This window comes from Kitasatospora sp. NPDC051853 (genome assembly GCF_044452665.1).
Lineage (GTDB): Bacteria > Actinomycetota > Actinomycetes > Streptomycetales > Streptomycetaceae > Kitasatospora.
In genome coordinates this window covers 226904-270448 of sequence record NZ_JBITBY010000012.1, presented here as the reverse complement: position 1 = coordinate 270448, position 43545 = coordinate 226904, and the positions used below count along the sequence as shown (strand labels likewise).

46 protein-coding genes (1 of these 46 running past the window's edge) are annotated in these 43545 nt (G+C 75.0%); 20 read left to right on the top strand and 26 right to left on the bottom strand.

What is annotated here, in order from left to right; genetic code table 11:
• The first annotated feature begins 167 nt into the window (after positions 1-167).
• Positions 168-1241 (top strand): hypothetical protein, encoded by a 1074-nt coding sequence (locus ACIA8O_RS31555; RefSeq protein WP_396297411.1) that lies wholly within the window; start codon positions 168-170, stop codon positions 1239-1241.
• A 35-nt stretch (positions 1242-1276) separates the two neighbouring features.
• Here ACIA8O_RS31555 and ACIA8O_RS31550 read toward each other — a convergent pair whose 3' ends face one another.
• Positions 1277-2068, bottom strand: a complete 792-nt coding sequence (locus ACIA8O_RS31550; protein WP_396297410.1) for a hypothetical protein — start codon at positions 2066-2068, stop codon at positions 1277-1279.
• Positions 2069-2215: 147 nt separating this feature from the next.
• On the opposite strand from ACIA8O_RS31550, the gene ACIA8O_RS31545 reads away from it, so the two are divergent.
• From ACIA8O_RS31545 to ACIA8O_RS31530, 4 genes are all read left to right on the top strand, one after another.
• On the top strand, positions 2216-3412 hold the full coding sequence (locus ACIA8O_RS31545; RefSeq protein WP_396297409.1) for a nitrate/nitrite transporter: 1197 nt from the start codon (positions 2216-2218) through the stop codon (positions 3410-3412).
• 76 nt (positions 3413-3488) lie between these two features.
• Positions 3489-3890, top strand: coding sequence for a hypothetical protein (locus tag ACIA8O_RS31540; protein WP_396297408.1), 402 nt, complete (start codon positions 3489-3491; stop codon positions 3888-3890).
• A gap of 205 nt (positions 3891-4095) precedes the next feature.
• Positions 4096-6837, top strand: coding sequence for an SdrD B-like domain-containing protein (locus ACIA8O_RS31535; protein ID WP_396297407.1), 2742 nt, complete (start codon positions 4096-4098; stop codon positions 6835-6837).
• Positions 6838-6931: 94 nt separating this feature from the next.
• The gene (locus ACIA8O_RS31530; RefSeq protein WP_396297406.1) at positions 6932-7708 is read left to right on the top strand and encodes a hypothetical protein; all 777 of its coding nucleotides are present in this window, start codon (positions 6932-6934) and stop codon (positions 7706-7708) included.
• Positions 7709-7814: 106 nt separating this feature from the next.
• Here the strand turns inward: ACIA8O_RS31530 and ACIA8O_RS31525 are convergent, their stop codons facing one another.
• Positions 7815-9140 (bottom strand): nitrous oxide reductase family maturation protein NosD, encoded by a 1326-nt coding sequence (locus ACIA8O_RS31525; protein ID WP_396297405.1) that lies wholly within the window; start codon positions 9138-9140, stop codon positions 7815-7817.
• A 31-nt stretch (positions 9141-9171) separates the two neighbouring features.
• Here ACIA8O_RS31525 and ACIA8O_RS31520 point away from each other — a divergent pair, with 31 nt between their 5' ends.
• Complete coding sequence (locus ACIA8O_RS31520) at positions 9172-10338, top strand: Dyp-type peroxidase (RefSeq protein WP_396297404.1); 1167 nt, start codon at positions 9172-9174, stop codon at positions 10336-10338.
• A gap of 210 nt (positions 10339-10548) precedes the next feature.
• Positions 10549-11784 carry a serine hydrolase domain-containing protein gene (locus ACIA8O_RS31515; RefSeq protein ID WP_396297403.1) on the top strand — a complete coding sequence of 412 codons (1236 nt, stop codon included), beginning with the start codon at positions 10549-10551 and terminating at the stop codon, positions 11782-11784.
• A 7-nt stretch (positions 11785-11791) separates the two neighbouring features.
• Here the strand turns inward: ACIA8O_RS31515 and ACIA8O_RS31510 are convergent, their stop codons facing one another.
• Positions 11792-12232 (bottom strand): nuclear transport factor 2 family protein, encoded by a 441-nt coding sequence (locus ACIA8O_RS31510; RefSeq protein WP_396297402.1) that lies wholly within the window; start codon positions 12230-12232, stop codon positions 11792-11794.
• Positions 12233-12354: 122 nt separating this feature from the next.
• Between ACIA8O_RS31510 and ACIA8O_RS31505 the strand changes: the two genes are divergently transcribed.
• On the top strand, positions 12355-12927 hold the full coding sequence (locus ACIA8O_RS31505; RefSeq protein WP_396297401.1) for a TetR/AcrR family transcriptional regulator: 573 nt from the start codon (positions 12355-12357) through the stop codon (positions 12925-12927).
• 7 nt (positions 12928-12934) lie between these two features.
• On the opposite strand, the gene ACIA8O_RS31500 is transcribed toward ACIA8O_RS31505, so the two are convergent.
• The 9 genes from ACIA8O_RS31500 to ACIA8O_RS31460 form a co-directional block, all read right to left on the bottom strand.
• Positions 12935-13960, bottom strand: a complete 1026-nt coding sequence (locus ACIA8O_RS31500) for an SDR family oxidoreductase (protein WP_396297400.1) — start codon at positions 13958-13960, stop codon at positions 12935-12937.
• A gap of 37 nt (positions 13961-13997) precedes the next feature.
• The gene (locus tag ACIA8O_RS31495; RefSeq protein WP_396297399.1) at positions 13998-15263 is read right to left on the bottom strand and encodes a beta-ketoacyl-[acyl-carrier-protein] synthase family protein; all 1266 of its coding nucleotides are present in this window, start codon (positions 15261-15263) and stop codon (positions 13998-14000) included.
• A complete protein-coding gene (locus tag ACIA8O_RS31490) occupies positions 15260-15514 on the bottom strand; it encodes an acyl carrier protein (RefSeq protein ID WP_396297398.1) in 255 nt (84 codons plus the stop codon). The genes ACIA8O_RS31495 and ACIA8O_RS31490 overlap by 4 nt, the downstream gene beginning before the upstream one ends.
• 26 nt (positions 15515-15540) lie before the next feature.
• A complete protein-coding gene (locus tag ACIA8O_RS31485) occupies positions 15541-16773 on the bottom strand; it encodes an aspartate aminotransferase family protein (protein ID WP_396297397.1) in 1233 nt (410 codons plus the stop codon).
• A gap of 33 nt (positions 16774-16806) precedes the next feature.
• Positions 16807-17265: a type II toxin-antitoxin system RatA family toxin gene (locus ACIA8O_RS31480; protein ID WP_396297396.1), complete on the bottom strand. Its 459-nt coding sequence runs from the start codon at positions 17263-17265 to the stop codon at positions 16807-16809.
• Entirely contained in the window at positions 17252-18463 is a 1212-nt protein-coding gene (locus tag ACIA8O_RS31475; protein WP_396297395.1) for a GNAT family N-acetyltransferase, read from the bottom strand. The genes ACIA8O_RS31480 and ACIA8O_RS31475 overlap by 14 nt, the downstream gene beginning before the upstream one ends.
• Positions 18460-19593, bottom strand: coding sequence for an acyl-CoA dehydrogenase (locus ACIA8O_RS31470; protein ID WP_396297394.1), 1134 nt, complete (start codon positions 19591-19593; stop codon positions 18460-18462). The genes ACIA8O_RS31475 and ACIA8O_RS31470 overlap by 4 nt, the downstream gene beginning before the upstream one ends.
• Positions 19594-19638: 45 nt before the next feature.
• Positions 19639-20853: a cytochrome P450 gene (locus ACIA8O_RS31465; RefSeq protein ID WP_396297393.1), complete on the bottom strand. Its 1215-nt coding sequence runs from the start codon at positions 20851-20853 to the stop codon at positions 19639-19641.
• Positions 20854-20932: 79 nt separating this feature from the next.
• A complete protein-coding gene (locus ACIA8O_RS31460) occupies positions 20933-21193 on the bottom strand; it encodes a hypothetical protein (protein WP_396297392.1) in 261 nt (86 codons plus the stop codon).
• Between the two features lie 166 nt (positions 21194-21359).
• Here ACIA8O_RS31460 and ACIA8O_RS31455 point away from each other — a divergent pair, with 166 nt between their 5' ends.
• Together ACIA8O_RS31455 and ACIA8O_RS31450 are read left to right on the top strand one after the other, a co-directional pair.
• Complete coding sequence (locus tag ACIA8O_RS31455) at positions 21360-21566, top strand: hypothetical protein (protein ID WP_396297391.1); 207 nt, start codon at positions 21360-21362, stop codon at positions 21564-21566.
• 88 nt (positions 21567-21654) lie between these two features.
• Positions 21655-22293 (top strand): glyoxalase, encoded by a 639-nt coding sequence (locus ACIA8O_RS31450; protein WP_396297390.1) that lies wholly within the window; start codon positions 21655-21657, stop codon positions 22291-22293.
• 7 nt (positions 22294-22300) lie between these two features.
• Here ACIA8O_RS31450 and ACIA8O_RS31445 read toward each other — a convergent pair whose 3' ends face one another.
• The 3 genes from ACIA8O_RS31445 to ACIA8O_RS31435 are packed head-to-tail and all read right to left on the bottom strand — an operon-like array spanning position 22301 to position 25515.
• Positions 22301-23626 carry a sugar ABC transporter permease gene (locus ACIA8O_RS31445; RefSeq protein ID WP_396297389.1) on the bottom strand — a complete coding sequence of 442 codons (1326 nt, stop codon included), beginning with the start codon at positions 23624-23626 and terminating at the stop codon, positions 22301-22303.
• Positions 23623-24402, bottom strand: coding sequence for an ATP-binding cassette domain-containing protein (locus ACIA8O_RS31440; RefSeq protein ID WP_396297388.1), 780 nt, complete (start codon positions 24400-24402; stop codon positions 23623-23625). Before ACIA8O_RS31440 ends, ACIA8O_RS31445 begins: the two co-directional genes overlap by 4 nt.
• 12 nt (positions 24403-24414) lie before the next feature.
• Complete coding sequence (locus ACIA8O_RS31435) at positions 24415-25515, bottom strand: sugar ABC transporter substrate-binding protein (RefSeq protein ID WP_396297387.1); 1101 nt, start codon at positions 25513-25515, stop codon at positions 24415-24417.
• Between the two features lie 228 nt (positions 25516-25743).
• Here ACIA8O_RS31435 and ACIA8O_RS31430 point away from each other — a divergent pair, with 228 nt between their 5' ends.
• Positions 25744-27138, top strand: coding sequence for a DUF4241 domain-containing protein (locus ACIA8O_RS31430; protein WP_396297386.1), 1395 nt, complete (start codon positions 25744-25746; stop codon positions 27136-27138).
• A 28-nt stretch (positions 27139-27166) separates the two neighbouring features.
• Here the strand turns inward: ACIA8O_RS31430 and ACIA8O_RS31425 are convergent, their stop codons facing one another.
• The gene (locus ACIA8O_RS31425) at positions 27167-28189 is read right to left on the bottom strand and encodes an endonuclease/exonuclease/phosphatase family protein (RefSeq protein ID WP_396297385.1); all 1023 of its coding nucleotides are present in this window, start codon (positions 28187-28189) and stop codon (positions 27167-27169) included.
• A complete protein-coding gene (locus tag ACIA8O_RS31420; RefSeq protein WP_396297384.1) occupies positions 28186-28767 on the bottom strand; it encodes a M15 family metallopeptidase in 582 nt (193 codons plus the stop codon). The genes ACIA8O_RS31425 and ACIA8O_RS31420 overlap by 4 nt, the downstream gene beginning before the upstream one ends.
• Before the next feature lie 159 nt (positions 28768-28926).
• Between ACIA8O_RS31420 and ACIA8O_RS31415 the strand changes: the two genes are divergently transcribed.
• From ACIA8O_RS31415 to ACIA8O_RS31405, 3 genes are read left to right on the top strand one after another with little or no spacing between them, the layout of a single operon-like run.
• Positions 28927-29604, top strand: coding sequence for a response regulator transcription factor (locus ACIA8O_RS31415; RefSeq protein WP_396297383.1), 678 nt, complete (start codon positions 28927-28929; stop codon positions 29602-29604).
• Positions 29601-30740 (top strand): sensor histidine kinase, encoded by a 1140-nt coding sequence (locus ACIA8O_RS31410; RefSeq protein ID WP_396297382.1) that lies wholly within the window; start codon positions 29601-29603, stop codon positions 30738-30740. The genes ACIA8O_RS31415 and ACIA8O_RS31410 overlap by 4 nt, the downstream gene beginning before the upstream one ends.
• 43 nt (positions 30741-30783) lie before the next feature.
• The gene (locus ACIA8O_RS31405) at positions 30784-31521 is read left to right on the top strand and encodes a hypothetical protein (protein ID WP_396297381.1); all 738 of its coding nucleotides are present in this window, start codon (positions 30784-30786) and stop codon (positions 31519-31521) included.
• Positions 31522-31605: 84 nt separating this feature from the next.
• Here the strand turns inward: ACIA8O_RS31405 and ACIA8O_RS31400 are convergent, their stop codons facing one another.
• Complete coding sequence (locus tag ACIA8O_RS31400) at positions 31606-31989, bottom strand: hypothetical protein (protein ID WP_396297380.1); 384 nt, start codon at positions 31987-31989, stop codon at positions 31606-31608.
• A 150-nt stretch (positions 31990-32139) separates the two neighbouring features.
• On the opposite strand from ACIA8O_RS31400, the gene ACIA8O_RS31395 reads away from it, so the two are divergent.
• Positions 32140-32262: a hypothetical protein gene (locus ACIA8O_RS31395; RefSeq protein ID WP_396297379.1), complete on the top strand. Its 123-nt coding sequence runs from the start codon at positions 32140-32142 to the stop codon at positions 32260-32262.
• A 345-nt stretch (positions 32263-32607) separates the two neighbouring features.
• On the opposite strand, the gene ACIA8O_RS31390 is transcribed toward ACIA8O_RS31395, so the two are convergent.
• Together ACIA8O_RS31390 and ACIA8O_RS31385 are read right to left on the bottom strand one after the other, a co-directional pair.
• Positions 32608-33699 (bottom strand): VWA domain-containing protein, encoded by a 1092-nt coding sequence (locus ACIA8O_RS31390; protein WP_396297378.1) that lies wholly within the window; start codon positions 33697-33699, stop codon positions 32608-32610.
• Positions 33700-33775: 76 nt separating this feature from the next.
• Entirely contained in the window at positions 33776-35005 is a 1230-nt protein-coding gene (locus ACIA8O_RS31385) for an MFS transporter (RefSeq protein ID WP_396297377.1), read from the bottom strand.
• A 134-nt stretch (positions 35006-35139) separates the two neighbouring features.
• On the opposite strand from ACIA8O_RS31385, the gene ACIA8O_RS31380 reads away from it, so the two are divergent.
• The gene (locus ACIA8O_RS31380) at positions 35140-36087 is read left to right on the top strand and encodes a LysR family transcriptional regulator (RefSeq protein WP_396297376.1); all 948 of its coding nucleotides are present in this window, start codon (positions 35140-35142) and stop codon (positions 36085-36087) included.
• Between the two features lie 7 nt (positions 36088-36094).
• Here the strand turns inward: ACIA8O_RS31380 and ACIA8O_RS31375 are convergent, their stop codons facing one another.
• Entirely contained in the window at positions 36095-36685 is a 591-nt protein-coding gene (locus tag ACIA8O_RS31375) for a TetR/AcrR family transcriptional regulator (RefSeq protein WP_396297375.1), read from the bottom strand.
• Between the two features lie 155 nt (positions 36686-36840).
• On the opposite strand from ACIA8O_RS31375, the gene ACIA8O_RS31370 reads away from it, so the two are divergent.
• Complete coding sequence (locus ACIA8O_RS31370) at positions 36841-37692, top strand: SDR family NAD(P)-dependent oxidoreductase (protein WP_396297374.1); 852 nt, start codon at positions 36841-36843, stop codon at positions 37690-37692.
• A gap of 80 nt (positions 37693-37772) precedes the next feature.
• Complete coding sequence (locus ACIA8O_RS31365) at positions 37773-38216, top strand: hypothetical protein (protein WP_396297373.1); 444 nt, start codon at positions 37773-37775, stop codon at positions 38214-38216.
• 7 nt (positions 38217-38223) lie between these two features.
• Here the strand turns inward: ACIA8O_RS31365 and ACIA8O_RS31360 are convergent, their stop codons facing one another.
• On the bottom strand, positions 38224-38541 hold the full coding sequence (locus ACIA8O_RS31360) for a hypothetical protein (protein WP_396297372.1): 318 nt from the start codon (positions 38539-38541) through the stop codon (positions 38224-38226).
• A gap of 306 nt (positions 38542-38847) precedes the next feature.
• On the opposite strand from ACIA8O_RS31360, the gene ACIA8O_RS31355 reads away from it, so the two are divergent.
• Both ACIA8O_RS31355 and ACIA8O_RS31350 read left to right on the top strand, forming a co-directional pair.
• Complete coding sequence (locus ACIA8O_RS31355; RefSeq protein ID WP_396297371.1) at positions 38848-39069, top strand: ferredoxin; 222 nt, start codon at positions 38848-38850, stop codon at positions 39067-39069.
• Positions 39066-40292 (top strand): cytochrome P450, encoded by a 1227-nt coding sequence (locus ACIA8O_RS31350; protein WP_396297370.1) that lies wholly within the window; start codon positions 39066-39068, stop codon positions 40290-40292. Before ACIA8O_RS31355 ends, ACIA8O_RS31350 begins: the two co-directional genes overlap by 4 nt.
• Before the next feature lie 105 nt (positions 40293-40397).
• Here the strand turns inward: ACIA8O_RS31350 and ACIA8O_RS31345 are convergent, their stop codons facing one another.
• The 4 genes in view from ACIA8O_RS31345 to ACIA8O_RS31330 are tightly spaced (each overlapping or abutting the next) and all read right to left on the bottom strand, a layout consistent with a single transcriptional unit that may run on beyond the window.
• Positions 40398-41603 carry an ABC transporter permease gene (locus ACIA8O_RS31345; protein ID WP_396297369.1) on the bottom strand — a complete coding sequence of 402 codons (1206 nt, stop codon included), beginning with the start codon at positions 41601-41603 and terminating at the stop codon, positions 40398-40400.
• Positions 41600-42328: an ABC transporter ATP-binding protein gene (locus ACIA8O_RS31340; RefSeq protein WP_396297368.1), complete on the bottom strand. Its 729-nt coding sequence runs from the start codon at positions 42326-42328 to the stop codon at positions 41600-41602. The genes ACIA8O_RS31345 and ACIA8O_RS31340 overlap by 4 nt, the downstream gene beginning before the upstream one ends.
• Positions 42325-43437 (bottom strand): peptidoglycan-binding protein, encoded by a 1113-nt coding sequence (locus ACIA8O_RS31335; RefSeq protein ID WP_396297367.1) that lies wholly within the window; start codon positions 43435-43437, stop codon positions 42325-42327. The genes ACIA8O_RS31340 and ACIA8O_RS31335 overlap by 4 nt, the downstream gene beginning before the upstream one ends.
• Positions 43434-43545: the end of a hypothetical protein gene (locus ACIA8O_RS31330; RefSeq protein ID WP_396297366.1), read on the bottom strand. The gene runs 419 nt beyond the window's last position; only the last 112 of its 531 coding nucleotides appear in the window; its start codon lies beyond the right edge, outside the window; it ends in the stop codon at positions 43434-43436. The genes ACIA8O_RS31335 and ACIA8O_RS31330 overlap by 4 nt, the downstream gene beginning before the upstream one ends.

Sequence of the window (43545 nt, the reverse complement as noted above, 5' to 3'; positions counted from 1 at the left end):
CCCTACACGCCATACTTCAGGGTCACCGCCACCTGCTACGCCGGGGGCCGCGTCGGGTGCTGCCCCCCCAAAACCCCCCCCGGCGGGGCGGGGGGGGGGGGGGGCCCGGCCCGGCCCCCCCGGCACGGATGCGCGCGAAGACGAGCGACGAGGGACGAGGGACGACCATGAGAGCACCGCGGGGCGCGACGCGCCTCCTCGCCGTTCCGCTCCTCGCGGCGGCGCTGACCGTGACCGCCGGCGGGTGCGCGCGGCCGTCCGGCACCCCGGACGGCCCACCGCCCGGCGCGGCGGCCGCCTCCGTCATCCTGGACGCCGACGAGCACGGCGCCCTCGTCCTCGACGGCGTCCGCCAGGAGCTGCGCGGGGTCACCGCCGACGGCCGAGTCCTCTGGCGTGACCGGGAGATGGCCGCCCGGCCGTACGTCTCCTGCCTGCGCCGGTGCCCCGACGCCGTCGCCTCCGGGCCGTCCGACGGGCAGCCCCCGGCGCCGTCGGTGCTCTGGCGCACCGGGAGCGGACTGCGGACCGAGCCGGGCCGGGCCGACCTCGTGCTCTGGGCCGACTCGCCGCAGGACGCGCTGGTGCTCCGCCCCACCACCGGCGGCGCCTACCGGTTGGACCTGCCGGCCGACGCACCGGGGCCGGCCGCCGGGCTCGAAGGCAGCGACCCGCAGCTCTTCCCCGCCGCGGACGGCCGCCGGGCCGTCCTGGTCTTCCGCTCCCCCGGCACCCACTACCGGAGCCTGGAACGCGGGGCCTCCGGCTGGACGGCGTCCGCCCCCGTCCCGGCGGAGGCGGTCAACGCCTGCACCGACGAGGACGGCACCCGCACCGTCCTGTTCGGCGACGGCAGCAGCACCTCCCTGGTCCGCGCCACCGCCCCCGCCCCGCAGCCCCTCCCCGTCCCGCGCGCGGGCGCCTGCCTGCTGGCCGGGCCCGACCTGCTCACCCAGCGCTTCACCGGCGACGGCGAGCACGGCACCCGCACCACCACCAGCCTCTACACCCTCACCGGCGAACTCCGCTGGCAGCGCACCGACCCCGGCGACCACCTCGCCCGCCGCGACCCGTCCACCGGCCTCATCGTCCTGCCCACCGACACCGCCCTCCTCCTGCTCCACCCCGACGGCACCCCCGCCGGAACCGCCCCCACCGCCGCCGACGCCTACCCCCTCCCCTCCGGCCCCCTCCTCGTCCTCACCCCCGACGGCACCCTCCACCGCCGCCCCCTGCGCTGACCCGCCCTGCCCCGCCCTGACGGCCCGTCAATCCCTCACCCCACGACCGCGACCGCCCCGTCCGGGTCGACCGCGTAGACGGTGATGCCGAGCATCCGCCGGACGTGTTCCGGGACCCGCAGGGCGTGGTCGGCGGCGGAGACCGGGACGACCAAGGCGTAGCGCACGCCCGGCCCGGAGGCGGTCATCCGGCGCAGGATCTGGCCGTAGGCGATGTCCGCGTCGATGCCGGGAGCGCTGGTGCGGCCCTTGGCCTCGGCGATGAGACGTTCGCCGGGCCGGACCGCTTCGAGGTCGGCGTAGGGGTCGGTGGGCGGGACGACGGTCCAGCCGTCGGCGGCCAGCCAGGTGCGGAAGGCGTCGACCACACGGTCCTCGTCGCTGGGCCAGGTGCGCAGGACGGGGTCCAGGACGGCGGCGACCGCGGCCAGGTCGGCCCGGCGGTCGCGGCGGCGCAGCCGGCCGCGGGGGTCGGCGTCGAGGTCCTCGGGGCGGATGACGGCGAGGCGGAGCTTGTGGGCGGGGATCTCGCTGTCGCGGCGGGCGTCGTAGCGGGCGCGCTGCTCGCCGCGGTGGACGCCGCTGACGGTCAGTCGGTCCGGCTTGTCGAAGAACGGGACCGCCTCGTGGTGCTGGCGCTCCCGGTACTCGACCACGAGCTTGTGCCCCGGCCAGTACCCGTCGACCGGCAGCCGGGCGCGCCGCCCGTCGGTGCCGGGGTCGCCGCGCAGCCAGTCGAAGCGGCGCTGCCGCTCGGCGGTCTCGCCCAGGTGCTCGTCGCAGAGGTCGAGCACGTAGGCCTCGTCACTGTCCGTTCCCCTACCCATGGGACGACATCCTGCCGGACACCTGGGCCCGGTGGGCGCTGCTCCATTCGACGGACAGCGGCGGGTGGGGGTGCGGCGTGGCCGGGGCGGGTGGGGGTGCGCTGCTGTGATGGGGCGTCGGACCGCCGGACGGAGAGGAAGCGCCCTGTGAGTGCTGCGGAGGAGCGGGTGTCCCCGGCCGCGTACGTGAACCTGGTGGTGGCCACGGTCGGGTTCACGTTGACCTTCTGGGCGTGGAACCTGGTCGCGCCGCTGGCCGGGGAGTTCGACAAGACGCTGCACATGTCCTCGTTCGCACAGTCGCTGCTGGTGGCGGTGCCGGTGCTGGTCGGCTCGCTGGGGCGGGTGCCGGTGGGTGCGCTGACGGACCGGTACGGGGCGCGGTTGATGTTCCCGCTGGTGTCGGGGCTGACGATCCTTCCGGTACTGCTGCTGATCCCGGCGCGGAGTTCGTACGGGGCGCTGTTGGCGGTGGGGTTCCTGCTGGGGCTGGGCGGGACGACCTTCGCGATCGGCGTGCCGCTGGTGAACTCCTGGTTCCCGCCGCGCAAGCGGGGTCTGGGCGTCGGCGTGTTCGGCATGGGGATGGGCGGGGTGGCCCTGTCGGGCTACTTCACGCCGCGTCTGTGGAAGCACGACGAGAACCTGCCGTTCACGGTGATGGCGGTGGCCCTCGCGGTGTACGTGGTGCTCGCCCTGCTCTTCCTCCGTGACCGCCCGGACCGGGTGGTGCCGACCGCCCCGCTGGCCGAGCGGTTGGCCGCGGCGGGCCGGCTGCGGGTCACCTGGGAGCTGTCGGCCCTGTACGCGATCGGCTTCGGCGGCATCGTCGCCTTCGGCGTCTACCTCCCGACCTACCTCAAGACCTGGTACCAGCTGTCGGCGACCGACGCGGGGACCAAGGCGGCCGGCTTCGCCCTGGTGACGGTGGTGTTCCGCCCGCTGGGCGGCTGGCTCTCGGACCGGGTCCACCCGGCCGTGGTCACCGCCTGGTCGCTCGCGCTGACGGCGCTGTTCGCGATCGTCCAGGCCTTCGACCCGGAGCTCAGCCCGGTCGGCACGATCGCCTTCCTGCTGATGGCGGCGGGCCTGGGCACCAGCAGCGGCGCGGTCTTCGCCCTGGTCGCCCAGGTGACGCCGGTGGCCCGGGTGGGCAGTGTGACGGGCATCGTGGGCGCGGTCGGCGGTCTGGGGGGTTTCGTGCCGCCGCTGGTGATGGGGGCGATCTACAGCGCCAAGGGCAGCTACTCGATCGGTTTCATGCTGCTCTCCGACCTGGCCCTGGCGGGCTGCGTGTACGCGGCGGTCCGGATGCGCTCCATCCGTACCGGCACGCCTTCCTGACGGTCCGTCAGGCCCGGTGGCGGAGTGCGTGCCACCGGGTGACGGGCCCCGGCCGGGGGCGGGACAGTGCTGCCACATGAACGAGAAGCGGACCGTGGCCGCCAAGCAGGCGGCGCTCATCGGCCTGGCCGACGCCAACGACGGCACCGACGAGGAGTTCACCGGCAGCACCGTCGACCTCTTCCGCCAGGCGTGCGGCCAGTACGTCGACGGCGGTCAGATCGACATGACCTTCAGCGAGACCCTCACCGCCGCGCAGTACGCGAACCTGCGCGCGGAGTGGAAGCGGCTGGGCGCGCTGTCGACCGAGGTCGCGTCCTCGCCGTTCTCCCGCTTCGAGTCCTTGGAGCCCGAGGACAAGGAGGCCAAGGGCAAGGGGTCGGTCGGCAAGACCCTGGCCACCCGCAAGGTGCAGGGCAACGTGTTCGTGACCGTCGTGACCGTGCGCTTCAACGTCCACGTGGACATCAAGGGCTGAGGAGGGCACACCGAGGGCACGCCGGGGCGCACCGGGTGCACACGGACGATCGGGCGTGCTTCCTGACTGATCGTCAATTTCCTTGTCCGGCCCGCCGGATGTCCTGATTCCGCTTACGATTCGGCCGAATGGTGTGTACGCGACGCCATTCAGGTGATGCGCCGGCGTCGGTCCGGCGCGCCTTCCCGACGAGCGGGAGCAGGGCATGACGCAGATACAGCAGCAGACCAGGGCGCCCGTACCGCGACGGCACGCGGGGCGCCGGGCGGCCGGACGGGCCGCCGCACTGGTGGCGGCGTTCGCCACCGTGACCACGGCGACGACCGTGGCGGCGCCCTCGGCCTCCTCGGCCGAGGCGGACGGGTCGGTGACCGTCCGGGTGGTCCGGGCCGTCGACGAGAACGGGCTGTGGAGCCCGGCCCTGGAGCCGGGTCTGGCGGGGGTGACGGTCACCCTGACCGGGGTGGACGGGGTGGTGCGGACGGCCGTGACCGCCGCCGACGGCACCGTGACGCTGACCCCGGCCGCCGGGAGCACCGGCGGCCGGTACCGGGTCGAGGTCGTGAACCCGAGGCCCGGCGTGCTCTTCCCGGCCTTCGCCTCCCGCGAGGGCCTGGCGGGGGCGCCGACGAAGCTGAGCAGCAACGAGGAGTTCGTCGACCTCTCCGACGGCAGGCAGGTCACCTTCACCACCGGCCTGTGGAACCCGTCGGACTACTGCCAGGCGAACGCCCCGCTGGCCACCGCCTGCCAGCCGGCGAACATCGAACCGGGCACCAGCCGCACGCTGGTGACCTTCCCGTACCGGGCGCGCGGGGTGAACAAGGACGTCACGAACGTCTCCACCGCCGCCGACACGGGGAACGTCTTCGGCATCGCCTGGAACCGCGAGGACCGGCGGCTGTTCAGCTCGGCCCACGCCAAGCGGAACACCGCGTACGGGCCCGGCGGGCCGGGGGCGATCTACGTCACCGACCCGGTGACGAAGGCGACTTCGCTGTTCGCCACCGTCCCGGACGCGGGCACCAGCGCGCACACCGGCGCCGACGACCCGGGCTTCTACGCCCCGGTCGGCCGGGAGAGCCTCGGCGGGCTGAAGCTCACCGAGGACGGCCGCGACCTGTACGTGGTCAACCTGCACGACCGGAAGCTGTACCGGTACGACGCCACCGTGCCGGCCGCCGCGCAGCCGAAGGCCGTCTACCCGGTCCCGGTGGCCGACTGCCCCTCCCCGGAGGACTGGCGGCCGTTCGGCCTCGGCTTGCAGGACGGCGTCGGCTACCTCGGCGGCGTCTGCTCCGGCCAGTCCACCCAGAAGATCGCCGATCTGCGGGCCGTGGTGCGGCAGTTCGACCCGGCGACGGGCGTCTTCGGCGCGGTCGTCCTCGACCAGCCGCTGGACCACCGGGGCGTTCCCGCCTCGACCTGCCCGGGCTACTACTGGTACCCGTGGACGGACACCCAGCCGATGACCGGTGGTCAGATCTGCGGCGTGTACCCGGAGCCCGAGCTCGGCGACATCGGCTTCGAGACCGACGGCTCCATGCTGCTGGCCTTCCGGGACCGCTACGCCGACCAGGCCGCCGCGTTCCCCTCGGCCACCAACCCGCAGCCGCCGGGCTTCGTCGCGGTGCTCGCCTCGGCGGACTTCAACAAGGCCTGCAAGTCCGGCACTTCGTACGTGCTGGACGTCAACCTGGGCTGCGGGGCGACCGTCCGCAACAAGAACTACTTCAAGCAGACCCGCCCGTACGACTGGGGCCACCCGTACCCGGCCTTCGCGGGCCTGGCGCTCTCCAAGGTGGAGAACTCCATCGCCACCTCCGGCTACGACGTCGCCAACAACATCGTCAGCGCCGGCACCATGTTCACGCTGCGCACCGGCGACACCGACCCGGGCTTCGGCCAGGAGCTGTCCAACGGCCAGTCGCGGTTCGGCAAGGGCGCGGCGATGGCCGACCTGGAGGTGCTCTGCGAGCGGGCACCGCTGCAGATCGGCAACCGGGTCTGGTACGACCCGGAGCGCTCCGGGCTCCAACTGCCGGAGCAGAAGCCGGTGGTGGGCGCCACGGTCAACCTGTACGACGCGGACGGCACGAAGGTGGGCAGCACGAAGACCACCGCGCGCGGCGAGTACTACTTCGACGACGGCAACGTCACCGGCGGCCTGAAGCCGAGGACCGCGTACACCGTCCGCCTCGACGACCCGGCCGACTACGCCGCGGGCGGCCCCCTGTACCACTGGGTGCCGACCGCGGCGAACGTCGGTGACAACCGCCTGACCGACTCCGACGGCACCGTCCCGCCGGGCGGCACCTACGTCGAGCGGGCGCTCACCACCGGCGGGGCCGGGCAGAACGACCACAGCTTCGACTTCGGGTTCCAGCGGCAGCGCGGCGCCCTGCGCCTGGTCAAGAACGACCAGGACGGGAAGCCGCTGCCGGGGGCCGTGTTCCAGCTGTGGCGGGAGAGCAACGACACCGCGGGCCTGCAGACCGACGGCAGCACGCCGGACGCGAAGGTCGACGGCGCGTGCACCACCGGGGCGGACGGCACCTGCACCAGCCAGGCCGACCTCGGCAGCTACTACTGGCAGGAGGTCAGCCCGCCGCAGGGCTACCGCGCTCCCGACCGGCCGGTCCTCGGACCGGTCGTGCTGGACGACGAGCACCTGGAGGCGGGCGTCACCACCACGGCGGTCAACACCCTGATCCCGCCGACCCCGACCCCGACACCCACGCCCACCCCCACCCCGACGCCGACGGTCACCCCGACGCCGACACCGACGGTGCAGCCCCCTGCCCCGGCCCCCACCACGCCGCCCTCCGGGCCGCTGGCCAACACCGGCGGGGGCGCGGGCACCCCGTACCTGGTCGCCGGCGGCGGCCTGCTGGTGGTGCTCGGCGCGGTGGTGCTGATCGTGCTCAGGAGGCGCCGCACCGCCTGACGCACCGACGAACGGAGCACCCGGAACACCAGGGGCCCCGGGGACGCACCCCGGGGCCCCTGCCCGACCACAGCGTCCGGAGGACGAACCCACCGTGGCAACCGAGAAGAAGCGGCGCCCCCGGCGCCGCACCGCCGTGGCCGCCGCCCTCGCGGCCGCCCTGCTGGCCGCGGGCGGGGTGACGGCCTGGCGGCTGACGGACCGCCAGGAGGAGAGCCGCCCGCTCAGCACCGAGGAGGCCTCCCGGCTGGCCCTGTCCCGCTTCACCCTGTACGGCGGCGGCCCCGTCCGGGTCTCCCTGACGGCCGAGGAGGGCGGCGGCCTGGTCACGGAGGTGCACGGCGTCATCGACTACCGCACCCGGCACGCCGCGGGCGGCTACCGGGTCCGCGGTCCCGCCGGGACCGTCGACGAGGGCCTGGTGGTCTGGGACGCGGGCGGTCTGGGACTGGCCGCGGCGCCCGCCGGGGTCGACGGCCCCGCCTGGGAGCAGGCCGACCACGTGCCGCGCGGCGGCTGGGCCTCCCGCCCCTTCGGCACCGGCCCGCTCGACGCGGGCCTGAACATGCTGGCCCAGCTGGGTGCGGACCGGCCCGACAACCCGCTGCTGCTCGCCCAGTCCGGCCCCCGCTGGCTGGGCCGCGACCGGATCGACGGCCGCGCCCACGACCGGATCTCCGGCCCCCGCCCGCGCGGGGCCGCCGACCGCGACACCGCCGCCTCCCCGCTCACCTACTGGATCGACGCCGAGGGCGGGCTGCGCCGCGTCACCATGCGGATCGCCGGGCTCCCCACGCCCACCGTCCTCGACCTGGAGGGCCCGCTGCCGGACGCCCGGCTCCCCCGGGTGCCCTGGCCGACGGCCGGCTGACGTGCCGTCACCCATCCGGCGGACGGCCGGGGGAGCCCCTGGCCGGGAGACCGGCGACCGTTCCCGGGAGACCGACGGCCGTTCCCGGGAGATCGACGGCCGTCGCTCAGACGCCCGTCGGCAGCGGGTAGCCGCCCGGGTCGACCGGGCCCGGGAGGCCGACGGCCGGGACGGCGGGGGCGTTCGGGTCCGGGAGCGGGGGCTGCGCGGGCGGCGCGGGGACTTCGTTGAACGGGGTGCCGGGCGGGGCCTGGACGACCGCCGCGCGGCCCGCCGGCACCGGCGCGCCGCCGGCCGCCGCCCCGCAGGGCGCCAACTGCTCCAGCCCCGCCGGGCTCTGGACGCCCGGCCCGTTGCCCGTGAAGCAGTTGCTCGGCGAGAGCGCCGCCCCGACCAGGTCCACCCCGTTGCCGGTGACCCGGTTCCCGGTGACGCGGTTGCCGCTCGCCGGGTGCCCCGGCGGGTCGGTGACCACCACGCCCGCCGCCCGGTTGCCGGTCACCAGGTTCCGCTCGACCCGGTTGTCGACGCCGCCGCCGATCCCGATGCCGATGCCGAACCCGCCGTCGGCCTGCTGCGGGGAGTCGGCCGAGTTGTTGTCGGCGACCACGTTGCCCGCGATCACCGCGCCGTGCTGCGGGGCGAAGGACTCCAGGTCGTTGGAGTTGACGGTCACTCCGACCCGGTTGCCCACCGCCCGGTTGCCCACCACGGTCAGGTTCTCCGAGGCGTTGGTGATCTCGATCCCGACCGCGTTGCGCTCCACCGTGTTGCCCCGCACCAGGGTGTCGCACGGCTTGCACTGGCCGACGTAGATCCCGGAGTCGGCCATCCCGGAGGCGTAGGAGTCCTCGATGATCCCGCCGCGCGCGTCGAAGGCGTAGATGCCGTAGAGCGCGTTCCCGTACGAGGTGACCCTGGTGGCCCGGAAGCCCTCCACCGGGGGGAAGCGCGTGGTGTCCAGCGGGTCGTACGCCGAGCCGCCGGCGCCGTGGCGCTGGAGCTTCTCGTCGGTGACGCCGGTGAACAGCACGCCGTTGGCGAGGTACCCGCGCACGGTCAGGTTCTCCACCACCGTGCCGGCGCCGGTCGCGGTGATCCCGTTGACCAGCTTGAGGCCGCCGTCGAACACCACCGCGTTGCGGTCCGTGCCCCGCAGCACCACGCGCGGCCTGGCGATCCGCACGCTCTCCCGGTACGTGCCGGGCGAGACCAGCACCAGGTCACCCGGGAGCGCGATGTCCACCGCCCGCTGCACCGTCGGGACGTCGGCCGGCACCCGGATCACCGCGCCCGCCGGGTGGCGGTCGGCGGAGCTCCCGCCCTCGCCGCCCGAGGAGCAGCCGGACGCCGCCAGCACGCCCAGGACCGCCAGGCAGGCCGCCCCGGCCTGACGGCGCATCAACTTCATGGAACCACGGAGGAATTGCATGGATCGTGTTCTACCGTCTGGAATGGACGGCATGCACACCGAACACGCGAACCCGGAGGTCGCGGCGGCCCCCGCACGCCCCCGGATCGACCGGCGGACCCTGATCACCGCGGCCCTCGCCACCGGGGCGGGCGCGGCCGGCGCCGCCGCGTTCACCCGTGCGCCGCACCGCTCCCCCGCCGGGCCGCCCCCGCCCGCGGCCGTGCCCTTCCACGGCGCGCGGCAGTCCGGGCCGACCCACCCCCAGCTCCCGGTGACCAGGCTGCTCGCGCTCGACCTGCCGGGCGACGCGGGCCGGGACGCGCTGCGCGGTCTGCTGGCCTCGCTCGGCGCGGTGCTGGCCGGGGCGGCGGACGGCTCGCTCGGTGACGCCCGCCTCACCGGCACGCCGCCGGTCACCTCGCTGGTCGCGGTCGGCCCCGGCCTGGCCGGCCGGCTGCGGCTGGACGTGCCCGAGGCGCTCACCGAGCTGCCCGCCTTCGCCGGTGACCGCCTCGAACCGGCCCGCGGCGGGGGCGACCTGCTGGTGCAGCTCGCCGCCGAACAGCCGTGGACGACCGGGATCCTGACGGAGCACCTGGTCACCGCGGCGGGGCGGGCCGGAGCGGCGGTCCGCTGGAGCCAGGCCGGCTTCCTGCCGCCCGCCGCCGGGGGCGAGACGCCGCGCAACCTCTTCGGCTTCAAGGACGGGACCGCCAACCCGGCCCCCGACGACCCCGGCCTCTGGGGGCCGCCCGGGCCGCACGCCGACGGGACGGTCCTGGTCTACCGGCGGATCCGGATGGACACCGCCGCCTTCGCCGCCCTCCCCAAGGAGCGCCGGGACCTGGTGATGGGGCGGCGCGCGGACACCGGGGCGCCGCTCACCGGCCACGCGGAGCACGACGAGCCGGACATCTACGCCAAGCACCCCGACGGCTCCTACGTCATCCCCGCCACCTCCCACGTCCGCCTCAGCAGCCCCCGTCTCGACGGCGGCGCCCGCATGCTGCGGCGCAGCTGGTCCTACGACGACGGCCCCGCCGACCGCGGCCTGCTCTTCTGCGCCTTCCTCCGCGACCCGGCCCTCTTCACCCGCGTCCAGACCCGCCTGGCCGAACGCGACGCCCTCACCCCCTTCCTGACCCACAACGCCTCCGCGACCGCCTGGGTCCTCCCCGGCGCGCACGGAGGACGTGACCTGGGCGCCGGCCTGTAGGGACCTGCAGAGCGGGGAAGGCACACGGCACGGACGCGCCGAGCGCCGTGTCCGCCCTCTCCCACGTCAAGCTCCCCCAGGAGGATCCGACCCCTCGTCAGGCTCATCCCCGGACGCGGCCCCGGCACCCCGTGAGGGGGAGGCGCCGTCGGCGGGGCGGGTGCGAGGGTGGTGGCCCGGCTCCGAGCGGGGCCGGGGAGAGGGGGCGTCATGGCAGGGCTGGGGGTGCGGCTCGCCGCCGCCGCGTTGGCGGGGGCGAGCGTGCTGGCGGTGGCTCCGGCGGCGGTCGCCGTACCGGTGGCGGCCGGGGAGGAGCGGCGGGCCCGGGTGGACGGGCAGCAGGAGCTGCGGGAGTTGGTGGAGCACGGCGGGGCGACCGCCGCGCTCGCCGAGATCCGGATCGGCCGCACCCGGTGGAGCGGTGCGGCCGGCCTGGCGGAGCTGGACGGCGGCCGGCCCGCCCGCGCGGACGGCCGGTTCCGGATCGGGAGCGTGACCAAGACCTTCGTGGCCGTGGTCGTGCTCCAGCTGGCCGGCGAGGGCCGGCTGCGGCTGGACGACCCGGTGGAGCGCCACCTGCCGGGGGTGGTCCCGAACGGCGGCGCGATCACCGTCCGCCAGTTGCTCGACCACACCAGCGGCCTGTTCAACTTCACCGAGGACGACCGCTTCCTGGTCGACGACGAGGCCGAGCTGCTGGACTACGCCTACGGCGACTGGCGCTACCGCGACCACCAGGCACGGGAGTTGGTCGCGGTGGGCGTCGAGCACCCGCCGTACTTCGCCCCCGGCCAGGGCTGGCGCTACTCCAACACCAACTACGTGCTCGCCGGGATGATCGTCCGGAAGGTCACCGGCCGCCCCTGGCAGCGCGAGGTGGAGCGCCGGATCGTCGAGCCGCTGCGCCTGGAGCACACCTCCTTCCCCGGTTCGCAGGCCGGCCTCGGCGGCCCGCACGCCCACGCGTACCTGGACATGCCCGCCGGCCCGGCCGACATCTCCCGGCTGAACCCGAGCGTGGTGGACGCGGCGGGCAACGGGATCTCCACCACCGCCGACCTCAACCGCTTCCACGCCGCGCTGTTCGGCGGGAGGCTGCTGCGCCCGGCGGAGATGGCCGCGCTGACCACCACCGTGCCGACCGGCGTCCCGAACGGGACGTACGGGCTCGGCGTGCTCCGGATCGACCTCGGCCCGGGGTGCGAGCCGGCCTGGGGCCACGACGGCGGGCTGCCCGGCTGGAGCACGCTGCTGCTCGGGAGCCGGGACGGGACGCGGCAGTTCGCGCTCTCCCACAACCCGTACGTGGGCAGGGACGACTCGGCGAGCGGGCAGCCGATCGGCTCGCTGATCGTCAAGACCCTCTGCGACCGGCCCGCCCCGCGCGCGCTCGCGCCGTGGACGCTCCCCCGCACCGGCCCGGACCTGACCGTCGGGAGGGGCTGACCCGCCGTCAGGACGCCCGCAGGGCGGCCACCAGCTCCTCGGTCCGGCCGTCGGCCACGGCCAGCGCCAGGTGGTCGTGGTAGTCCCGGCTGTGGACGATCAGGCCGTCCCGCACCCGCAGCACCTGGACGTTGGCGACGGTGAACTCCCGTCCGCTGGGCCGGTGGTGCACCAGGTAGTCCCATTCGGCCACGACCACCTCGGGGTCGTCGGTCCGGCGCACCACCACTCCGGTGGCGGTCAGCCGGACCGGCGTCGCCCCGGCGACCAGGGCGAACCGCTCGGCGAGGGCCTCGCGCCCCTCGATCCGGCGGGGGCCGGCCGGCTGGAACGGGGTCTCCACCACGGCGTCCTCGGCGTAGAGCGCGGCGAGGTCGCCGTAGCGCTCCTCGCCGATCGCCTCGACGAGCCGTCGGAAGACCTCGCCGGGCGACGTGGTTCCGGGCATGATCCACCCCTGTCGGTTCGGCCGCTAGAATCGGACCAGCGACTCCGTTTACGACGATACGGACTGGCGACTCCGCTTGTCCAGGCTTTCCCGCCCCCGGCGGGCGAGAGGTGTGGTGCAGGGTGACCGACCGTCAGGACCGCCCGCTGCGGGCGGACGCCGCCCGTAACCGGGCCCGGCTGCTGGCCGCCGCCACGGAGGTCTTCACCACCCGCGGCACCGCCGTGCCCACCGAGGAGATCGCCCGGGCCGCGGGGGTCGGGGTCGGCACCCTCTTCCGGCACTTCCCCACCAAGGAGGCGCTCCTCCAGGCGGTGATGGTCGGCCGGCTGGAGGAGGTCGCCGCCCGGGTCGCCGAGCTGGCCGCCGGGCAGGACCCGGCCGACGCCTTCTTCGGCTGCTTCCGGCTGGTGGTCGAGAGCTCCGTCGGCAAGGGCGAGTTCACCCGGGCACTGGCCGAGGCGGGTGTGGACGCCCACGCGGCACTGCACGGGCCCAGCGAGGCGATCCGGGGCGGGCTCACCGCCCTGCTGGAGTCCGCGCAGCGGGCCGGGGCCGTCCGCCCCGGCCTGGCGGTGCCGGAACTGATCGCCCTGCTGGTCGCCGCCGGCGCGGCGGTGGAGCGGCTCGGCACCGACGCCGAGGCCCGGGACCGCGTCCTGACGGTGATCACCGACGGCCTGCGGCCGCGCTGAGCACCCCTCAGGAGGCCGTGGCGAAGCGGGTCCACGGCTCCGGGCGGGCCAGCGCCAGCCGGGGCTTGGCCCCGGCCCAGTGCCGGACGGCGGTGGCCATCACGGTGGCGGGGTCGCGGACGGGGTGGGTGGGGGCGAAGGGCTCGGTCATCGCGGTGTAGCTCTGGAACATCGCGAGCAGCTTCACCGCCTGGGCCTGGAACGGCGAGAGGTGACGGTCCGCCAGCGGCAGGAAGAACCGGTCCCAGCGCTCCACCGGGACCAGCGGCGGGCGGGCGATCGGCGCGGCCCCGTGCGCGGCGCGGCAGGAGTTGAGCGTCCCGCAGATGACGTCCAGCAGCTCGGAGAGCCTCAGGCAGGCGGGCCCCGCCGCGATCACCTCGGTCCGCGGCGCCGCCGGCGGTGCGGCCAGCGCGGCGGCCGCGATCACCTCCGCGACCTGGTCGACGGGGCTGATCTCGGCGTAGCCGTCCGGGTCGCCGACCACCACCGCGGCCAGGCCGGAGACCAGGGCCTGGAGGATGGTGTACGGGCCGGAGAAGCGGGCGATCCGCCCGTCGTCGCTGCGGCCGACCACCAGCGGCGGGCGGACCACGGTGAGCGGGCCGGGGTGCTCGTCGCGGGCGAGCTCCTCGCAGCGGGCCTTGGACCACTCGTAGCCGTTGCGGTAGCCCTCGAACTCGGCGCCGCGCAGGTCCCCGGGGTTGCGGGTGCCGCCGACGTAGGCGGTGGAGACCTGCACCAGGTGGGTGTCGCGGTCGGCCAGTGCCAGCACCGCCCGCAGCGGTCCGAGGTTGGCGGCGACGGCCTCCTGGCGGGTGAGGGTCCAGCGGGTGGTGGCGGCCGCGTGGACGATGACGTCCCAGTGGCCGGCCAGTGCGGCGGGCGGGGGTTCGGCGCCGATCCGCCAGGGGAGCGGGGCCTCGGGGGTGGCCCGGCGGGCCACCGGCACCACGGTGTGGCCGGTGGCCCGCAGCAGGCCCAGGGTCTCGGTGCCGACCACTCCGGTCGCGCCGGTCAGCAGGATTCGCATGGCATCGTCCCAGCGTAGGAGGGGAGGTGACGGCGGCTCAGGCGGGGATGAGCACGAGCGAGGCGTTCTGGCCGCCGAAGCCGAAGGAGTTGGAGAGCACCGGCCGCCCGGGCGGAACGCGGCGCGCCGCCGCGCGGACCAGGTCGACCAGCCCGGCCTCCGGGCTGCTGCGCAGGTTGGCGATCGGCGGCACCTCGCCCCGGGCGGCGCAGAGCAGTCCGAGCGCGGCCTCCAGGGCGCCGGAGCCGCCGATCAGATGGCCGGTCACGCCCTTCATCGCCGTGACCGGCAGCGTGCCGGCGCCGAAGACCCGCTCGACCGCCCGCGCCTCGGCCCGGTCGTTGAGCACCGTCGAGGTGCCGTGCGCGTTGACGTGGCCGATGGCGGCCGGTGCCAGACCGGCGTCGGCCACGGCCCGCCGCATGCAGCGGGCGGCCATCCCGCCGTCCTCGATCGGGGCGACGATGTGGAAGGCGTCGCAGTTCTCCGCGTACCCGGCCACCTCGCCCAGGATCGTCGCGCCCCGGGCCAGGGCCGTCTCCCAGCGCTCCAGCACCAGCACGGCGGCGCCCTCGGCCATCACGAAGCCGTCCCGGTCGGTGTCGAACGGGCGGCTGGCCAGGGCGGGTTCGTCGTTGCGCACCGACATCGCGCGCATCTTGGCGAAGGCGCCGACGATCACCGTGGTGACCGGGGCGTCCACTCCCCCGGCCAGCACCGCGTCCAGCTCGCCGTAGCGGATCCGCCGGGCCGCCTCGCCGATCGCGGTGGTGCCGCTGGCGCAGGCCGAGGAGTACGTGGCGCAGGCACCCCGGTAGCCGTAGCGCAGGGCCAGCCGGCAGGCGGCGGAGTTGGCCATGGTGCGCGGGACGGTGTGCACGGGGAGGTCGCCGGGGCTGTCCCAGTGGTCGGTGGTGACCTGCTCCATGCTGGCCAGGCCGCCCATGCCGGTGCCGATCTGCACCCCGACCCGCTCGGGCGACAGGCCGCCGCAGTCGGCGAACCGGGCGGAGGCGACGGCGTCGGAGGCGGCGCAGAGCAGCAGGGTGGCGGCCCGGTCGATCTGCCGGAGCTCGCGGCGGGTCAGGTAGGACTCCACGTCGAACGGCGGGACCAGGCAGGCGATCCGCACCGAGACGCCCCGCTCGGTGAGGAGCGCGGAGACCGAGGCGGTGGGGCGGGCCTTGAGGACCGTCTCGTACGCCTCCTGCACCTCGTTGCCCGCCGGGGTCTTCAGGCCGATCCCGGTGACCGCGACCCGGTGGCCGCCGTCCGGGCGGCGGGTGCCCTGACGCGCCGTCACCGGGCCCCCGCCGTACGGAGGGCGAGCAGGTCGATCGCCTGGCCGACGTCCTCGGCCCGGGTCAGGTCCTCGACCTCGATCCGCAGGGCCAGGGTGCGTTCCAGCCGGGAGCCGATCTCCATCAGCTCCAGGCTGTCGATCCCGTAGTCGGCCAGCAGGCTGGTGTGCTCCTGCACCTCCTCGACCTCCGTGCCGAGCACGTCCGAGATGGTCGTCCTGACCACCAGGGCCAGTTCCTCACGCGTGGGCATGTCCGTCCTTCGTCGAGCCGGAGCGATCATCGGGTGGTCACCGCGAGCAGGGCGGCGTCCAGGAGGCCGAGCCCTTCGGCGAGTTCGGCCTCGGTGGCCACCAGGGGCGGCAGCAGCCGGATGGTGGTCGGCCGGCCCAGGCAGGGCGAGACCAGCAGGCCGCGGGCGGCCAGGTCGAGCACCGTGGCGCCCGCGCGGGCGGGGGTGTCCAGGTCCACCCCGCGCAGCAGCCCCAGCCCCCGCACCTCGCGCACCGCCTCGGGGTGGCGGGCGCGCAGCTCCGCGAGGCCGGTGTCCAGCAGGGCGGAGAGTGCCCGGCCGTGCCCGGCCAGACGGTCCGTCAGCTCCAGGGCGGGCGGCAGGGCCGCGCAGCTCAGCGGGTGGCCGCCGAAGGTCGCCGAGTGCAGGAAGGGGTCGGCGTCCAGCGGTGCGTACAGCCGCTCGGAGCAGACCAGGGCGGAGAGCGGGACCACGCCGCCGCCGAGCGGCTTGCCCAGCAGCACGCCGTCCACCGGCAGGCCGAGGGCCAGGGCCAGGGAGGGTTCGCCGCAGCGGCGCAGACCGCACTGGATCTCGTCGGCGATCACCATGGCGCCGTGCTCCACCGCCGCGGCGCACCAGGCGCGCAGCACGTCGGGTGGCAGCGGGACGGCACCGTTCTCGCCCTGGACCGGTTCGAAGACCAGCGCCGCCACCGGCCCGGCCGCCAGTTCCCGGGCGAGGGCCCGCGGGTCGGCCGGGTCCAGGTGCGCCACCTCCACCGCGCAGCCGCGCAGGCCGACCCGGTAGAGCGGACTGTGCGTCAGGGCCAGGGCGCCGAGCGACTTCCCGTGGAAGCCGCCGCGCACCGCGAGCACCCTGGCCCGGCCGGTGGCCAGCCGGGCGAGCTTGACGGCGACCTCCACCGCGTCGGAGCCGTTCAGCCCGAAGTGCACCTTGGGCAGGGCTCCGCCGAGGTGGGCGGCGAGCAGCCCGGCCGCGCGGGCGGCCACCGGGTTGGCCAGGCTGCGGGTCGCGGTGGGCATGGTGTCCAACTGGCGGCGGACCGCGGCCAGCACCTCGGGGTGGCGGTGGCCGAGCAGGGTGACGGCGTAGGAGCCGAAGTCCAGCACCCGGCGCCCGTCGGAGAGCGTGACCCGGGCGCCCTCGGCGGCCGCCTCCACGGCGCCGCGGCCGGCGAAGCTGCCGGTCAGCGCGAGCTTGGCGGAGAGGTGGCGGCGCAGCTGGTCGAAGACCTCGGTGGCCGTGGCGGTGGTCATGCCGTCACCGCCGCGGCCGGGACGAGGCGGTGGTCATGCCGTCACCGCCGCGGCCGGGACGAGGCGGTCGCGCAGGGCGGCGATCATCTGCTCGGCGTTCTCCCGCAGGGCGTCGGCCGCGATCGGGTTGAGCATGTCGGCCAGCAGCGGGATGCCGATGTCGAACTCGGCGCCGAGTGCCACCAGGCTGCCGCCGTCCGCGCCCTCCCGCACCGTCCAGTGGCCGCGGAACTCGCCCAGGTCACCGGTGAGTTGGTGGAAGTCGAAGCGCCGGGCGGCCGGGTCGATCACCTCCGCCTCGGTCCAGCGCAGCACCGAGCCCTCCAGCCGCACCGACCAGGCGGTGGTGCGGTGGCGCTCGTCGCTCCGCTCGACCACCACCACCTCGTCCACGCTCTCCATCCAGTGCTGGTACGACTCCACGTCCACCACCGCCGCCCAGACCAGGTCCGGGGGCGCGGCGATCGGCAGTTCCACCTCAACGTGCGGCACGGGAGTACCTCTCGGGATCGGGATCGGGATCGGGGGCGGGGGCGTGCGGGCCGAGGGCCCGGGCGCGGGCGGCGGTCAGGGCCGGGGGCAGCACCCGGCGCAGCAGCGCCCGCCGCGGCGGGCGCAGGTGGGTCATCGCGGACCACTGCTCGACCAGCTCGCAGCCGAGTTCGAGCTTGGGCTGGTAGGCGGTCTGGGCGAACCGGATGCGGGTGCACCCGGAGTCCAGGGCCAGCCGGATCGCCGCGTGGTGCACCGCGTGGTAGAGCCCGGCCTGGTGGGCGATCCGGTAGTCCAGGCCGATCCGGGCGCCGGTGGCGCCGGTGCCGGCGAACAGGCAGAGCAGGAAGGCGACCAACCGCTCCCCCTCGAAGCAGGCCACCAGCCGGCGCCCGGCCGGGGGGCCGTCGTGCACGGCGGCCAGGAAGGCGGCGTCGAGCACGTCCAGCCGCTGGTCGGCCCGGGCCATCACCTGCCGGTACAGGCCGAGCATCTGCGGCAGCAGGTGGGCGAAGTCGGCCAGCACCTCGGTCCGCAGGCCGGGCCAGGCGGCGGCGCGGCGCAGCTTGCTGCGGGCGTTGCGCCGCGCCTTGGCGGGCAGGCGGGCCAGGTACTCCTCGAACCCGCCCGCGCCGAGGCGCAGTTCGGTGTCGGGGAGGGCGGGGAGCGGGAAGAAGCCGGCCGAGGCCAGGGCGGGCCGCAGCAGGCCCAGTTCGGCGGGGGCGAAGTCCTTGAACACCACGGTGCCCAGGCGCTCGCGCCGGGCCAGTGCCAGCGCCCCGGCCACCAGCGCGTCCAGGGCCGCCGGCGGGAGCCGGCGGTCCGTCAGCAGGTGTCCCTGGCCCAGCAGGTGACCGCAGAACAGCATCGGCACCCGCAGCAGGCCGGGCAGGTGCCGGCGGACGGGGGCGAGGCGGCGCCGGTCCTCGGCCCCGACCACCTCGTCCAGCCTCAGGCGCGGGAAGAGCGCGACCGGCAGCACCGCGAGCGCCTCCCGCGCCCCGGGGGCGTCCTGACGGAGCACCAGGTGGGCGTACCCGTCCGGGCCGATCGCGCCCGCCTCCATGGCGCGCAGCACCTGGCGCGACCAGATCGGGTCGTCCGGCGGGGCCAGCCGCTCCCAGAGCCCGGGCGGGAGCGCGTCGACGCCGCGCACCACCTCGACCCGGTAGCCGGTGGCGGCCGTCACCCCGGTCATCCGATCCGCAGCGGGCGGCCGCCGAGGTACTCGCGCAGCGGGCCGGCCATCCGGGAGCGGGCGGGCGGGTGGAAGCCGAGCGCCCCGGCGGCCGAGGCCAGGTAGCCGCCCTCCCCCGAGCCGACGAAGGCCATCCCGCCGAGGGCGGAGAGGCAGCCGCGGGTGGAGCGGGCGATGGCGTCCTCGGCGGCGTAACGGGCCGTCAGGGCGGCCAGCAGCAGGCCGTCGTCCCAGGGCTGGTCCTCGTCGTCCACGGCGCGGGCGACCGCCTCGACGGCGAGCGTCGCGGCCTCCACCTCCACCAGGTGGACGGCCGGGTCCTCGGGCGGGCCGCCCGGCCTGGTCAGCACGCGCTCGACCAGCGCCGACGCCACGCCGAGGTAACCGGCCGTCAGCAGCAGCTCGAACCAGAGGAAGCCCGCCGTGTTGAGGTCGTCCGGCACCGCGTCGGCCGTGACCTCGGTGAGCAGCACCTGCTCGCGGTCCACCTCGACCTCGGTGAGCACCACCTGCTCGCTCTCCGCCCCGGCCAGCACCGGGTTGCGCCAGAACGGGCGCACCTCGACGCCGGGGGTCCCGGCGGGGACGAGGGCGACGGCCAGGCGCTCCACACCGTCCTCGTCGGCCAGCAGCACCGAGGCGGTGAGCAGGTCCATCGAGCGGGAGAGGCTGCACGGCATCTTGCTGCCGTTGAGCACCACCTTGTCCCCGCGGCGCTGGGCGGTGATGTGCGGCTTGAGGATGTTCTGGCCGGCCCTGCCCTCGGCGAAGCCGGAGGCCAGCAGCAGGCCGTCGGCGGCGATCGAGGCGAGCAGCCGCTCCTCCGCCCCGCCCGGTGCGGCGGAGCGGACCAGGCCGGCCACCGAGAAGTGGTGCATGGTGGTGGCCACCGCCAGCGAGGGGCAGCGGGCGCCGACCGCCCGCTGGAGGCGGACCGCCGCCAGGGCGCCCGCCCCCTTGCCGCCGAGGGCGCGGGGCACCAGCAGGCCGGGGCCGCCGCAGGCGCGGAACGCGCCGATGGCCGGGCTCGGCGCGCTCTCCAGCCGCTCCAGGGGCTGGGCCGCCAGGGCGGCGTCCAGGCCGGGCAGGTGGGTCTCCAGGGCGGCGCGTTCGCGCTGCAGGAAGTACACGGGTCGGCTCCTCCGGAGCGGGGTTCGGGGTGGCTGGGGCAGGGGTCAGGCGGTCAGCGGCAGCCGGGTGAAGCCGCGCAGTCCGTCGCCGGTGCGTCTGACCGGCGGGCCGGCCGGTCTCAACTCCGGGAAGCGGACGATGAGTTGGCGCAGCAGTGCGGCGCCCTCCAGGCGGGCCAGCGCGGCGCCGACGCAGTAGTGCGCGCCCGCGCTGAAACCCAGCACCCGGCCGTCGGTGCGCTCCACCCGGAAGGCGTCCGGGTCGGCGAAACAGGCCGGGTCCCGGTGGGCGGCCGCCATCACGGTGATGAGGCTGGCACCCGCCGGGACGCCCACCCCGCCGAGTTCGACCGTCCGCGAGGTGATCCGCTCGGTCATCGGCACGGGACCGTCCCAGCGCAGCGACTCCTCCAGCGCGGCCGGCACCAGCTCGGGGCGGCGGCGCAGCAGGGCCCACTGCCCGGGGTGGGCGAGCAGCGCGTGCACCGCCTGGCCGAGCATCCCGACCGTGGTCTCGAACCCCGCCGTGAACAGCAGGACCAGCAGGTCCGCGAGTTCACGCTCCGTCAGGCCGCCGTCCTCCGGGGGCGGTCCGGCTGCCAGGGCGGAGGCGAGGTCCTCGGCGGGGCGGGCCCGGCGTTCGCGCAGCAGTGCGGTGAAGTACTCCCGCAGCCCGGTGACGCCCCGGTCGGCGCGGGCCCAGTCCTCGGGGGTGCGGACGGGCTCCAGGAGGCTGCTCGTCTCGTCGCCCAGCAGGCGCAGTCCCGGGCGGTCCCCGGGCGGGACGCCGATCAGCTCGCCGACCACGGCGACCGGCAGCGGGACGGCGACCGATTCCTGGAAGTCGGCGGCCGCGCCACCGGCGGTGGCCTCGGCGAAGCCGTCCAGCAGCCCGGTGCAGAGCTCCTCCACCCGGGCCGACAGCGCGGCGACCCGACGGGCGGTCAGCTCGCGGACCACCGGGCGGCGCAGCCGGTCGTGGGCGGTGCCGTCGGTGGCCAGCATGGAGGAGTAGAAGAACCCGGCGGCGGGGTGCCCCGTGCCCTCCGGGATCCTCCGCTCGCACCACTCCCGGTCGGGGACCAGGAACTCGGGGCCGGCCAGCACGGCCCGGCAGTCGGCGAAGCGCGTCAGGACGTACGAGCCGATCGCCGGGCTGAAGAACACCGGTTCCTTCTCCCGCAGTTCGGCCAGGGCCGGGTACGGGTCAGCCCTGCCTTCGGGCGTGAAGACCGACAGGAGGGTCGTCTCCGGATTCACCAGTCCGTCCTCGGGTCCGGTCGAGCGGGGGCGGGCCCCGGCCGTAGCGCTCCGGCCGGGGCCCGCCGCGGGCGGTGCGTCAGTGGGCGGTCGGGACGACCAGGACCGCTCCCGGCCAGAGGTCGAGGGTGTTGCCGACGTTGGAGTCGGCGGCGGTCACCGAGGTGACGTTGGCGTAGTTGGAGGAGACCCCGCCGTTGTCGGCCCGGGAGCCCTGGCCGATGGCCACGTTCCCGCTGCCGGCCTGGCCGGTGGCGTTGCTCGCGAAAGCGGTGGTGGGGAGGGCCGAAAGAGCGCATGCCGCAATGAAGGCGCCGAGCGCCTTGCCGAAGGTTCGCATGGGTCCGATCATGGCAAACGGCCCAGTGCCGAGGTCACGCCCGTTAACTCGTCCGGCCGAACGGCGAACCCCTTCGAGTGCGATGTCACCCGGTCGGTGCAGTACGCGCACGGCCCGGGCGGCGTAGCCGGGGTGACGCTCCGTCGGTCCGCGCGTTGGGGTCGGCATGACCACCTACCAGCGCCTGCTCGGCGCACTCGGCCTCGCCGCCCTCGCGGTCCCCCTGCTGACCGCGACGGCCGCGGCCGCCACCCACCGCGGCGTCCACGCGGGCCACGACACCACCGTGATCAGCCGCAACGACGACGGCACCGGCACCGGCTGGCTGGTCGGCGCCCGGCACACCAACGCGGCCGAGTACGTCCTCGGTTGAGCCGGGCGGACACCATGGCGAAGCGTCCCGCGAGACCGGTCAGGATCGGAGAAGCGCCGGCGGTGCCCCGGCCCCTAGCGTGGTGGTCATGGCGAACACCACTTCCTCCGCTTCCGGCACCGCTCTCCGCTCCGTCACCCTCGAGGTGGCCGACGTCGAGGCGGCCCGCACCTTCTACCGCTCCTTCGGCGTGGACCACCGCGTCGAGCTCCGGGCCTCCGAGGCCGGCACCGCCGGTTTCCGCGGCTTCACCCTCGCCCTCACCGTGGCCGGCCCGTCGACCGTCGACCACTTCTTCGACGCCGCCGTCGGGGCCGGCGCCACCGTGCTGAAGCCCGCCGCGAAGGGCTTCTGGGGCTACAGCGGTGTCGTCCAGGCCCCGGACGGCACGATCTGGAAGATCGCCACCTCGGCGAAGAAGGACGACGGCCCGGCCACCCACGTGATCGACGACCTGGTGCTGCTGATCGGCGTCGAGAGCGTGAAGGCCACTCGGCAGTTCTACGTCGACCGCGGCCTGACGGTGGCCCGGAGCTTCGGCGGCAAGTACGCCGAGTTCGTCCCGGCCGCCGACGGCTCCGTCAAGCTGGCGCTCTACAAGCGCAAGGCGCTGGCCAAGGACCTCGGCGTCCCGGTGGAGGGCGAGGGCTCGCACCGGGTCGTGCTGGCCGGCGGCGTCGGGTCCTTCACCGACCCGGACGGCTTCGCCTGGGAGGCGGCCGCCTGACGGACGGTCAGGCGCGGCCTGCCGCCCGCTGGGTGCGGCGGGCCAGCGAGTCGACCACCACGGCGGCCAGCAGCACCGCACCGGTGATCATGAACTGGATCGCGTTGCTCAGGCCCTGGATGTTCATCCCGGACTGGATGGAGCCGATCACCAGGGCGCCGAGCAGCGCCGACCAGGTCGAGCCGCGCCCGCCGAACAGGCTGGTGCCGCCGATGACGGCCGCCGCGATGGCGTTCATCAGCAGGTTGCCGCCGCCCGAGGTCTGACTGGCCGACTGGATCTGCGCGGCCAGGAAGAGGCCGCCGACCGCCGCCATGGTGGAGCAGATCGCGAAGACGCTGATCCGGATCCACGCCACGTTGATGCCGGCCCGCCGGGCGCCCTCGATGTTGCCGCCCAGGGCGAAGACCTGGCGGCCGTAGGAGGTGCGGCGCAGCACGAAGTCCAGCACCACGATGAACACCAGGAAGATCAGCAGGGCCAGCGGCAGGCCCTTGTACTGGTTGAGGGTGTAGGCGGCGAGGAAGGCGACCACCGCCAGCAGCGCGGTGCGCAGCGCGATGTCCGCGGCGGGCCGCGAGGGCACGCCCGCGCTCCGGCGGCGGCGGGCCTCCAGCAGCGAGGCCCCGAGGAAGAGCAGCACCGCGACGGCGGCCGCTCCGTAGGCGGCGGCCTGCTGGCCGTAGATGGTGCTGTAGAGCCGGGAGACGATGTCGTTCCCGGAGAGGTTGACGGTGCCGCTGGCGCCGAGGATCTGCAGCATCGCGCCGTTCCAGCCGAGGTTTCCGGCCAGGGTGACCACGAAGGCGGGCACCCCGACCTTGGCGAAGAACAGGCCCTGGATCACACCGACCACCGCACCGCCCGCGATGGCGACCAGCATCGCCACCCAGGCGTTGACGCCGTGGGTGACGTTCAGGACGGCAAAGATCGCCGCGCACAGGCCGCTGACCGAGCCGACCGACAGGTCGATCTCGCCCAGCAGCAGCACGAAGACCACGCCGATCGCGATCATGCCGGTGCCGACGATCTGCTGCGAGAGGTTGGAGAGGTTCTGGGCCGAGAGGAAGCTGCTGTCCAGGCTGCCGAAGACGGCCCAGATCACCACCAGCGCCAGCACCACCGGCAGCGAGCCCAGCTCACCGCTGTGCAGCCGCCGCCGGAACTCGCCCAGGTAGCCCCGCAGGCCCTCCTGACGCACGATCAGCCGGGGGTCGATGGCGGGGGTCGCGTTCGGCGCCACCGGGACGGGCGCGTTGACGCCGCCCTTCGGCATCCGGTCCTCGGGGAGCGGGTGGCGCTCGTGGCCACCGCCGGGAGTCTGCCCGTTCATGGCGAGCCCTCCGTGCCGCGGGCCTGCCGGCGGGTCACCGCGTTGTCGGTGGCGCCGGTGATGGCCGAGATGATCTCTTCCCGGGTGGTCGAACGGCGGTCGAAGACGCCGTTGTTGCGGCCCAGCCGCAGCACCGCCACGGTGTCCGCCACCGCCATCACGTCCGCCATGTTGTGGCTGATCAGCACCACGCCCAGGCCCTGCTCGCGCAGCCGCTCGACCAGGTCCAGCACCTGCGCGGTCTGCTCGACGCCGAGCGCGGCGGTCGGCTCGTCCAGCAGCACCACCTTCGGCGAGCCGATCAACGCCCGGGCGATGGCGACCACTTGGCGCTGGCCGCCGGAGAGCGAGGCGACCGGGATCCGCACACTGGGGATCCGGATCGACAGGGTGTCCAGCAGGGCCCGGGAGCGCTGCTCCATCGCGACCTCGTCCAGCACGGTGAAGCGCCGGATCTCCCGGCCGAGGAAGAGGTTGCCGACCACGTCGAGGTTGTCGCACAGCGCCAGGTCCTGGTAGACGGTGGCGATGCCCAGGTGCTGGGCGTCCTGCGGCCGGTGGATGGTGACCGGGCGGCCCTGCCACTCGATCGTCCCCCGGTCCGGCTGGTGCACCCCGGCGATGGCCTTCACCAGGGTGGACTTCCCGGCCCCGTTGTCCCCGACCAGGGCCACCACCTCCCCCGCCCCGACCTCGAGGTCGATGCCGGTCAGCGCCTGCACGGCGCCGAACCGCTTGGAGACCTCGCGCAGGGCCAGTATGGTCTCGCCCGTCATGACGTCCGGCCCCTACTGGAGGCCGGCCGCCTTGCAGGCGGCGGCGTAGTCGGGGGTGCAGATCTTGTCGACGGAGTACAGGCCGTCGGCGACCACGGTGGTCTTGATGTTGTCCTTGGTCAGCACCACCGGGGTGATCAGGTCGGCCTTCACCTGGTTGCCGCTGCCGTTGGTGACCTGGACGGGCAGCAGTGCCGCGTCCGGGGTCCTCCCCTGGGCGAAGTCGACGGCCAGCTGCGCGGCCCGGTCGGTCTCGGGCTTGAACGGCTTGTAGATCGACATGGTCTGGGTGCCCGCCAGGATCCGCTGCACGGCGTCGAGTTGGGCGTCCTGGCCGGTCAGCGGCACGCTCAGGCCGGCCGCCTTGAGGGCGGTCGCGATGCCGGCGGCCATGCCGTCGTTGGCCGAGTAGACGCCGACCACGTTGGAGCCGCCGATCGCGGTGATCGCCGCCGCGGCCTCCTGGTTGGCGTTGTTCGGGTCCCAGTTGGGGGTGTCGTACTCCTTGCCGACCTTCAGCTTGCCGTCGACGGCGCTGTGCGCGCCGGCCTTGAAGTCGGCGGCGTTGGGGTCGGTGGGCGAGCCGTTGATCATGATGATCGACCCGGCGCCGGCCTTGTCACCGACGGCCGCCACCAGGGCCTGGCCCTGGAGTTCGCCGACCTTGCGGTTGTCGAAGGAGACGTAGGCGTCGACCGGGCCCTGGGCCAGGCGGTCGTAGGCGATCACCTTCACGCCGGCGTCGTGCGCCTTCTGCACCGAGGACTGGATCGCCTTGGCGTCCACCGCGTCCAGGATCAGCACCTTGTCGCCCTTGGTCAGGGCGGTGTCCACCTGGGTCTGCTGGGTCGTGGCGTTCTCGTTGGCGTTGTAGTAGTCGATCTGCGCCTGCGGGGCCAGTTCCTTGATCTTCTGCTCGATCAGCGGCCGGTCGAACTGCTCGTACCGGGTGGTCTTGGTCTCCGGTAGCAGGAGCCCGATCCGGACCTGACCGCCGCTCGCCGTACCGCCTCCTCCGCCGGAGGACTCCTTGGCATCGCCACAGGAGGCGAGACCGAGACCCAAGGTAACCGCTGCCGCTGCCGCGCCCAGGCGGCGAAGCCGACTGCTCATGACGACGCCTCTTCACTTCGGGGCCACCCCCACCACCCAGTGTGACCCCGCCCCGGCCACTCAGCGAGACCTCCCTTGGGACGCCCGCACCGTGCGCCGCCGCCCGTCACCCACGGTGACCGGCGCGGCCCCGGTGCCCGCCCTCCCCGCCCCGCCGTCACCGCTGTCGGTGGCCGTGGCTACGGTGGCGCCCGTTCGAGGATCACGCGGAGCGCGGCAGGGGCGGGCATGACGGCTGGGAGCGGGACGACGGTCGAGGTCGGGTACCACGAGGGCTGGGATCCGGTGGCCCGGGCCGGCGTCGGCCGGCTGCCGGAGGCCGAGGCCCGCCGGCGGGACGGCGCGGGCGAGCCGTACGCGGCCCTGCTCACCGTCCACCGGCGGCCGAAGGCGCTGTTCCTGGTCGACTGGCGGCACGGCTACCTCGGGCTGTTCCTGCTCGACGGGGCGGCCCGGCGCGACCGCGAGTACGAGTACCGGCAGCTGGAGCCGGGCCGACTGCACCTGAGGCGGTATCAGGAGTGGCGCCACGCCTCGGACTCCGGCCCCGAGCACCCCGAGGGCGGCCGGTGCTTCACCGTGACGGTCCGTCCGGACGGCCGCGCCACCGTGGTCCTGGCCGGGGACGGGTCGATGTCCGTGCGCGCCGAGGTCCCGGCCGGGCACCGCTCGGCCGCCAAGGCGGAGTTCGGTGCCTGGACGGCGTACGCCGACGCCACGCTGCTCGGTCTGCGCGGCCCGGTCGACCTGGTGCCGGCACCGTGGGACGCACCCGCCCCGGCGGCCCCCGCCGCACCCGGCTGGGCCGCGCCGCGACCGCTGGCCCCGCGCCACCTGGAGGCGCTCTTCACGCCGGGGAGCCGCCTGGCCGACGAGGAGGAACGCGTCGCGGTCGTCACCGAACCCGAGCCCGTCGGCCTGCTCCATCTGCCCTCCGGCGCCGTCACCGCCGCGGACCCGGGCACCACGGGCGAGCACGAGGACCCCTTCACCGTCACCGTGCCGCCGGGCGACTACCCGGTGCTGATCGCCACGATGCGCTGGGAGGGGGAGGACTGGGGCGAGACCCCGGCGGCGATGCTGCGCATCACCGACCGGCCGACCAGCACCTGGGAGCTCGCCCTGCGGCCGGACCAGGACGGCCGGCTGCTCGGGGCCGGCCAGTACTACGGGTTCGGCGTCGACACCGCCATGGGCTGCTTCCTCGACGCCACCGGCCGCGCGACGCTCCCGGAGCTGTTCCACCAGCAGCACCGGGACCCCGGGCTCTGGGGCGAGGGCGCGCCCGCCGCCGTCGAGGTCCAGGACCCGGCGACCGGCACCAACCTGATCGCCTACGCCAGCGGCACGGGCGACGGGTGCTACCCGGTGTGGATCGGCCGGGACGCCGACGGGGCGGTCACCTGCTTCGTCGCCGACATGCTCGTGCTCCACCACGCCGACGCCCTGCCGCCCACCGTCCCGTCCCCCGCCGTGACCGTGCTGCCCTACACGCCGGTGGCCGACGACCGGCGCGAGGCACCGTTCACCAGCCCCGGCGGGACGGCCGGGTTCCTCGCGGCCCGGATCGCCGAGGTCGTCGAGGCCGAGGCCGAGGCCGCACGCCGGCGGTGCCTGCCCTGACCGCCCCCGCGCCGCCCCTGACCCACCGTCACGGCCGGAGCCGTCCCGCCAGGGGGAGGTGGTCGCTGGCGGTGGCGGGGAGGGTCCAGGTGTCGGCGGACAGGCCCCGGGTCAGCACGTGGTCGATGCGGGTGACCGGGAAGGCGGCCGGCCAGGTGAGGCCGAAGCCGGTGCGGGCCAGGGTCAGCTGCTCGGTGAGCGGGGCGAGGGCGTGGTCGTCGGGGGCGGTGTTGAGGTCGCCCAGCACCACCACCCGGGGCAGCGGCTCCGCCGCCACCGCCTGGGCGAGGGCCGTGATGTTGCCGTCGCGGTGGCCGGTGACGAAGCCGGTGAGGTGCGGGCGGACGGAGTTGAGGTGGGCCACGTAGACCGCCAACGGGCCGAAGGGGGTGCGGACTTCGGCCCGCAGGGAGCGGTTCCACCCGGGGTCGATGACCAGCCGGCCCGCCTCCGTGAAGGGGTGGCGGCTCCACAGGCCGACGGTGCCGGAGCGGGTGTGGTGGGGCAGCTCCGTGCCGAGTGCGTCCCGGTACGCGGGCCAGGCCGCCTCCGTCACCTCCTCCAGGGCGACCAGGTCGGGGTGGGCGGCCAGCAGGGCGCGGGCGGTACCGGCCGGGTCCCGGTTGCCCTCCATCACGTTGTGGGTAACCACCGTCAGACCCTCACCGCCCGCCGCCTGACCGGCCGCCTGACCGGCCGTCAGCAGCGGCCCGAACATCACCGTCCACACCACCGCGAGCAGCCCCGCCGCACAGGCGGGCGCCGGCGCCCGCCGCAGCGCGGCCCACCCCAGCAGTCCCACCGCCACCACCCCGCTCCACGGCAGCACGCTCTGCCACAGGCTGCGCAGTCCGAGGCCGAGGTCCGGCAGCTGCCGGTGCCCGGCGAGCGCGAGCGCGGTCAGCACCCCGAGCCCCGCCGGGCGCAGCCCCCGGCGCCACCGCGGCCGCACCTCCTCCGCACCGGGGGCGTCCTCGGGGGAGTTCTCCAGGGCGTCCGCTGGGGCGTCCTCGGGGGCGTCCTCGGGAGCCCGCACCGTGTCCGCGCTCATCCGGCGGCGTCCGGGAGCATCGCCGGGCAGGCACCGCCCGGGGTGGTGAGCAGCTCGTAGTGCCAGACCTCGTTGGAGTAGACCTGGCAGAGCCCGTAGCGCGGGCCGTACTCGGCCATCCAGTACGCCGCGTCGGTCGGCCCGACGTCCACCGCCTTGCCCGCCACGTGGGTGGACGAGTCCGGCGTGTTGACGAACCGTCGGGCCCGGTCCAGGGTCCCGTGCTCGACCACCGCCCGGTCCAGCAGGCCCTGCTGGTACGCCCGGCTGCGCCAGCCGGAGGTGACGGTGATCTCGATGCGCTTGGCGCGGGCGTCGACGGCGGCCTTCTGCAGGGCGGCGAGCAGCGCCGGGTCGAGCTTGCCGACCGCCGGGGCCTGGGTGTCGAAGGGGCTCAGCCCGGCCCCGGCGGGGACCGCCCCGTCCTCCGGCCCGGCCTCCCCGCCACCGATCATGGCGGTGATCCCCCGCAGACCGGCCGCCCCCGAACCCGCCGCCCACACGCCCAGCGCGCCCAGCACCACCAGCGCGACGACTCCCACCGCCAACCGCCGCCTGCCCACCCGTCGCACGCCCATCCCGTACTCCCGTCCTCGTCGGTCCGTGTTGCCGGGAACCAGTCGACCGGGGGCGGTGTTGCGAGGACGTACGCGCGGGCCGATACGTTTTCGATACGTCCGATGAGGTCCAATGGACCACGCAAGCGGACATGAGCGGCACAGACGGGAGAACGGCACGTGCGGGTCCTGGTGGTCGAGGACGAGCTCTACCTGGCCGAGGCGGTGCAGGCCGGGCTGCGGTTGGAGGCGATCGCCGCCGACGTGGTGGGCGACGGTGACGCCGCGCTGGAGCGGCTCGCCGTGCACGTCTACGACGTGGTGGTCCTGGACCGGGACATCCCCGGCACCCACGGGGACGAGGTCTGCCGGATCATCGTGGAGCGCGGCCTGGGCTGCCGGGTGCTGATGCTGACCGCCGCCGCCCGCCTGGGCGACAAGGTCGGCGGGTTCGAGCTCGGCGCCGACGACTACCTGACCAAGCCCTTCGACCTGGCCGAACTCGTCGTCCGGCTGCGCGCGTTGGCCCGCCGCCCGGCCGAGTCCGCCCCGCCGGTGCTGGAGCAGGCCGGGCTGCGGCTGGACCCGTTCCGCCGCGAGGTCTACCGCGACGGGCGCTACGTCGCGCTCTCCCGCAAGCAGTTCGCCGTCCTGGAGGTGCTGATGGCCGCCCGGGGCGGGGTGATCAGTTCGGAGGACCTGCTGGAGCGGGCCTGGGACGAGAACGCCGACCCGTTCACCAACGCCGTCCGGATCACCATCTCCAGCCTGCGCAAGCGCCTCGGCGACCCCTGGGTGATCCAGACCGTCCCCGGCGTCGGCTACCGCTTCGGCCTGCCCGAGGAGGGCGTCCGGTGAACCCGCCCGCCGGCACCCGCGCGAGGCCGCGCCGCCTGACGGCCCGGATGCGCCTGACGCTCAGTTACACGATCTTCACCGTGGCGGCCGGGGCACTGGCGCTGGCGGTCATCTACGTGGCCATGAAGTACATCCCCAACTACCCGCTGACCTCCTCCAACCCGCGCTACCGCTCGGACGCGCCGTCCCGTCAGGAGATCCTCGAATCGCTGCTGGCGGCCGGCGGCTACGCCCTGGCCCTGATGACGGCGGTCGGCCTGGTCGGCGGCTGGTTCATCGCCGGGCGGGTGCTGCGGCCGCTCCAGGACCTCACCGGGGCGGCCCGGCGGGCCGCCGCCGGGGCGCTCGGCCACCGGGTGGCGCTCAGCGGGCCGCGGGACGAGTTCACCGAACTCGCCGACGCCTTCGACGAGATGCTGGAGCGGCTCCAGCACTCCTTCGAGGCCCAGCAGCGCTTCGCCGCCAACGCCTCCCACGAGCTGCGCACCCCGCTGGCCGTCACCCGCACCATGCTCCAGGTCGCCGCCGCCGACCCGGGCGGCCAGGACTGGGGCCGGCTGGTCGCCCGCCTCCAGGACACCAACCAGCGCGGCATCGAGGTCAGCGAGGCCCTGCTCCAGCTCGCCGACCTCGACCAGTCCCCGCCCGAACTGGCCCCCACCGACCTGGCCGCCGCGGCCCGGGAGGCCCTGGCCACCGTCCGGGACGAGGCCGCCGCCCACGCCACCACCGTCACCGCCTCGCTCGACCCGGCGCCCACCACCGGCAACGCGGTGCTGCTCCGTCAGGCCGCGCTCAACCTGCTCCACAACGCCCTGCGCCACAACCACCCCACCGGCGGCACCGTCACCCTCACCACCGGCCCCCACCCGCGGCACCCCGACCGCGTCCGACTGACCGTCACCAACACCGGCGCCCCGCTCACCCCCGAGACCGTGGCCACCCTCACCGAGCCCTTCCTCCGCGGCCGCGGCCGCACCGCCGCCACCGACCCCGCCCGCCGCGGCCACGGCCTGGGCCTCACCATCGTCAGCGCCGTCACCACCGCCCACCACGGCCTGCTCACCCTCACCCCGGGCCCCGGGGGCGGCCTGCACGTGACCCTGGACCTGCCGGCGCTTCCCCGCCCTCGGTAGGGACGGCGGCTCTCGGCGGGTCACGCCGCAGTAGGCTGACGCGGTGCTGCTCCCCACCGTCCCCCGCACCCGCCTGCGTTCCGCCGATCAGCCCGCCATCGAGACGCCGTTCGGTCCGTTGACCTTCGCCACCTCCGTCGGGAGCACCGGCCTTCCGCTGCGACCCGACGAGCAGTTCCACCTGCCCGGCGACCGTACGCTCGCCCGCTGGGTGACGCCCGAGGCCCGCGTCGAGCTGCTGCTGACCCCGTACGACCCCGAGCTCGACCCCGGGAACTGGGGCCCCCTGACCGGCTGCCGCGCAGCGGTCTGGCGGATCGACGCCCTCGTGCCGCTCGGGCGGGTGCAGTTCTCGGCGGGACTCTCCGAGCCGCTTCCGGAAGGCGCCGACGGAGGGTACGACGGGGGGCAGGTGCTGGCCGCCGTCACGGTGGAGGACGAGACGACCCGGCTCACCATCGGGGGCAACGACGAGGAGGCGATCTGCTGGGCCGCCGAGGCGGGAGAGGCACCACGCCGGTGGGCAGCGCTGATGGACGAGGTGCACCGGTCCTCGTTCAGCGGGTGGGGCGTGGACTACGTCCGCTCCAAGGGCATGTCCTGGACGCTGCCCCCGTTGGAGGCCGGCGACCACTGTGAACTCCCCGTGGTGGCGGCCTGGGCCCCGGCCGCCGACGAGACCGCCAACACCTGGTACGCCGTCATGCCGTCGCCGACGGCGCTGCTGGAGCAGGTCACCGCTGAACCGACCGAGCGGGCCGACGCTCCGGACCAGGGCTGATCACGGTCCGGGCCGGCGGCGTGAACGCGGTGGCGTTCAGCCCCGACGGAGAAGGCGGTCCACCTGTCCGCCGGGCCCCGAGGATCAGCGCGGGTAGGTCCGGAAGCGCGCCTTGCGCAGCTCGGTGAACCGGGCCACCTCCCCGAGCCCGTCGTCCAGCCGCTCGTTCTCGTACGAGGCCGGGACGAGGCCGGCCAGGTGGTCGCGCAGGCCGAGGGCGCTGTGCCGGGCCCGGTGCCAGGCACCGGTCTCCTCGTCCTGCCCCGGGGCCGCGAGGTGGGCCAGGTCCTCGAGCGCCTCGGCGAGCCGGTCCGCCGCCTGCCGGACGGCGGCGGCGACCTCGACCAGGTCGGGGTCGTCCAGGCCCGGGTACGAGCGGTGGTGCCGGGCCGCGGTGGCGAACATCCCTGCGGTGTGCGCCAGTTCGTGGGCGAGATGGGTACCGAGGGGCTGGTCGAGCTCGGTCACGCGTCGCTCTCCTGTGGTCGGGGGCGGGGCTCCTCAGGAGACGATCATCGGGGCAGGGGCACCGGCCCTCAACGGGTTTACCGGCCCGGGCCGGGCCGCTACGTCGGCGACGGCGGGGGCGGGGAGCTGACCGGGGCGAGCGGGCAGGGCATGACGGCGATGATGCTGCGGGCCGAGGACTGGGCAACCAACGACGCCCACTCCCGCGAGGACGGCTGGCCGGGCCCGTACCTCCCGTCGCTCTCCGCCGCCGTCGCGGCGGCCTCCGTCTGAAGGCCTCCGTCTGAAGGCCCGCCACCTGGGTCGCCGTCAGGTCCGGTGGCCGGCGGCCTCCCTGGACGGGCGGCGGCGCCCTCTGATGGCGGTCGAGGCCCGCTACGCGCCGGAGCAGCGTGAGGAGTTCGTCCTGATCTGCCCCGCGATCGGCCAACTGATCGACGAGGAGTCGCTCCGGAAGGTGACCCGCTCTTCGTGGACGGCGGCGAGTCGGGCGAGCCGGTCCGCCGCCGGGTGGCGGCGGACGCGGTCGCCTTCTTCCGCCGCACCCTGCTGGAGGTGCACCTCCACTGAGCCGGACCGGGCCGGACCTGACCGAACCGACCGGGCCCGGCCGAACCGCTACAGCATGACGAGCAGCTTGGTGCCGGCCACCAGCTTGCGGTTGACCGAGGTGGACTGGACGAAGACGGTGTAGGACGGGTTGTCGCCCGGCTTCACGGTGGTGTCGGTGGCGGGCAGGCCCAGCAGGCGGCGGGCGGCGGGGCCGGTGAAGACCCGGCCGGTCATCCGGCCGGTGGCCGGGTCCTTCTCGGCCACCGCGAGCTGCTTGCCGGCCTGGATCTTCTCGCGCTTGGAGAGCTCGTAGAAGGCGCAGCCGGTCTTGTACGGGTGCCCGGCGGCCGTGACGAACTGACGGATCGGCAGCTGCTCGTCGACCGGGACGAGGATGTACTTGCCGGCGTCGAGCGCGTCCAGGCTGGCATTCACGTCGGCGGCGTTGAGGTCCTGGCCCATGGCGAACAGGTTCTTGGTGCCGCGCACGCCCTGCTCGCGGCCGCGCAGGAAGCTGGTGGCGGCCGACTTGACGGTGCCGATGGCCTCCTCGACGCCCTTGGTGGAGTCGGCGTCCCAGATCGCGATGTTCCCCGCGGGGAAGCCGTACTCCTGGGCGGTGCGCTTGGCCAGCGAGTTGGGCACCAGGATCGCGGAGGTCCAGTGCTCGGGGAGCTCCTCCATCGCGGTGTGGATCCGCTCGGTCCAGGAGCGCAGCACGGCGGCGCCCTTGGCGGCCTGCATCCGTACGTGCATCTTGCCGGTCTCCGAGCAGCCGGAGGCGTTCTCCTCGCCGTCGGTGACGACGACCTGGAGGAAGGAGTGCTCGCCGTAGCCCTCCCAGATGTTCTTCAGGTCGTCCACGGATTTCACCGCCGCCTCGATCAGCGCGGTCGCTCCGTTCTCGACCCGGTAAAGGCCCTTCAGCGAGGGCAGGTGCTTGACGTCCATGTCCCAGACGAGATTGTGCACCTCGTGGTCGAATGCGTAGAGGCTGACCCGCGTCTCGTGCCCGAGCCGGTCGGACTCCTCCTGCAGACCCTTCACGAACTCGTCCACCACGCGGATCAGTTGGGCCTCGTGCTGCTGCATGGAACCCGACTTGTCGACCACGAGGGAGACGTGGTTGACCTTGTGCTTGATCCTGTTGACGGACATGCGGAGCCCCCAATTCGACAGTGCAATGAAAACAGAGCGGCGGAAACGCGATTCGGGCGCCTTTCCGGCGCTCCCTTCAGCGTTGGTTCCACCTTACGGCCGACCACTGACAGAAACGCCTCGTCGAATTCCCCCGCGAAGGGAGCAGCAGCGGTGTCACCAGCACCACCGCACCGGCCAGCCCGAGCGCCGTCCTGACCCCCACCACACTGCCCAGCACGCCCCAGCCGGCCGTCAGCAGGCCGGTGGCGAGGCGGGTCGTCACCGACCAGGCCGTCAGGACCCGGACGGTGTGGCCGGGCCCGGTCCGCCGCAGCCGCCAGGTGGCGTGCAGCGGGTTGAAGACGGCGCAGCAGACGATCAGCCCGAGTTCCACCACCGTCACCACCACCAGCCCGCCCGTCCCCGGGCCGACCAGGACCAGGCCGAGCGGCCAGAGCGCGCGCAGCGTGCCGGCGGCGCGCAGCACCCGGTACTCGCCGAGGCGGGCGGCCAGCGGGCGGGCCAGTCGGGCGCCGAGCAGGCCGCCGAGGGAGGGCAGGGCGAAGGCGAGGCCGTACTGCCAGGGGGCGAAGCCGAGCTGACCGAGCATCAGCACGGCGAGCAGCGGCTCGGTGGCGGTGACCAGTCCGTTGAAGAGGGCGGTGTGCAGCAGCAGGGGCCGCAGCACCGGGTCGGCCAGGATCAGCCGCCAGCCGTCGAGCAGGTCCCGCCGGTGGGTGGCCTCCGGACGGGGCCGCACCGGCTCGCGGCCGCCGATCGCGCCGAGGCCCAGGGCGGAGAGCAGGTGGCTGACGGCGTCGGCCGCCACGGTCGCGACCGGGCCCAGCAGGCCGACCAGGGCGCCGCCCAGCGGCGGGCCGACCGCCGTGGCCGTCCAACTCGTCGCCTCCAGGCGGGCGTTGGCGGCCAGCAGCTCGCCCTCGGGCAGCAGGGTGCGCAGGTACGCGCCGGAGGCCGCGCGGAAGGTGACCTCGGCCGTCGCCACCAGGGCCGTGACGCCGAGCAGCCAGGGCAGGGTGAGCGCGCCGAGCGCGTACCCGGCGGGGACGGTCAGCAGCGCGGCGCACCGCACCAGGTCCGCGGCCACCATGACCGGCCGCTTGCGCCGGTGCTCCACCCGGGCCCCGAGCGGCACGGCGGCCGCGGCTCCGGCCAGGGCGGCGGCCGAGGAGAGCAGGGCGACCTCGGCCGGCCCGGCGTGCAGCACCTGGACGGCGATCACCGGGAACGCGCCGAAGGCCAGCCAGGTGCCCAGCGCGCTCACGCCGTACGCACCCAGGAACCACCCGAACCGACGCCCCATCGGACCACACCCTCCGCCCGGCCCGCACAACCCGCGGGCGACCTCGGACATCAAAAGTGTCGGGATCCCCGGGGGTCAAACAACGATCCGGCCCCGAGCCACAACCAGTGGTTGTTCCCGTACAGTGACGGACCATGGACCTCGACACCGTCCGCACCTTCGTGGCCGCCGCCGACGCGGGGCGGTTCCAGGAAGCCGCGAGCGAGCTGACACTCACCCAGCAGGCCGTCTCCAAGCGGATCGCCGCACTGGAGCGCAGCCTCGGGGTGCGGCTGTTCACCCGCACCCCGCGCGGCGCGGAGCTGACCATCGACGGCCGGGCCTTCCTCCCGCACGCCCGCGAGCTGCTGCGCGCCGCCGAACGCGCCCTCGCCTCCGTCCGCACCGGCCGGCGCGCGCTGCGGATCGACGTGCTGAACTCGCGCGGCGCGGGCTCGGGCCTGATGCGCGGTTTCCACGGGGCGCACCCGGAGACCGAGTTGGACGTGCTGATGCTGCTCGGCATCGAGGAGGCGGTGGCCGCGATCCGCTCGGGAGCGGTCGACGGGTCGTTCCGCGCGGTGGCCGCACCGGGCCACCCGCTGCCCGAGGACCTGCGCTCCGTCCGGGTGCTCGACGAGCCGCTGCTCCTGCTCACCGGCCCGGACCACGCGCTGGCGCGCGCCCGGTCGGTGACGCTCGCCGAGCTGGCCGCGCACCGGATCTGGATGCCGGGCCTGCTGCCCGGCAGTGAGTGGGCCGCCTACTACGCGGAGCTGTCCGCGGAGTTCGGCCTCACCATCGAGGCGACCGGCCCCAACTTCGGCTCCGACGTCCTGCTGGACACCATCGCCGACACCCCGGCCCTGGCCACCTTCACGGGCGGGCACACCCGGCTGCTCTGGCCCGCCGGGCACGACCTGCGCCGCATCCCGGTCACCGACCCGACGCCCGTCTACCCGCACTCCTTCCTCTGGCACCGCGACAACGCCCACCCCGCCCTGGCCGCCCTGCGCGCCCACCTGGCCGCCGCCTCCCCGGGCCACGACGCCCCGGGCACCTGGACCCCCGGCTGGACTCCCGGCTGGACCCGCGGTCACTGAGGGTCCGTCAGTCCTGCCGCTCCACCCCGTAGCGGAGCCCGTCCAGGATCAGGTCGAGCAGCCGGCCGACCCGCTCGCGCTGCTCCGGGGTGCCGGTGACCTGGGCGACGCCGGTGAGGCTGAGCCCGACGTCGAGCGCCTCCACATCGGCGCGCAGCAGACCGGCCTCGGCGCCCGCCCGCAGCAGCGAGTCGATGGCGGCGCCGAGCCGCTCCAGGGTCTGGGCGTACGGGTCCGCGCCGGAGGCGACGGCCGCGCGGAGCGCGCCGGCCATGCCCTGCTTGGCCGTCAGGTAGTCGATGAAACCGTCCATCCACAGCCGCATGGCCCGGTCCGGCGGGTACTCGGCCAGCAGTTCGGCGGCACTGTCGCAGACCCGCGCCAGTTCGTTGCGGTAGGCCGCCTCGACCAGCTCCTCCCGCCGGGGGAAGTGGCGGTAGAGGGTGGCCGAGCCGACACCGGCGGCCTTGGCGATGGCGTCCATCGGCACGTCCGGGCCCTGCTCGGCGAAGGCGCGGACGGCCGTTTCGAGGATGCGCTCGCGGTTGCGGCGGGCGTCGGCCCGCAGGGGGGCCGGTTGGCTCGGCTGGCTCGGCACGGGCGGTTCCTTTCGTCGGGTGATCAGTCTACTTGGACAAACGGGGAGTCCCCCGGTTACCTTCGGAAGCGAACCGGGGAGTTCCCCGGTTAGCGCCGTCGGCGTCGCCCGCCACGCCCTGGCCGCCCACCACGCCCTGATGGAGTGAACCCCGCATGACCGCCACCCCCGAGAAGACCGTCCTGATCACCGGCACCTCCTCCGGCATCGGCCTGGCCGCCGCCCTCGGAGCCGCCCGGGCCGGCTGGACCGTGATCGCCACCATGCGGGACACCGGCAAGGCCGGGCCGCTCCTCCGGGCGGCCGCCGAGGAGGGGCTGGCCGGGCGCGTCCGGGTCAAGCGCCTGGACGTGACCGACCAGGAGGGCGTCGACGCCTGCCTGGCCGAGGTGATCGCCGAGCACGGCCGCCTCGACGCGCTGGTCAACAACGCCGGCGCCGCCGGGGTGGGCACCATCGAGCAGAGCGGCCTGGACGCCGTCCGCGCCACCATGGAGGTCAACTTCTTCGGCGTGGTGGCGGTCACCCGGGCCGCCCTCCCCCACCTGCGCGCCTCCGGCGGCCGGGTGGCCACCGTGACCAGCGTCGGCGGCATCGTCGGCCAGCCCTTCAACGAGGCCTACTGCGCGGCCAAGTTCGCCGTCGAGGGCTTCATGGAGTCGCTCGCCCCCGTCGCCGCCACGGTGGGCGTCGGCGTCACCGTGGTCGAACCGGGCGCGGTGGCCAGCGAGTTCGTCGCCAACCTCGGCCTGGACGTCCCCGCCCTGCTGGACCAGGCCGGCCCCTACGCCCCGGCCCTCCAGGCGTACCTGACCCGCACCCGGATCTCCTTCTCCAACGCCCAGTCCCCCGCCGAGGCCGCCGCCCCGGTCGTCGCGGCCCTGACCGAGGAGCACCCGGCCTTCCGCGTCCAGACCTCGCGGTGGGCCGAGGAGTTCACCGGCACCAAGCTGGCCGACCTCGACGGCTCCGCCGTCCAGGACCTCACCCGCACCTGGGTCCGCTGAAAGTCTGGGTCCGCTGAACACCTGGGCCCACTGAACGCCGGGCGGCCGCCGGGGCCCCGGCGAGCGGCTACGGTGCCGCCATGAGACCCGACATGACGCCGGATCAGATGCTGCGGGCCGTGAACGCCCTGGAGGCCGCCTGGAAGCAGGACGAGCGCGCCCTGACCGCCCTGGCCCGGGGCGGGCCGGGCGAGATGGCGCTCGCCCTGCTGGTCGCCCGGTACGGCGCCTACGCGCTGGAGCTGCTGCTGACCGAGGCGCTGGGCCTGGCCGGCCGGCCGCCCGCCGAGCGCGAGGCGCAGCTCGCGACGCTGGAGAAGGGCTTCTCCTCCCGCCTGCTGATCCAGTGGGGCTACCTGCTGGAGAGCTGGGCCCGGACCGTCCCCGACACCCCGGCCGGCAACGGCGGCCTGGCCCGCGCCGCCCTCCAGGCGATGACCGCCGTCACCCGTGACGGCGACCCGGACAACGACGTGCCCGCCCTGCTGGCACACCTTCGGGCGAACGCCTCCGCCCGCACCTGACCGGACGTCACGGGGCGGCGGCCGCGGTGACCAACTCGTGCGCGCGGCGCTGCCGGTCCAGGTAGACCGCCAGCGCCGCGGCCAGCTCCCCCGCCGACTCCAGCGCCTCCGGCCGCAGCTCGGCGACCAGCCGGAGCTGTCCGCGCTCCCGGACCAGGGCCGGCTGCCCGAGGTGGAAGTACCCGGAGTCGGCCTCCAGGTGCAGCGCGAGGTACGGCCCCGCGAGCCGGGCCGCCATCCACTCCTCGTACGGGCCGAGCGCGGACCAGAGCACCACCGGCCCGTCCGGCGCGACGGCCAGGCCGACGCTCGGGCGGCCGGCCACGTCGACGGTGCTGGTGGCGTGCGGGTCCAGTTCGCGCGGCCGCAGTCCGGGGCGGGCGAGCAGGTCGAGGGCGCCCCGGAGGAGAGCGGCGAGGTCGGCGGCGATCGCGGGTCTCCTGGTGTGCGGGGACGGGCGCCGTCATCGTAGGGGCAGGGGGTGACGGCGGCCCCACCCGCCCCGCCATGGGCGGTTTTCCGCCATTTCCGGCACGGCGCGCCCAAGACCTTCGTGTGCGATGGGTACGGGGCTAGAGTGACTTGGTTGCCTAGGGAAACCGATTCACGAGACGGACCGAGGTGCCCGCCCATGCAGGTGACCGTTGATCAGGACCGGTGCTGCGGCTCCGGCCAGTGCGTGCTGACCGCCCCCGCGGTCTTCGACCAGAGCGAGGACGACGGCCTGGTCCGGGTGCTCGACCCGGAGCCCGGGCCCGCCGAACTCCCGGCCGTGCGGCTCGCCACCGCCCTCTGCCCCGGCGGCGCCATCAGCCTCACCGAAGCCCCCGCCCGAAGGAGCGCCACTCCATGAGCATCGACACCACCGCCCCGCGGCCGAGCCGCACCGGCCCCGCCCCCACCGAGCTGCCCGCCGCCGCCGGCCGCTGCCCCTTCGACCCGCTGCCCGCCTACCACCAGGCCGCCAGGACCGCCCCCGTCACCGAGGCCCGGCTCTGGGACGGCACCTCCTGCCACCTGCTGACGGGCTACCAGGAGATCCGCACCGCCCTCTCCGACCCGCGCTTCAGCGCCGACGCCCGGCACCCGGGCTTCCCGTTCCTCTCCCCGGGCCGGCGCGAGCTCACCAACCGCACCACCCCCAGCTTCATCCGGCTGGACGACCCCGAGCACGCACGCCAACGCCGCATGCTCACCGGGGAGTTCATCATCAAGCGGGTGGAGGCGATGCGCCCGGAGATCCAGCGGATCGTCGACGAGGCGCTGGACCGGATGACCGCCGGCGGCGGGCCCGCCGACCTGGTCGCCGAGTTCGCCCTGCCGATCCCCTCGCTGGTGATCTGCCTGCTGCTCGGCGTGCCCTACCGGGACCACGACTTCTTCCAGCGCCACAGCCGCAGCCTGCTGGACCTCACCGCCCCCGCCGAGGAGGTGACCGAGGCCGTCGACGCCCTGACCGCCTACCTCACCGAACTGGCCGAGACCAAGCGGCTCGCCCCGGACGACAGCCTGATCAGCCGCCTGGTCGCGCGCGGCGAGCTCACCATGCCCGAGGCCGCCTCGATGGGCCTGCTCCTGCTGGTGGCCGGGCACGAGACCACCGCCAACATGACCGCGCTCGGCACCCTGGCCCTGCTGCGCAACCCGGAGCAGGCCGAACGGCTGCGCGGAGAGCCGGAGTTGACCAACGGCGCGGTGGAGGAGCTGCTGCGCTACCTGACCATCGTCCACCACGGCGTCCCCCGGGTGGCGCTGGAGGACGTCGAGCTGGGCGGCACCCTGGTCCGGGCCGGGGAGGGCGTGGTCTGCATGCTCTCCACCGCCAACCGCGACGAGGAGCTGTTCGCCGACCCCGACGTCCTGGACATCGGCCGCGACGCCCGGCGCCACCTGGCCTTCGGCTTCGGCGTCCACCAGTGCCTGGGCCAGCCGCTGGCCCGGTTCGAGCTGCGGATCGCCCTCTCCACCCTGTTCCGCCGCCTGCCCGGCCTGCGCCTGGCCGTCCCCTTCGAGGAGCTGGAGTACCGCAGCTCCTCCGCCGTCCACGGCCTGCGGGAGCTGCCCGTCACCTGGTGAACCGTCACCCGGCACGCCACCCCCGGCAGGCCGTCACCCGGCGGGCCGTCACGCACCGCTGCCCGGGCCCGCGTTCCACCACGGGCCCGGGCAGCGCGCCACCGCTCAGGCCGAGCGCAGCGCCTCGGTGGGCGAGGCCCGGGCGGCCCGCAGCGCCGGGTAGATCCCCGCCACGGCGGCCACCACCACCGCCACGGCGGGCCCGGCGAGCAGGGTGTACGGCGGGACGGCGGCCGGCCAGCCCTGGGCCAGGGCGTAGCCGTACACGGTGAGCACGCCCAGGAGCAGACCGCCCACGCCGCCCACGAGTCCGGTCAGCACCGCCTCCAGCAGGAACTGCGCCGCGATCTGCCCGCCGCGCGCGCCGAGCGCCCGCCGCAGGCCGATCTCGCCCCGGCGCTCCATCACGCCCACCACCATCGTGTTGGCGATGCCGACCCCGCCCACCAGCAGGGCCACCCCGGCCAGCGCCAGCACCAGCCCGGTCAGCGCCGACCGGGTCTCGGCCCGGGCCGCCAGCAGGTCGGAGGGCCGGCTGACGGCCACCGTGGCCGGGCTCGCCGGGTCGGCGCTGGCCGCCGCCACGGCCTGGACCTGCGGAACGCGTTCGGGGTGGGCGCGCAGGTAGACGGTGGCGGCGGTGCCGTCCGCGCCGAGGTGGGCGACGGCCTGCGGCCAGCCGACCAGGGCGGTGGTGGCGAGTTCGGGGGCCAGTTCGTTCGGCGCCAGGACGCCGAGGACAGTGTACCACTGGCCGCCCAGCCAGACCCGTTCGCCCGGCGCCGTCACGCCGAGCCGTTCGGCGGTCCGGTCGCCGAGCACCGTGACCGGGAGGTTCTCCCCCGCTCCGTCCAGCCAGCGCCCGCTGCCCATCCTCGCGTGCAGCACCTCCAGCAGGTTCGGACGGGCGGCCAACACCGTGATGCTGTTGGTCTGTTGGGGCGGCACCAGGTCGTTCCGGTAGACCTCGGCCCGGGTGGCGCCGGTCGCGGTGACCTGCTGGACGGGGCCGATGGCGCCCAGCATCCTCTCGGCGGTGGGCGGCAGCGGCACCGGCTGTTGGTCGCTGCCCTTGCCCGGGGTCACGGTGATCAGGTTGGAGCCCAGCTGGTCCAGCCGGCGCAGCAGGTGCTCCTGGTGGGAGCCGGCGATCCCGGTGACCGCGACCACGGCGGCGATCCCCAGCGCGATGCCGAGGGCGGAAAGCGCGGTGCGCAACCGCCGGGTGCGCGGCCCGATCGTGCCGAGCCGCACCAGGTCGGCCGGGCGCAGCCTGACCCGCCGTCGGGCGGAGCGCTGACGGGGGCTCACCCGTCACCTCCGGCGCTCGCGGGGCCGCGTTCGTCGAAGGCGATCCGGCCGTCGTGGATGCCGACCCGGCGGGGGAAGGAGGCGGCCAGGTCCCGGTCGTGGGTGATCACCACGACCGTGGTGCCGTCGGCGTTCAGGGTCCGCAGCAGCTCGACCACGCCCTCCCCCGACGCGCTGTCCAGCGCGCCGGTCGGCTCGTCGGCCAGCAGCAGGGCCGGGCGGCCGACCAGTGCCCGGGCGATCGCCACCCGCTGGCGCTCTCCGCCCGAGAGCTGGTCCGGGTGGTGGTCCAGCCGGTGCCCGAGGCCGACGGAGCGCAGCGTCTCGACCGCCCGCGCCCGGCGCTCGGCCGCCGGGGCGCCGCCGTACAGCAGGCCGGTGGCCACGTTCTCCACGGTGCTGAGCCCGGGCAGCAGGAAGAACTGCTGGAAGACGAAGCCGATCCGGTGCGCCCGCAGCGCCGCCAGTTCGGCGTCGGACAGTCCGGCGAGGTCGCGCCCCTCGAAGCGCAGCCGGCCGGAGCCGGGCCGGTCCAGGGAGCCGAGCAGGGCCAGCAGGGTGGACTTGCCGGAGCCGGACGGGCCGACCACGGCGAGGAGTTCACCGGCCTGGACGGTCAGGTCGACCCCGTGCAGGACGCGCACCGGCGGGGTGCCCGGGTACTCCTTGCCGACACCCGACAGCTCCAGCACCGGAGCCGTCGACCCATGTGCTTCGAGGCTCACTTGGGGATCACCACCTGGGCACCCGCTGCCACCTGACCGGTGATCTGGGCCTTGGCGTCGGCGATCAGGCCGAGCTGCACCCGGACCAGCCGGGTGGCGCCGCCCTCGGAGACCCGGACGCCGTAGCCCCCGCCGTCCAGGGCGAGCAGGGCGGTGACGGGGACGATCAACGCGTTCTCGGCGGTGTCGCCGACGACGGTGACCGTCACCGGGGAGGGCCCGGCCTGCTGGGCCTTCTCCTGACCGTCCAGCACCAGGACGGCAGTGGCCTTCGCACCCGGGCCGTCCGATCCGGCGCCGGGTTTCTCCTCCCCGTCGGCGGAGCCGCGCACCAGCGAGCGGACCCGGCCGTCGACGGTGGTGCCGTCGGCCAGCCTGATCCGGACCCGCCCGTCGGGCTTGAACCGGGAGACCTGGTTCTCGGCGGGCTGCACGGTGACGACCAGGTCGGTCCGGGTCACGGTCAGGACCGGGTCGCCGCCGACGGCCGAGCCGAGCCGGGTGCCGAGCTGCTGCACCCGCACCGCCTTCTCCGGCAGCATCACCACGCTGCCGAGCGCCACCGTGCCGGTCTCCCTGACGCCCAGTGACTTCTGCCAGCGCTTCACGGCGGTGGCGGTGGCCGGGGTGAACGCGCGGTCCGCGGTCAGACCGAGGCCGTGCGCGAAGCCGAGGTCGATCAGGTTCCGCTTCAGCTGCTCGACGTCGGGCCCCTCCGCGGCCCCCGGGCCCAGGTCGCGCCAGAGCGGGCGCTGACCGGTCATCAGCACCACCGGCTGTCCGTCGGTCTCGTAGAGCCGCTCCCCGGCCCTGACCACCGAGCCGACGGCGGGCAGTGCGGTGAGCACTCCCTTGCCGGCGGCGGCCACCGGGACGGGCGCGTCGTGCACCAGCGTCCCGGTGAGCTGGATGCCGCTGGAGAGCGACCCCTGCTCCACCGTCACCAGGTCGAAGGCCACGGCGGCCCGGTCGGACGCTCCTCCGCCGCGCTCCCAGGGCCCGGCCAGCGCGGCCGCGGTGCCCCCGGCCGCGACGACGGCCACCAGCACCGGGACGGCGATCCGGCGCCGCCGGTGCCCGCGGGTCCCCTCGCTGCTCGCCACGCTCACTCGCCGATCCGGTAGCCGGGCATCGGGAACTGCGGGTCGCAGGCGCGGGCGGCGGCGTCCCACTTGGTGCCGTCGAACACGGCGCGCGGGACCACCACGATCCCGTCC

Excerpts from the sequence above, each read along its gene's own strand:
- ACIA8O_RS31555 (WP_396297411.1), top strand. The coding sequence starts at position 168 with ATGAGAGCACCGCGGGGCGCGACGCGCCTCCTCGCCGTTCCGCTCCTC.
- ACIA8O_RS31550 (WP_396297410.1), bottom strand. The coding sequence starts at position 2,068 with ATGGGTAGGGGAACGGACAGTGACGAGGCCTACGTGCTCGACCTCTGC.
- ACIA8O_RS31540 (WP_396297408.1), top strand. The coding sequence starts at position 3,489 with ATGAACGAGAAGCGGACCGTGGCCGCCAAGCAGGCGGCGCTCATCGGC.
- ACIA8O_RS31535 (WP_396297407.1), top strand. The coding sequence starts at position 4,096 with ATGACGCAGATACAGCAGCAGACCAGGGCGCCCGTACCGCGACGGCAC.
- ACIA8O_RS31525 (WP_396297405.1), bottom strand. The coding sequence starts at position 9,140 with ATGCAATTCCTCCGTGGTTCCATGAAGTTGATGCGCCGTCAGGCCGGG.
- ACIA8O_RS31520 (WP_396297404.1), top strand. The coding sequence starts at position 9,172 with ATGCACACCGAACACGCGAACCCGGAGGTCGCGGCGGCCCCCGCACGC.
- ACIA8O_RS31515 (WP_396297403.1), top strand. The coding sequence starts at position 10,549 with ATGGCAGGGCTGGGGGTGCGGCTCGCCGCCGCCGCGTTGGCGGGGGCG.
- ACIA8O_RS31510 (WP_396297402.1), bottom strand. The coding sequence starts at position 12,232 with ATGCCCGGAACCACGTCGCCCGGCGAGGTCTTCCGACGGCTCGTCGAG.
- ACIA8O_RS31500 (WP_396297400.1), bottom strand. The coding sequence starts at position 13,960 with ATGCGAATCCTGCTGACCGGCGCGACCGGAGTGGTCGGCACCGAGACC.
- ACIA8O_RS31490 (WP_396297398.1), bottom strand. The coding sequence starts at position 15,514 with ATGCCCACGCGTGAGGAACTGGCCCTGGTGGTCAGGACGACCATCTCG.
- ACIA8O_RS31485 (WP_396297397.1), bottom strand. The coding sequence starts at position 16,773 with ATGACCACCGCCACGGCCACCGAGGTCTTCGACCAGCTGCGCCGCCAC.
- ACIA8O_RS31475 (WP_396297395.1), bottom strand. The coding sequence starts at position 18,463 with ATGACCGGGGTGACGGCCGCCACCGGCTACCGGGTCGAGGTGGTGCGC.
- ACIA8O_RS31460 (WP_396297392.1), bottom strand. The coding sequence starts at position 21,193 with ATGCGAACCTTCGGCAAGGCGCTCGGCGCCTTCATTGCGGCATGCGCT.
- ACIA8O_RS31455 (WP_396297391.1), top strand. The coding sequence starts at position 21,360 with ATGACCACCTACCAGCGCCTGCTCGGCGCACTCGGCCTCGCCGCCCTC.
- ACIA8O_RS31450 (WP_396297390.1), top strand. The coding sequence starts at position 21,655 with ATGGCGAACACCACTTCCTCCGCTTCCGGCACCGCTCTCCGCTCCGTC.
- ACIA8O_RS31445 (WP_396297389.1), bottom strand. The coding sequence starts at position 23,626 with ATGAACGGGCAGACTCCCGGCGGTGGCCACGAGCGCCACCCGCTCCCC.
- ACIA8O_RS31440 (WP_396297388.1), bottom strand. The coding sequence starts at position 24,402 with ATGACGGGCGAGACCATACTGGCCCTGCGCGAGGTCTCCAAGCGGTTC.
- ACIA8O_RS31435 (WP_396297387.1), bottom strand. The coding sequence starts at position 25,515 with ATGAGCAGTCGGCTTCGCCGCCTGGGCGCGGCAGCGGCAGCGGTTACC.
- ACIA8O_RS31430 (WP_396297386.1), top strand. The coding sequence starts at position 25,744 with ATGACGGCTGGGAGCGGGACGACGGTCGAGGTCGGGTACCACGAGGGC.
- ACIA8O_RS31425 (WP_396297385.1), bottom strand. The coding sequence starts at position 28,189 with ATGAGCGCGGACACGGTGCGGGCTCCCGAGGACGCCCCCGAGGACGCC.
- ACIA8O_RS31420 (WP_396297384.1), bottom strand. The coding sequence starts at position 28,767 with ATGGGCGTGCGACGGGTGGGCAGGCGGCGGTTGGCGGTGGGAGTCGTC.
- ACIA8O_RS31395 (WP_396297379.1), top strand. The coding sequence starts at position 32,140 with ATGACGGCGATGATGCTGCGGGCCGAGGACTGGGCAACCAACGACGCC.
- ACIA8O_RS31390 (WP_396297378.1), bottom strand. The coding sequence starts at position 33,699 with ATGTCCGTCAACAGGATCAAGCACAAGGTCAACCACGTCTCCCTCGTG.
- ACIA8O_RS31385 (WP_396297377.1), bottom strand. The coding sequence starts at position 35,005 with ATGGGGCGTCGGTTCGGGTGGTTCCTGGGTGCGTACGGCGTGAGCGCG.
- ACIA8O_RS31380 (WP_396297376.1), top strand. The coding sequence starts at position 35,140 with ATGGACCTCGACACCGTCCGCACCTTCGTGGCCGCCGCCGACGCGGGG.
- ACIA8O_RS31370 (WP_396297374.1), top strand. The coding sequence starts at position 36,841 with ATGACCGCCACCCCCGAGAAGACCGTCCTGATCACCGGCACCTCCTCC.
- ACIA8O_RS31365 (WP_396297373.1), top strand. The coding sequence starts at position 37,773 with ATGAGACCCGACATGACGCCGGATCAGATGCTGCGGGCCGTGAACGCC.
- ACIA8O_RS31355 (WP_396297371.1), top strand. The coding sequence starts at position 38,848 with ATGCAGGTGACCGTTGATCAGGACCGGTGCTGCGGCTCCGGCCAGTGC.
- ACIA8O_RS31350 (WP_396297370.1), top strand. The coding sequence starts at position 39,066 with ATGAGCATCGACACCACCGCCCCGCGGCCGAGCCGCACCGGCCCCGCC.